This is a genomic window from Corynebacterium tuberculostearicum, assembly GCF_046097465.1.
In the GTDB taxonomy this organism is placed as follows: Bacteria; Actinomycetota; Actinomycetes; order Mycobacteriales; family Mycobacteriaceae; genus Corynebacterium; species Corynebacterium tuberculostearicum_I.
Genome location: NZ_CP175799.1, coordinates 1,483,664 through 1,541,334, shown reverse-complemented (window position 1 = coordinate 1,541,334; position 57,671 = coordinate 1,483,664). Strand labels below are relative to the sequence as shown.

Sequence of the window (57,671 nt, the reverse complement as noted above, 5' to 3'; positions counted from 1 at the left end):
AGGGGCCAATGGCATTGGCGATGTCGTTGGAACCGTGGGAGAAGGCGAAGGCGGAAGCGGTAAATACCTGCATCCAAGAGAAGAGAAGGAAGGTGGACTTTGCCAGCGACTTCTTCTTCAGAGAGCGAGCAAAAATGAAGACGGCCATCCACACCACTGCGCCGACCATGCCCATGACCAACAGGTTTTGAAGGACGCTGAAATCAAGTCCGGTGTGCTTCAGACCCTTGAACATCACCATGGCGGAAATGATGATGGCACCGATGGCGGCTAGTACCGGTACCCAGCTCTCCAGAGCGCGATGAGCCTTGACATCATCCATGTCCTTGTTGAGGTTATACAGATCGCGGTAGTACTCAGATTCCAGCTGATCCGGATCAAAGTCTTCTTCTGCCACCAAGGCGGCGTCGCGGGCCATGGCGTTGGTGTAGCTGATTTGCTGAATTTCATTGAGTCGAGCAAAGCGAGACTTGTGCTCTTGGCGCAGCTCCGCACGACGGGTCTTGATTTCGCGCAGCTTCTTGTCTGCTTCCTCGTTGTAGACCAAGATTGAGGTCTTAATCCACTTGAAAAGGATGAACGCGGCGAGACCGCCGAGGACAGGGGAGAGCACCCACGAGATGGCAATGGTGCCAATTCCGCCCCACTGCACCATGTCCAAGCCGCCCTTGCCGGTGACGAAGCCGACGGTGAGCGCGGCGCCGACGATGCCGCCAACGATGGAGTGAGTGGTAGACACCGGCCAACCCATACGGGTGGCAACGAGGAGCCAGATGGCCGCACCCAAAAGGGACGACATCATGATGTAGACGAACTCCATGGGGTCGAGCCCATCGATGGCGTCAAGGTCGACGATGCCGGAACGCACGGTATCGGTAACCTCGCCGCCGGCGAGGATGGCGCCGGAGACCTCGAAGATGGCGGCGACGACGAGGGCCTGCTTCATGGACAGCGTCCCGGCACCTACGGAGGTGCCGAAGGAGTTGGCAACGTCATTGCCGCCAATATTGAAGGCCATGAAGAGAGCGAAGAGAATGGCAGTGCCAAGGAGAATGGGCTTAGAGCCATCGACGTAGTCGTGGCCCCAGATCATAAAACCGATGAGGGTAACGGCTGTGAGGCCGCCAAAGATGGCGTGCCAAATCCAGTCGTTGCCCTTGCCGTTGACGGCCTCAATGTCCGTCATGTGGGTGGTAGGGGTAGACACAGGAGGAACCTTTCAGGAAAGCGTGCACGAGAGGGATGACTGCGCTTCTCAGCGTGGTTAAGAGGATTCTCAAAGGAAATTCTTATGTAGAGAATGCACGCTCAGACTAAAGGCCCTAGGTGTCGGGAAAGTGAACTCAAGATGTGGAGTTCGTGAAAGCAATGTGGCTATTTGCGAACATAATGGCCGCCGCTTTAGGTGACGACCACGTTGAGAGTTTTAGCCGCGGTAGGCGCCGCGCTCCAGGGTGTCGCACTGGGACATCTTGCCAGAGTTATATCCGGCGAGGAATGCCTTCTCACGCTGTTCGGAGGAACCGTGCGTCCAGGAATCAGGCTGGACCTGGCCGCCGGAGCGGCGCTGGATATTGTCATCGCCCACCGCCTGGGCTGCCGCGACAGCGTCTGAGACCTGTTCCTTAGTAATCGGCTCGAGCAAGGGGTTATCGCCCTTGTCAGCGTAGGATGCCCACAGGCCTGCGTAGCAGTCAGCCTGGAGCTCGATCTTCACCGCGTTGGAATCGGCGCCTGGGTCGTTATAGTCCGACAGGCCGAGGGTACCCTCAAGGTTTTGAATGTGGTGGCCGAACTCGTGCGCCACGATGTACATGCGGGCCAAAGGGGCATTTTCCGCGCCGAAGTTGCGCAAGGAATCAAAGAACGCAGTGTCGAAATAGGCGGACTCATCGCGCGGGCAGTAGAAGGGGCCAGTAGAAGAAGACGCCGCGCCACAACCGGTATTAACGCCGCCGTGGAAGACCACGCGCTCCGGCTCGGTGTATTGGATATCTGCCTGTTCCGGCAAGACCTTGGACCAGACGTTATCCACGCTGCGACCGGTAAACTCTACGAGGCATTCATCCTTGGTATTGCCATCTTCTGCAGTTTCGCATTCGGGGCTTTCGCCCTGTGCAGCGCCGTCGGATTGGGTCTGCTCGCTGCCCAGAATTGAGCCCAAGTCTGAGGGATTGCCGCCCAAGAGGAGGAAAAGGCCTACTAGAACAATCGAGCCGACGCCACCGCCGATGGCGATACCACCGCCGCCACCACCCGAACGCGCTTCTTTGCCGCCGAAATCGGCACCTGATCTAAAAGTCATGCCTAAATAGTGCCACATGGTCCCCTCATACACTGGATGGAGATTGTTGCAAAGAGGCCGAAGGAGGGAAACGGGGGTTCTTCTGTGGCCTTCGGGGTTAGCTTGCGTCCACCTAACTGCGCTCCGCGTACCGGTAGGGATGTAGAATTGTGCGCGTTCCTAGTCTTGTGCTTGGTTTGGCGCGCGCTGTTTACGCGTGGCGGGACCCGCAAGTGACACAATTTTCAGAAGGGATTGAACAACAGTGCTGCGTACCCACTTAGCAGGTGAGCTCCGCAAAGAACTCGCAGGAGAGACCGTCACCCTAACCGGTTGGGTTTCCCGCCGCCGCGATCACGGTGGTGTGATCTTCATTGACCTGCGCGATCGCTCCGGCATCGCCCAGGTTGTCTTCCGTGAATCTGACGTGGCGGAGCGCGCCCACGACCTGCGTTCCGAATACTGCGTCAAGGTCACCGGTACCGTGGAGCCTCGCCCAGAAGGCTCGGAAAACCCCAACCTGCCGTCCGGTGAGATTGAGGTCAACGTCGCGGATCTTGAGGTTTTGAATAAGTCCGCAGCGCTGCCGTTCCAAATTGATGATCCTTCCACCTCGGGTGAGGTAGGCGAGGAGACTCGCCTGAAGTACCGCTACCTGGACCTGCGCCGCGAGCGCCAGGCACAGGCACTGCGCCTGCGTTCTGCAGCCAACCGCGCGGCCCGCAAGGTGCTGGATTCGCATGACTTTGCTGAGATCGAGACTCCAACCCTGACCCGTTCCACCCCGGAGGGTGCACGCGACTTCCTGGTTCCAGCACGCTTGAAGCCAGGCACCTGGTATGCACTGCCGCAGTCCCCACAGCTTTTCAAGCAGCTGCTCATGGTCTCCGGCATGGAGCGCTACTACCAGATCGCGCGTTGCTACCGCGATGAGGACTTCCGCGCTGACCGCCAGCCAGAGTTTACCCAGCTGGACGTGGAGATGTCCTTCGTAGACCAGGACGATGTCATCGCCTTGGCCGAAGAGATTGTCACCGAGCTGTGGAAGCTCATCGGCTACGAGATCAAGACTCCGATCCCGCGCATGACCTACGCCGATGCGATGAAGTACTACGGTTCCGATAAGCCGGACCTGCGCTTTGACATCAAGATTGTAGAGTGCACCGAGTTCTTCAAGGACACCACCTTCCGCGTCTTCCAGAACGAATACGTCGGCGCCGTGGTCATGGAGGGCGGCGCCTCCCAGCCACGCCGTCAGTTTGATGCTTGGCAGGATTGGGCTAAGCAGCGTGGCGCCAAGGGTCTGGCCTACATCACCGTGGGCGAGGACGGCACCTTGGGCGGTCCGGTAGCTAAGAACATTACCGACGCCGAGCGCGAGGGCATTGCAGAGCACGTCGGCGCTAAGCCGGGCGACGCCATCTTCTTTGCCGCCGGTGACACCAAGTCTTCCCGCGCCCTCCTGGGCGCTGCCCGTGGCGAGATTGCCAAGAAGCTGGACCTTATCAAGGAAGGCGACTGGGCCTTTACCTGGGTTGTAGACGCTCCGCTCTTTGAGCCTTCCGCTGATGCGACCGCTTCTGGTGACGTCGCCTTGGGCCACTCCAAGTGGACCGCGGTTCACCACGCCTTTACCTCTCCGAAGCCGGAGTACCTGGACAACTTTGACCAGAACCCGGGCGAGGCGCTGGCGTACGCCTATGACATTGTCTGCAACGGCAATGAGATCGGCGGCGGCTCCATCCGTATCCACCAGCAGGACGTGCAGAAGCGCGTCTTCGACGTCATGGGAATTGGTGACGAGGAGGCTCAGGAGAAGTTCGGCTTCCTGCTCGATGCTTTCCAGTATGGCGCCCCACCACACGGCGGCATCGCCTTCGGCTGGGACCGCATCGTCTCCCTGTTGGGCGGCTTCGACTCCATCCGCGACGTCATTGCGTTCCCGAAGTCCGGCGGCGGAGTGGATCCGCTTACCGACGCCCCTGCGGCAATCCCTGCCGCACAGCGTAAGGAGACCGGCGTAGACTACAAGCCGGAAAAGAAGAAGGAACAGGAAAAGTCTGGTTCCACTGCGGGTGAAACCGCTGAGGAGAAGTAAGCAGAAGGCTTAAACCTCAGCCTTTCAGGCGCACCGTGCGGGGCACATCGTAGTCCGCGGCAATTTCGCTGCGGGCGAACTTGTGACCCCGCTTTGGTGTGAGGGGGCATACTGGATAGAACTATGGTTGATAACGAAGCTGTGCTATCACCCGAGGACGTCATCAAGGCCGCCTCGGAGATGCTGTCGCGCCGTTTTGGTGGGACCCCGGAGATGTCGAGCGTGGAGCGCTTGGACGGTTCCGGCAATGCAATGGTCCTGCGCGCCAGGATTGCCCCCGGAGCCTTCCTGCCGCACCGCTCGGTAGTCATTAAGTACAACCCGGTCACCGGCTATGGCGTCGACGATGCCGCGATGCTGCGCGAGGTGGTGGCTTATCAGTTCACCACCGCGTTATCTGAGGACGTGCGCCCCGGACCCGTACTTCTTGCCCACGATCTGGAGCAGCGCATTATCGTGTTGACGGACTTGGGTGAGGGCGAAACGCTTGCCGACGTCCTTGTACAGTCCACCGATGATGATCGCGTGCGGGTGCTGCGCTCACTGGGCAGTGCGTTGGGGCACATGCACGCTGGAACCGCGGGCCACGAGCAAGATTATGAAACCCTGCTCAATAGGATGCTGCGCAAGAATCCGGACTTGGCCCCGCACCAGTCCGTGCGCGATGAGGCGCTGGAGCGCTCCATTGGCATCGGGCTCGACTTGCTGGATAAAGCCGGGCTGGAGGCACCGGCCAGCTTCCGGGATCTTGCGGGTCAAGCCGCACGCTCCCTGGCATCCGGCAAGGACCGAGCCTTTACTCCCTTCGACCTTTCACCGGATAACATCATTGTGTCCCAGCGCCTGCACTTCTTGGACTATGAATGGGCAGGGTTCCGCAATGTTGGCTTCGACGTAGCCTGCGTTATCGCCGGATTCCCACAGTTCCTCTTCTCCAAGCCGATTACGGACGAAGAGGCAGATATCTTCATCTCTGCTTGGTCTCGTGCCGTATCTGAGGTGTGGCCGCTATTTTCCAATGCGGACGAAATCCACGGCCTGATCGTGGCGTCGCTCATCGGTTGGGCGCTATCGAGCGTGACCACGATGCACGCCGGCGGCATTGAAGGTCTGGTTGCGCTTGCCAGGGGAGAAGCCGAGGTCGTCCACGATCCGCAGCGCTCCATCTTGCGCCCTGCTGACCACGGTCCGTTCACGGAAGATGAATTGCTCGTGCGCCGCGACCTCTATGAAACCTTTGAGGCGCTATCCCGGTATGCCGCGCGCTGCGATGGCCCCGCCTGCGCGCCCATCGCGGAATTTGGCAGCGCCATTGCGCGCCGCTTGGATGACGAATAGACAATCACGATGTGCCCGCACGCTTTTAGGAGGTAGCTTTCCAGTGTCTCAAGACTCATTATTTGGCGGGCCCACTCCGGACCGCAGCGCGTCGCCGCTGCCGGGGAAGAACCTTTTTGCCACCCACGCTGGGTCCCCACTGGCGGCGCGCATGCGTCCCCAAAACCTCGATGAAGTGGTCGGACAAGACCATCTGCTGGCGCCCGGCAAGCCATTGCGCCGCCTCGTGGAAGGATCAGGAGAGGCCTCCGTCATCTTGTACGGGCCGCCGGGCACCGGCAAGACCACCATTGCCTCGCTCATCGCCAGCCAAATGGGGCAGAACTTCGTGGGCCTTTCCGCGCTTGATTCGGGCGTCAAGCAGGTCCGCGAGGTCATCACCCACGCCCGGCAAGAGCTCATTCATGGCCGGCGCACGGTGCTGTTCATTGATGAGGTACACCGATTTTCCAAAACCCAGCAGGACGCACTCCTCGCAGCCGTGGAAAACCGCACGGTACTGCTCGTCGCGGCAACGACGGAAAACCCTTCCTTCTCCGTCGTCGCGCCGCTTTTGTCTCGTTCGCTGCTGTTGCAGCTGCATTCGCTCAGCGACGATGACTTGAGGGGCGTCGCCAAGCGCGCGCTAGAAAGCGACCGTGGCCTAGGCGAGCGCAAGATTCGGATTACCGATGAAGCCTTGGACCAGTTGGTACTCCTCGCCGGCGGCGATGCGCGGCGCACGCTGACCTATCTCGAGGCCGCGGCAGAGGCGGTTGACGATGGCGGGGAGATTACCCCACAAACGGTCACGGACAACGTCAATAAGGCGGTGGTGCGCTACGACCGCGACGGCGACCAACACTACGACGTGGTTTCCGCGTTCATTAAGTCCATTCGCGGCTCCGATGTCGACGCTGCGCTGCATTATCTCGCCCGCATGGTAGAAGCCGGGGAGGACCCGCGCTTTATCGCCCGGCGGCTCATCGTGCACGCCTCCGAGGACATCGGCATGGCCGATCCCACCGCGCTCCAGGTGGCCGTGGCGGCGGCCGAGGCCGCTCAGCTCATTGGCATGCCAGAAGCCCGAATTCCGCTGGCGCAGGCCACCATTCACCTGGCCACCGCGCCAAAATCGCCCTCGGTCATCTCTGCCATCACGCAGGCCCAAGCCGATGTAGCCGCCGGCAAGGTGGGCCACGTGCCACCGCACCTGCGCGATGGGCACTACGAGGGTGCCAAGCGGATGGGAAATGCCGTGGGCTATGTCTACCCCCACGATGATCCCCGCGGCGTTGTAGAGCAGCAGTACCTGCCCGATGAGCTGGAGGGTTCGGTTTACTATGAACCCACCGATCACGGGGCTGAGAAGCGAGTTTATGACTATATAGGCCGCTTGCGCAGCATTATTCGTGGCAAGCGTGGTCCAGGCAAAAACGTTCGCCGGCCGCGCTGATCCCCACCGATGGGAAATCGCTGTGCAGCGAAGGGTAGAGTTGGGCGGGTTAGAAACTTCTTGATAGAAGATGAAAGCTCAGACAGTTAGGATTGTTGCTCGTGAAGACTCATGAGATCCGGGAACGGTTTACCCAGCACTTCGTCAATTCTGGTCACGAGGCAGTACCAAGCGCCTCGCTGATCCTGGATGACCCTAACCTGCTTTTCGTTAATGCCGGCATGGTTCCGTTTAAGCCCTACTTCCTAGGCCAGCAGAACCCGCCCTTTGCCAAGGGCCTTGCCACTTCCATCCAAAAGTGCGTGCGCACCTTGGACATTGATGAGGTGGGCATTACCACCCGCCACAACACCTTCTTCCAGATGGCCGGAAACTTCTCCTTTGGTCAGTACTTCAAGGAAGGCGCCATTACCAACGCCTGGACCTTGCTTACCGGCTCCGTTGAGGAGGGCGGCTTTGGCCTAGACCCAGAGCGCTTGTGGGTTACGGTCTACCTCGATGATGATGAGGCCGCCGAAATTTGGCGCGACAAGATCGGAGTTCCAGAAGAGCGCATTCAGCGCCTCGGCATGGAGGACAACTACTGGTCCATGGGTATCCCAGGACCCTGTGGCCCGTGCTCCGAGATTTATTATGACCGCGGTCCTGAGTACGGCAAGGACGGCGGCCCGATTGCCGATGACAACCGCTACATGGAGATCTGGAACTTGGTCTTCATGCAAAATGAACGCGGTGAGGGCATTGGCAAGGGCAACTTTGAGATCGTTGGAGAGTTGCCCAAGAAGAACATCGATACCGGCCTGGGCATCGAGCGCGTGGCCTGCATTTTGCAGGACGTAGACAACGTCTATGAAACGGACCTGCTGCGCCCAGTCATTGACGTAGCCGAGGAGCTTACCGGTGCCACCTATGGTGACAAGGCCTCCCACGAGGACAATATCCGCTTCCGCGTGGTAGCTGACCACTCCCGTACCGGCATGATGCTCATCCTGGATGGCGTGACCCCGGGCAACGAGGGCCGCGGGTACATCCTGCGCCGTCTGCTGCGTCGCATTATCCGTTCCGCCAAGCTGCTGGGCGCTAAGGGCGCGACTATGGAGCGCTTCATGAATACGGTCATGGACACCATGACCCCGTCTTACCCGGAGATTGCAGACAACCGTGAGCGCATCCTGCGCGTTGCCGTGAATGAGGAAAAGGCCTTCCTGAAGACCCTCGAGTCCGGCACCCGCCTCTTCGATGATGCCGTCCAGGAGCTCAAGTCCACCTCCCGCGCGAAGACCGCAAAGGTCCTGCCAGGCGAGAAGGCCTTTGAGCTGCACGATACCTACGGTTTCCCTATCGACTTGACCTTGGAGATGGCCCAGGAGGCTGGTCTTGAGGTCGACATGGATGGCTTTAACGACGCCATGGGCGAGCAGCGCCGCCGCGCCAAGGCCGATAATCAGGCCAAGAAGCACGGCCACACTGACCTTTCCCTCTACCGCGACTGGGTGGACAATAACCCCACCGTCTTCACTGGCTTTGAGGAGCTTACTTCCGACGCCCGCGTGATCGGCCTCGTCCGCGGCGGCGAGAAGGTCGACCAGGTACGCGAGGGCGAGCAGGTTGAGGTCATCTTGGACCACACCCCGCTATACGCCGAAGCTGGCGGCCAGATGGCAGACCGCGGCCGCATCATGGCCGGCGAATCCCTCCTTGAGGTCAACGACGTTCAAAAGATCGGTAAGAAGCTGTGGGTACACAAGGCGACGGTTACTGCCGGCGGCCTTGACTTGGGCATGTCCGTTGAGGCGGCCGTCGACGAGCAGTGGCGCCACGGTGCTACCCAGGCACACTCTGCTACGCACCTCATTCACGCCGCACTGCGCCAGGTGCTTGGCCCCACCGCCGTCCAGGCCGGCTCCATGAACCGTCCGGGCTACCTGCGCTTTGACTTCAACTACACCGAGCAGCTCAGCCAGGCACAGTTGGAAGAGATTGCTTTGATTACCAACCAGGCAATCGACTCCAACTTTGCCGTGAACACCATTGAGACCTCCCTGGAGGAGGCCAAGGCCATGGGCGCTATGGCACTATTCGGTGAGAACTACGGCAAGGAGGTCCGCGTAGTAGAAATCGGCGGACCGTTCTCCATCGAGCTGTGCGGTGGTACCCACGTTGGTTCCTCCGCTGAAATCGGACCGGTGTCCGTGCTGGGTGAGTCCTCCGTTGGCTCTGGTGCTCGCCGTATCGAGGCCTACTCCGGTTTGGATGCCTTCCGTTACTACTCCAAGGAAACCGCCTTGGTAGAGGGCGTTTCCCGCGAGCTGAAGGTGCAGACCGAGGATCTGCCAGAGCGCATCGCGCAGCTGTCTGAAAAACTCAAGGCAGCGGAGAAGGAAATTGAAACCCTGCGCAAGCAGCAGCTGGCTGCGCGTGCTTCCGAGTTCGTCAGCGCAGCTAAGGACATCAATGGTTTCAAGGTCATTGCGCTGACCTTGCCAGAAGGCACCACCGGTGGCGACCTGCGCACCGTTGCAACGGACCTGCGCAACCGCCTGCGCGAAGAAGAAGCCGTCATCGTCCTGGGCGCCGAAGACAAGGGCAAGTTCCCATTCATCGCGGCAGCCACGGACAAGGCTGTTGGCCGCGGCGTAAAGTCCGGCGACATCGTCAAGGAGTTTGGACAGTACGTCGACGGCCGCGGTGGCGGAAAGCCGGATATGGCCCAGGGCTCTGGCTCTACTGCGGCCGGCGCTGAGCGCGGCTTTGAAGCTGTCAAGGACATGCTCGAGTCCCTGTAGGAGTTCGACCGTGGCAAAAGTGGAACCAGATAGCCCCGGAGTTGATGACCCGGGGCAGGGCCGCCGGCTCGCGCTCGATGTCGGTACGGTGCGCATTGGTGTGGCAGTGTCCAATAGGGAAGCAACGCTTGCCACTCCAGTGGAGACCGTGCGCCGAGAAACCGGGTTCAAAGACCGCGATAAGGGCGATATTGACCGCATCCTGGAGCTCATTGATTCCTATGATGCAGTTGAAGTTGTCGTTGGCCTGCCACGGGACTTGCAGGGAAATGGCTCCAAAAGCGTAAAACACGCTAAAGAAATTGCGTTTCGGATCCGCCGTCGGTTGAATCGAGATGCAAATATAGATAAAGTTCCACCACCAGTACGTTTGGCTGATGAGCGTCTGACTACCGTGGCAGCGACCACCGCGCTGCGCGCGTCCGGCGTGTCCGAGAAGAAGGGCCGTAAAGTCATCGACCAAGCAGCAGCGGTGGAGATATTGCAGACTTGGTTGGATGGGCGCGCGAGCGCGCTACGATCCCATGATGCAATAGACCAGCCTTCAGACTCAGGAGACTAAAACACGTGAGCCGTAATCAAGAACGCCTCGGCCGATCGATGGAGCCGAAATACGTCAAGCGCCGCCAGCGCGGCATTGCCGTTGTTATTGCGTCGATCATCGTCATCCTTGGCGCCCTTATCTACATCGGATTCCGACTCGGCAATACCTCCGCCGATTATGAAGGAACCGGCAACGGTACCACCCAGCTGGTGGAGGTGCCGGAAGGCTCGTCCATGTCCGAGCTCGGACCTGCATTGGTAGAAAAGAATGTGGTGAAGACGCAGGACGCTTTCGATTCTGCTGCGTCGATGAACCACGGCGCGAGCCAAATCCAGCCGGGCTTCTATCGTCTGCAGGAAGAAATGAGCGCGGACGCGGCAGTCGAGGCACTGCTGGATGAGAATAACCGCGTGGACATGCTCGAGGTCCAAGGTGGCGCCACCTTGGAGGACGTCAAGGTTGTGGGCGGAGACGTCCGCTACGGCATTTACTCCCTGATTTCTGAGGTCAGCTGCAACGATGGCAACTGCCTGAAGAAGGAGGACTTGGAAAAGGTTGCGGCGGAAACCGACCCTGCCGAGCTGGGCGCACCGGAGTGGGCCTTGGACGCCATCAATAAGCGCGGCAATGATCCCAAGCGCATTGAGGGCCTTATTGCCCCAGGCCAGTATGTCCTCGACCCCAACATGGAGGCCAAGGATATCCTCAAGGACCTCATCACCCGCTCCACCAAGCGCTACAACGAGACCAATATCGAGGAACGCGCCCAGGCTATCGGCTTGAGCCCTTATGAACTGCTCACCTCCGCTTCCTTGGTGGAGCGCGAGGCTCCGGCGGGCGAGTTCGATAAGGTTGCCCGCGTTATCCTCAACCGCTTGGACGAGCCAATGCGCCTGGAGTTTGACTCCACCGTGAACTACGGCTTGGAAGACGTTGAGCTGGCCACCACCGACGAGGCCCGCGGCGAAAAGACCCCATGGAATACCTACGCGAAGGAAGGCCTACCAGATACCCCGATTGCTTCTCCTTCGGACGATGCAATCAAGGCCATGGAAGAACCGGCTGAGGGCAACTGGAAGTTCTTCGTCACCGTGGACGAGGAGGGCACTACCGTCTTCTCCGACACCTACGATGAGCACTTGGGCCGCGTTGATGATGCCATCCGCTCCGGCGTGCTTGACTCCAAGCGCGAAGGCGAGGGCGCTGGTTCCGGCAACGGCGACGCCGCTGCCGAGCAGCCCGCCGAGTAGAGTCGCGACAACCACAAAGAGGTAGAAACACCATGCCACGTGCGGCGGTCCTTGGTAGCCCCATCAAGCACTCCTTGTCTCCGGTGCTTCACAATGCTGGCTACGAGGCCGCCGGGCTGGCCGGTTGGGACTACACCCGCTGTGAAACCTCGGCGGAGGGGCTGCCGGAATTGGTGGCGGCAAGCGACTCAGAGTTTGCTGGTTTCTCCGTGACCATGCCCGGCAAGTTTGCCGCCCTCCGCTTTGCGGATACCGTAAGCGACCGGGCCCAACTGATAGGCTCAGCAAACACCTTGGTGCGCAGGGCTGATGGGTGGTATGCGGACAATACCGATACCGAGGGCGTACGCGGTGCGCTCGGCGAACTTCTGGGGGATGGCCCAGCAGCCCATGCGCTGCTCATTGGTGCTGGCGGCACCGCCCGTCCAGCGTTGTGGGCGCTGTCCGAGCGCGGGGTGAAAAAGGTTACGGTCCTCAACCGTTCCGACCGCAGCGCCGAACTGTTGCCGCTCGCCCAGAAATTAGGGCTGGAACTTTCCTTTGTCAGTTTCGACGGGGACTTATCCGCGCTGGCTCGCGCTGCCGATGTCATTGTGTCCACCGTTCCAGCCGCGGCGGTGGAAGACTATGTCTTTGACCTCGCCCACGCACCGGTGCTGGACGTCATCTATGATCCCTGGCCCACACCGCTGACCTCGTGCGCGGCGGCCAATGGCTACAAGACCGTGGGCGGGCATGTCATGCTCGCGCACCAAGCATTTAGCCAGTTCGAGCAATTTACCGGGGTGGCCGCCCCGCGGGAAGACATGCTGAAGGCATTGAACCAGGAGCTGCAGAAGCGGTCGCAGACGACTAAGTAGGAGGGGCGTCGGCAAGCGCGGCCTGCAACCCCCGTGCCGTAAAAGCTGCAGATTTCGCCATGTAGACATTGGCGCCCAGCGCTTCTTCACAGCGTGCCTTAGGGTGATCCCCGTGTTAATAGTCGGGGGAATTATTTATGGTTTGTGGGCAGCAGCCTTGTCTTGGTGGGATATTCGGCAGCGCCGATTGCCAGACTGGCTGACGCTTCCAGCTGCGGTGCTCTCGCTTGCCCTTGCCAATTGGAGTGGGCTGTGGTGGCCAGGGATGTACCTCGTGCTGGGGCTGGCCCGTGCAGGCGTGGGCGGAGGCGACATAAAACTCGCCTGGCCCCTGGGAATGCTGGTGGGGCATGTGGCCGGGTTTATGGGCGTGGTAGCGGCAAGCGGCAGCGCGTCCCTCCTGACTCTTATGTGGTCGGTGTGCAGTGGGCAGAAGGAGAGCCCGCATGGTCCTGCAATGTTGCTAGCGGCAGCGGTCGTTATCGCATGTGCGCACCCTCTTTGAGGGGGTGGAAGAATATATTGCGGGGCCAAGTTGGTACTGGATTGGCCAGGCCGTGCGATAATACCCGCATGCTTCGTTGGACTACTGCAGGTGAATCCCACGGCCAAGCTCTTATTTCGATGCTGGAGCACATGCCCGCTGGGGTTCCTATTACCCGCGCCGATATTTCCCATCAGCTTTCCCGGCGCCGCCTCGGTTATGGCCGCGGTGCCCGTATGAAGTTTGAGGCTGATGAGGTGACCGTGCTGGGCGGAGTCCGCCACGGGCGGACCTTGGGTAGTCCCATCGCCATCATGATTGGCAATACGGAGTGGCCGAAATGGACCACCATCATGTCGGCCGATCCGCTGGATATGGACGATGAAGACACTATTAAAGCGATGAACTCCGGCCGCGGTGCCGCCTTGACGAGGCCGCGCCCAGGGCACGCGGACTTTGCCGGAATGGTGAAGTACCGCCACAGGGAAGCACGCCCCATCCTCGAGCGATCCTCTGCGCGTGAGACGGCGGCGCGAGTGGCCGCAGCTACCGTTGCGCGCAATTTCCTGCGCGAGACCCTCGGCGTCGAGGTTCTCTCCCACGTGATTTCCATTGGCGCTTCCGAGCCTTATGAGGGGCCTGCGCCAGCGTTCGCGGACATCGAGGCTATCGATGCCTCGCCGGTCCGCGCCTGCGATAAGGCGGCTGAAGCCTCCATGATTGCGGAAATTGAGGCCGCAAAGAAGCAGGGTGATACCTTGGGCGGCATCGTTGAAGTTGTGGTCGATGGCCTGCCTATCGGCCTGGGCTCGCATACTTCCGGCGATGACCGCTTGGACGCCCAATTGGCCAGCGCATTGATGGGCATTCAGGCTATCAAGGGCGTGGAAATTGGCGATGGCTTTGCCGAGGCCCGTCGTCGCGGTTCCGCTGCCCACGATGAGATGGTGCGAACCGAAGACGGCGTATCCCGCCTGAGCAACCGTGCTGGCGGACTCGAAGGCGGCATGACCAACGGGCAGCAGCTGCGCGTGCGGGCGGCAATGAAGCCGATTTCTACCGTGCCGCGTGCCTTGCGCACCATCGATATGGAGTCCGGCGCTGCAGCTACTGCCATTCACCAGCGCTCCGATGTGTGCGCGGTTCCGGCGGCGGGCGTCGTTGCAGAAGCCATGGTTGCCCTCGTCCTTGCACGCGCCGTGCTAGAAAAATTCGGTGGCGATAGCCTCGAAGAAACCTCTGCGGCCATCGCCGCGTATGATAAATACGTTTCGGACCGCCTTGCTTTTGACCAGGAGTAAGTTATGACCACCCCAACCGCCGTTACGGGCCTGCCCCGTCCACGCGTTGTTTTGGTTGGCCCGCCAGGTGCGGGTAAATCCACCATCGGCCGCCGCCTTTCCCACGCCTTGAGCTGCGAACTGGTGGATTCGGACCACCTTATCGAACAGGCTAAGGATAAGCCGTGCGGAGAAGTCTTTAGCGAGCTTGGTGAACCAGACTTTCGCGCGCTCGAAGCCGAGCACGTTGCTGCGGCACTGCGCACCGGTGGAGTAGTCAGCCTCGGCGGCGGGGCAGTGCTGACGGACGCCACCCGTGAGCTGTTGGAGCGCCATACCGTCATCTTTTTGGATATCTCGCCCGAAGAAGGCGCACGGCGGACGTCCGGGGATAGCAATCGGCCGGTTCTCGCAGCCGCAGATCCCCTTGAGCACTACCGCAACCTCGTGGAGGCGCGCCGCCCCTATTACCAAGAGGTGGCCGATTACCGGGTACGCACCGATGCCCGGACCCCACAGCAGGTAGTGGGCGATATCCTCGGCTTCCTCGATACCCTGTAGATTCCCCGCCGCGCTAACACTAGTTGCTCGCCCCATTGGCTCGGCGGCGAACGGAAAGGACCACCATGCCCAGCATTGCCGTTAATGGACCACAGCCCTATGAAGTTCGCATTGGCACCGATCTCAACCGGGACATCGCGCAGCGCTGTGCGGAGATTGGTGCAGGCCAGGCGGGCATTATCTGCCAGCCGCCGCTGCGTGCCGCGGCCGAGCGCCTAGCGGAACTCGTCGCCGCTGAGGGGGTGGAGCCTACGCTTATCGACGTCCCCGATGCCGAGGCCGCCAAGCAGCTCAGCGTCATCGGTAGCGTATGGGATCAGCTGGGGGAGAAGGGCTTTAACCGCCGTGACGTCATCATCGGCCTCGGCGGCGGCGCCACCACCGATTTGGCTGGGTTCGCTGCGGCTGGGTGGATGCGCGGCATCAAGGTCATTCAGGCGCCTACCACGCTATTGGCCATGGTTGATGCGGCCGTCGGCGGCAAAACCGGTATCAATACCGCAGCCGGCAAGAACCTCGTTGGCGCCTTCCACGAGCCAGATTCTGTGTTTGTGGACCTCGAGCACTTCGATACCCTGCCCGCGGCGGAGATCATTGCTGGCTCGGCAGAAATCATCAAAACCGGATTCATTCATGACCCGGTAATCCTTGAACGCTATGACAGTGACCCCGCCGCATGCGTGGACCCGCAGGGCTATCTTCCAGAATTGATTGAGCGCTCCATCGCGGTAAAGGCCGCGGTGGTGGGCGAGGACCTTAAAGAATCGGGCCTGCGCGAAACGCTCAATTACGGCCATACCTTTGGCCATGCGGTGGAGCGCCATGAACAGTATCAGTGGCGCCATGGCAACGCGGTGGCAGTGGGCATGATGTTTATCGCCCACCTGGCGCATGCGCGCGGCCTCATTGACGCAGAACTGGTGGAAAAGCACCGCCGAATCCTTGACAGCATTGGGCTGCCAACCACGTATAGGCCGGGCCAGTTCGCGGACCTGTATGAGGCGATGACCCACGATAAGAAGAACCGCGACGGAAAGATTCGGTTTGTCGCCTTGACCGGGGTGGGCGAGACCGCCCGCCTCGAAGGCCCCAGCACGGATGAGCTAGAGGCGGCCTACGCCGCGATTTCGGAGTAGAAATGAAGATTATTGTCCTCAACGGCCCGAACTTGAACCGCTTGGGAAAACGCCAGCCGGATGTCTACGGCTCGACCACCTTGGCAGATGTAGAAGAGATGATCTCCTCGCGCGCTGCCGTGCACGGTGCAGAAGTAGAGTGCTTCCAGTCCAACCATGAGGGCGAGCTCATTGAGAAGGTGCATGCCGCCGCGGATGCGGGCCACCCAGTGATTATCAACCCCGGCGGTTTTACCCATACCTCAGTGGCCCTGCGGGATGCCCTGGCAGAGGTAGCCGATGGCGCCGGATTCGTAGAGGTGCATATTTCTAATGTGCATGCGCGCGAGCCCTTCCGGCATCATTCCTATCTCAGCCCAATCGCCCGCGGCGTCATCGCCGGGTTGGGGGTCTTCGGCTACGTGGCGGCAGTGGACTACCTCTGCCAATAGGCACCCCACGAACGGGCTGAGCGGCAGCCGGCTAGAAAGAAATCCGCCCAACTGCGGGGGCAGGGTCGATATACTGGGTGGATACTTTCTACACCGCAGTCGACCCAGAAGGATGAAATCATGGCTTTGGCAGATACCCGTTTTAGTGACCGACGCCGCAAGCTTGCCGCGGAACTAGCCGGCCAGCGCATCGATGCCGTTCTGGTCACCCACCTCACGCACGTGCGCTATCTGTCGGGATTCTCCGGCTCGAATGGCGGGCTACTTTTGCGCAAGGACCTTACCGCGCAGGTTGCTACCGACGGCCGGTACACCACGCAGATCGCCCGCGAGGTTCCCGATCTGGGGGCTATCCAGGGCCGCGCGGTAGGAAAGGTGCTGCTGCAGCAATTTGCCGATGTCGAGGGGCCGGTTCGAGTCGGTTTTGAAGCCGACTACCTCTCGGTCTCTGAGTTGAAGGAACTGGAAGACTCTGCCCCGGAGTCGGTTACCTTGGTTCCCATTGCCGGGGTCATTGAAAAGATTCGCTTGGTCAAGGATTCGCTCGAGCTAGAGAAGCTGGAAGAGATTGCTGCGCTGGCTAATCAGGCGCTGGAGGATCTGCTCGCTGCCGGTGAGTTGCGTGCCGGCCGCACCGAGCGCCAGGTGGCTGCCGATTTGGAATATCGGATGCGCATGCTTGGCTCGGAGCGAGTGAGCTTCGATACCATCGTGGCTTCTGGTCCGAACTCGGCGATGCCGCACCATGGCGCTGATGACCGGGTCATCGAGGACGGTGACCTAGTGACCATCGATTTTGGTGCTCACCTGCGTGGATTCAACTCCGATTGCACCCGAACCTACGTCGTGGGCACGGCGAATGACTTTGCCAAGGAAATCTATGATGTGGTGCTCCGCGCCCAAAAGGCAGGCGTGGCAGCGTCGGTGCCGGGCGCTAAGCTTGCCGACGTCGACGCCGCCTGCCGCGATGTCATCTCCGCCGCCGGCTATGGCGACTACTTTGTGCACTCGACGGGCCACGGCGTGGGCCTAGACGTCCATGAGGCTCCATCCGCGGCACAGACCGGTAAGGGCGAACTCGCCGCCGGCATGACCCTGACCATCGAGCCGGGCATCTATGTGCCAGGCAAGGGCGGCGTGCGCATCGAAGATACCCTCATCATTACCGATGGCGCCCCGAAGATCATCACCGCCGCGACGAAGGAGTTTACTGAACTGCCCGCCTAGTGGGCCAGAACCTTAGAGTTAAGCAGCTGGGCGACATTACGGTTGCCCAGGTGCGTGAGGTGATTGAAGAGGTTGTGCGGTACGGAGTACTCCCACTTGCCGGAAATCCAGCGGGTGCTGTCCGGCGCGCACATGCCGTGACCAATGGAGTCGGCGCGTAGGTCGTAATACTGCACGCCGTTTGCGCGTGCTGCCTTGTACATGGCGCTATTGACCTGGTCCTCACCGGTGCGAACCAAGCCCGCGTAGTCCATGTTGAAACCGGCTTCAGAGGAACCCGGTGCGGAGGTACGCAGCGGGCATACCGCGCCATTGCGGGCGGAAATGGCGGGATAGCCTACAACGGTGATGCGGGCATTCGGGGCGGCGTGCCGGACCCGCTGGATCGAATTCTTCATGCCGTCGTAGTAAGGGTTGGAAGAAGAAAGCGATGGGCGCACGATTTCCTGGAAGTCATTAGCGCCGAATTGAATCAAAACGTTTTTCGTTTGGCCATTGAGATCATTATTAGCAATGGCTCCGTTGATCTGCTCATTGAAGTCCTTGCGGTGCGAGTGGCCGGCGGCCTTCGCCGCAGAGCATGCGTAGTTGGCTACGTGCTGGCCAGAAACGAGCCCCAATTCGCGGCCAACATTACTCTGACCCTGCGGGCAGCCCTGTGGGGACGGCGCGCCGGGAGCGTCTTCGATGCCGTGGGTGGCAGACGAGAGCGTGGTGCCTGCCGAAGGAGACAGGCTCGAGGTAGTGCCAATTTGGCCATAGGTTGGGTTGGCAAAGACAGAATCGCCGAACATCACGGTCTGGGCGTCTGCTGCCATGGCCTGCGGAGCAGAGAGTGCTGCTACGGCTGCGCCAGTAGCGGTAGCCGCGGCGTAAAGCTTCTTGAAAGGCATCGCAAAAATCCTTGGTTGATATGTGAAAAATCAATAAAGCAAAGCCTTATGGTACAGCGAGTTATTGCTGGATAAAAACCTTTGATTGCTCGCGTGTCTGATGGTTTAGGGCAGGCGACGGGCCCCAAAAGTCACTCCGCTGGTAACTGTGGGGAAGAAATGGGGGACCGGTAATACCCCAAGGGGCAGTTGTCCGGTAGGCTTAAACATTGTTTTCAACCTTTAGTCCACAAGTTTCGGGAGTTTAACCGCAATGGCTGATACTACTGATTTCAAGAACGGCCTCGTTCTGAAGATCGACAACAAACTGATGCAGATCGTTGAGTTCCAGCACGTGAAGCCGGGCAAGGGCCCAGCCTTCGTGCGTACCAAGCTCAAGGATGTTGTCTCCGGTAAGACCGTGGACAAGACCTGGAATGCTGGCGTTAAGGTAGAGACCGCTACCGTGGACCGCCGCGATATGACCTACCTGTACAACGATGGCACCAGCTACGTTGTTATGGATGAAAAGACCTTCGAGCAGTACGAGCTCCCGCCGGAGAAGTTCGGCGATGCCGCTCGCTTCCTGCTGGAGAACATGCGCGTTCAGGTTTCCTTCTACGAGGATGAGGCACTCTTTGCAGAACTGCCTATCTCCGTAGACCTTAAGGTCGAGCACACCGAGCCTGGCCTGCAGGGTGACCGTTCTTCCGGCGGCACCAAGCCTGCCACCCTGGAAACCGGCGCTGAGATCCAGGTTCCGCTGTTCATCGAGATCGGCAACGTACTCAAGATTGATACCCGTACCGGCGAGTACCTCTCCCGCGTTAACAACTAGGGCATCTGACTGTGTCTGATAACACCCCTAAGCGCGATATCAACTACAAGCGGCACACCGCGCGGTACCGCGCACGTCGTCGTGCCGCCGATATCCTTTACGAAGCAGAAAACAGGGACGTTGACCCCGTTGCCATCGTGGAGGATCGCATCGCCTTGGCACGTGAGGATCGCAACGCGGTAGCACCTGTCGCCGAATACACGCAGGTGATTGTCAAGGGCGTAGCCGAAGAGCTGGATGCCATCGATGACACCATCTCTCGCTTCCTTGCCGAGGACTGGGAACTGCACCGCATTCCGGCCGTTGACCGTGCGATCCTGCGCCTGTCGGTATGGGAGCTGCTGTTCAACCCGGATATTCCCACCGCTACTGCGGTCGTGGAAGGCGTGGAGATTGCCTCCCAGTATTCCAACGATCAAGCGGCGCCATACATTCACGCTGTGTTGGATGACGTTGCACAATCCCGTTCTGCGGAAAACCCGATGTCCGCAGAACACCAGGGCAGCGATGCAGACGCGGACGGCGAGGATACGACCGACGAGGAGTCGGTAGACTCCGACAACGCGGATGATGCGGCCGTGGATACCTCCGCATCCACCGCTTCGGACTCCGCTGCCGCGGCCGACGACTCGGCTGCAGCAGACGGTTCTGCGCAGCAGGACCCCACTGCGGAATAGTCAGGTTTAGACTGGCCCGCATACTTAAACCGCCCGCCCAGCTCGATGGTGAAGAGCTGTGGCGGGCGGTATTTTCATGCCCAAGACCGTGCCAATCGACGCTCATCCTCGCGTCTCCGTGTGCCCAGTATGGCCAAGAGCAAAAAGAACTCTCCCCGTCACCCTTGCGTCATTGTTAAGGCAGAAGGAGAGGGGAGAGCAGTGAATTCTAGGGCGGCTTAGCTCTGCGGGGCGTCGCTTGCGGCAGCGTCGCCAGATCCGGCGTTGGCTGCGGTCTCGGAGCCAAGCTTGGCCATCTCTTCGGCGGCAGAAACCATGGCGTCCTGGCCGCGGATGACGCCATCCACGGCGGACTTCAGGGCAGCCTGCAGCTGCTCATCGGTCATGCCGGCGGCGGCAGGGATATCGCGCTCGGTGCGCACCACGAGCATGTCATCGTGCTCCGAGATAACTGCGCGGGCGCCGAAGGCTACGGAGTTGATCTGGTTAGCCGCGAGGAAGAGGCCGGCATCGGCCTTGGAGTAGGCGGCGTCGGTAGGCACATCGCAGCGGACAATAACCACGGAATCGAGAACCGCGAACATGGTGGGCAGGCCGTTGAGGTTGGCGGTAGCTGCCTCAATATCGCTGTCCATCTTGGTCAATTCGATGTCGAAGGTGCGCATGGCCTCGACAACGCGGTCAAGGGTGATCTCCGGCAGATTGTTTTCGGTAGAGGCATTAGTCATGGTTGTGCTCCTCCCAAGTCACGAGCTGTGGGTAGTGTTCTTCCACGAAGGCGAAGGACTGCAGCATAGAATCCAGCGTGGACATCACGAAGGCGCCGATCTGATTGCGGGACAAACCGTGGGCAATGTTGATCTCGCGCACGCCGGAGACGGCGAGGGTATTCTCGGCTGACTCAAAGAAGCGCAGGGTCGGCGCGAAGTGCTGCTGGTTCCACTGGTTGAGCACCGTCAACAGGGTAGGGCCCTCAGAAGAAGGCACATTGCCGCGCCACACGGAATCCGCCACGAGCACATCATCGCGCACCTGCATGGCGATGGCGACGTTGGAGAAACCCGTGCGCAGGATCTGCACGGTTTCTTCCTCGCTCACTGGCTGCTCTTCGAGGCGGTATTCCAGGTTCTCAGATGCAAAGATCTCGCCGATGCGCTCGAGAGTTACGGGCTCTACCGGCGTATCGGGATACAGGGTTGGTTCTTCAGACACTTAAGTAGTCTCAATCCATGTACTAATCGGGGATAAAGGTCAACCTTTGCCAGTTTACCTAAGTTCTTATCTAGTTACTGGGACTCCATAGGCGCTCGCCGCCAAGTTCGTGGGCGAGAGCAGTATCGATCGTGGGGTAGCGAAACGTATGCCCGATGCTTTGTAGAACCGTGGGGCTTACGCGTTGTTGCGCCAAGGCCAGTTCTTGGGCGCCTTCCTTGCCCAGCAAGATTGCGGGACCGAAGGGCGGAACGGGGAGCAGGGCTGGGCGGTGCAACTCGGCGCCAAGGGCTTTGACGAAGTCCTTGTTGAGCACCGGGTTAGGCGAGGCCGCATTGACCGGGCCTTCTAGCGAATCGTCCACGATGGCGCGGAAGTAGGCATCCGTCAGGTCATCAAGGGCAACCCAGCTGAACCAGAACTCACCGTCGCCGAAAGGGCCGCCCAGGCCGGTGGAGAAGAGGGCGCGCAGCAGCGGCAGGAGGCCGGAACCGCCAGACATGGCGATGCCGGTACGAATATTGACCACGCGGGTGCCCGCGGCGCGGGCGGGTTCGCAGGCGCGCTCCCAGTCGACTACGACGTCTGCCAAGAAGCCCTCGCCCGGTGCGGAGTCCTCGGTGAGGACCTCATCGCCGCGGTCGGATCCGTAGTAGCCCACGGCAGAGGCGCAAACCATGGTGCGGACGGAATCCGTGGTGCCCGCAAGACGGGCTAGGCGCTCGGTGGGGCCAACGCGGGAATCGCGGATGGCGGCCTTGTGCTCGTCATTAAAGCGGCCGAAGATGGGCTCGCCTGCCAGGTGGACGAGGACGTCGACGCCGCGCAGGAGGTCGGGATCGGGGTGCTCCGGGCGCCAGGTGCGCTGGCCCTTGGAAGCCGTGCCGCGCACGAGCTGGATCACCGTGTGTCCGGCGGTGCGCAGTTGTGCGGTAAGCGCTGTACCCACGCTGCCGCGGGAGCCGGTCATGGCGATGGTTAGTGGTTGGGTGTTCAAGGAGGCGTCGGCAAGCCGCTGGAGAAAGGAAAAATCCTCAATGAGCTGGTGCTGCCGATAAGCAAAGACCGATTCCAGCGCCGCCGAAGGGATGCGGGTGGTGACTTCATCGCGAACGAGCGTGCCGTCCGGGTGATCCGCAAAGGTGTGATGGTGTTGCCATGCGGCGAATTTGCGAATGGGGGAGTTTACGCACACATCGGTGAACTCATAGCCCTCGCGGTACTGGGAAAGCTTATGCTGCGCGGTCCAGCGCAGGCCGCCCGGAAGGCCCAGGATGGAGGTGCCATCGCCCAGGCTCTCTGCCTGCTGGATGGGCTTCATGAAGGCAAAGGGCGCGTTCAGGCGGGTTAAAGCGCCTTGGCGGGTATGCCATTGCCAGACCTGCTCGCGAGGGGCGGGGACTATGTGTTCGGCGGAAAAACTCACTGTGTGAAGTGCCTCCTTCTTTTCGCCCTCACCCAAATGGTGGGGAAGGTGCTAGAGTATTTTGTGTCTAAGAGCATAGACATTTTTGAGACCATCAACCGGCATCCTTTAAAGACCGCACCGTGAGGCGGGGAAGGAGGTCACGATGAGTGGAACTGACGCTACCGCGAACAAGCTAGAGCTTTTAAGCTCCGATGATGTTTCGCGTACCGTTGCACGCATCGCGCACCAGATCATTGAAAAAACGGCGCTCGATTCCGCGGACGCACCGCGGGTCATTCTGCTTGGCATTCCCTCTGGTGGCGTGCCACTTGCACAGCGCCTAGCGCACAAGATTGAAGAATTTTCCGGGGTCGCAGTCCCGTGGGGCTCCCTCGATATCACCCTCTATCGCGATGACCTGCTTGGTAAGCCGCATCGCGCGCTACAACCCACGACCATCCCCACCGGTGGCATCGATAACGCCACCGTTATTTTGGTCGACGATGTGCTGTATTCCGGCCGCACTATCCGCGCCGCCTTGGACGCGTTGAGTGACGTGGGCCGTCCGGACATTATTCAGCTGGCCGTCTTGGTAGATCGCGGCCACCGCGAGGTTCCTATCCGCGCCGATTATGTGGGAAAGAATCTGCCCACCGCGCGAGAAGAAGACGTCAGCGTATACAACAGCGAGATTGACGGCCGGGATGCGGTCGTATTGACCCGAGCCGCCGCAACTACTAACGGAACCGGCTCCGAAACGGGGGAGGCATAACCATGAAGCACCTCATCGATATGGCAGAGCTGGACCGAAGCGAAATTATCGGTCTAATGGATGAAGCAGATCGCTTCCGCGAGGCCCTCGAAGGCCGTGAGGTAAAGAAGCTGCCGACCCTGCGGGGCCGGACCATCTATACCCTCTTTTATGAAAACTCCACCCGCACCCGCTCTTCCTTTGAAACGGCCGGCAAGTGGATGTCCGCGGACGTCATTAACCTATCCGCCTCCTCCTCCTCGGTAAAGAAGGGCGAGTCCCTGAAGGATACGGGCCTGACCTTGGCCGCCATCGGCGCCGATGCGATCATCATGCGCCACCCTTCCTCTGGGGTGCCGCAGCAGCTGGCCCAGTGGGTTGCGCCTAACGGCAAGGGACCTTCGGTGATCAACGCGGGCGACGGCGCGCATCAGCACCCAACGCAGGCGCTTCTCGACGCCGTCACGATGCGCCAGCGCCTGGGACTGCACAGCGACGAAGGCTTTGCCGGCCTGAAGGTCAAGATTGTGGGCGATTGCCTGCACTCGCGCGTCGTGCGCTCCAACGTAGATCTGCTCACCACTCTTGGTGCTGAGGTAACCCTCGTGGGCCCAGCCACCCTCATGCCCTTTGGGGTTGAGAACTGGCCGGTGCGCGTGTCCTATGACTTTGATGCGGAAATCGCAGACGCTGATGTCATCATGATGCTGCGCGTGCAGCAGGAGCGCATGAACGGCGGATTCTTCCCCTCCCATCGCGAATATGCCAACCTCTTTGGCCTGTCCAAGGATCGCGCGGCGGCCATGCAGAAGGACGCCATCGTCATGCACCCAGGCCCGATGCTGCGCGGCATGGAGATTAACTACGGCGTCGCAGATTTGGACAAAACTGCGGTCCTGCAGCAGGTGCACAACGGTGTACACGCCCGCATGGCGGTGCTGTTTACCCTGCTGACCAATGGCGAAAACGCCGGCATTTAAAACCGCGACCCACACTCAACTTTAGGGAGAGACAATGACTACTTACCCAGAAACCGGTCGCCTTTCCGCGCCGGCGGAATCCCCACTGGTGATTAAGAATGTGCGCCTGTACGGCGAAGGCGAGCCCACCGATGTCGTGGTCAAGGACGGCATCATCGCTGCCATCGGCGCCACAGCAGAAGCCGAGGATGCACAGGTTATCGACGGCCAGGGCAACGTGCTCTTGCCAGGCCTAGTGGATATGCACGTGCACCTGCGCGAGCCCGGCCGCGAGGATACCGAGACTATCGAGACCGGCTCCAAGGCTGCCGCCAAGGGCGGTTTCACCGCCGTGTTCACCATGGCTAATACCAACCCGGTGACCGACCAGCCGATCATCGCTGAGTCCGTATGGGCCAAGTCCCAAGCACTGGCGCTGTGCGACGTCCACCCGGTGGGCTCCATTACCAAGGGCCTGGAAGGCAAGACCCTTACTGAGTTCGGCATGATGGCCCGCTCGGACGCCAAGGTGCGCATGTTCTCCGATGACGGCAAGTGCGTCCAGGATCCGCAGCTCATGCGTCGCGCCTTGGAATACGCCAAGGGCATGGACGTGCTGCTGGCTCAGCACGCCGAGGATGACCGTATGACCGGCGGTGCTTCCGCCCATGAAGGCGAGACCGCGGCCAAGCTCGGCCTGCGCGGCTGGCCGCGCGTGGCAGAGGAATCCATCGTGGCTCGCGACGCCCTCTTGGCGCGCGACTACGGCAACCGCGTGCACATCTGCCACGCCTCGACCCAGGGCACCGTGGAGCTGCTGAAGTGGGCAAAGGAGCAGGATATTCCTCTCACCGCCGAGGTAACCCCGCACCACCTATTGATGACCGATGACAAGCTGCGCACCTACGATGGCCTCTTCCGCGTCAACCCGCCGCTGCGCGAACAGCGCGATACCGAGGCACTGCGCGAGGCGCTGCTCAACGGCACCATCGACTGTGTTGCCACCGACCACGCCCCGCACGGCTCCGAAGACAAGTGCGTGGAATTTGAAAATGCCCGCCCTGGCATGTTGGGACTGGAATCTTCCTTGGCCGTCATCGCCAAGATCTTCGTCGAGACCGGCTTGGCCGATTGGCGCTTTGTTGCCCGCGTGATGTCCGAGCGCCCCGCAGAAATCACCCGCCTGCCAGGCCATGGCCGCCCCATCGCAGAGGGCGAGCCAGCTAACTTGACCATTGTGGACCCGGACCACCACTGGGTTTCTGATTCCGCCAAGCTGGCCTCCAAGTCCGAAAACAACCCATACGCTGGCGAAGAATTCGGCGCCCGCGTTACCCACACCATTTTGCGAGGTGCCGTCACTTTTGACTTGGCAGCCTCCGAAGAAGACTAACCTTGCACACTGAGACCACCTATATGGCAGAGAAAGGCCACGACGTGACTGATAGAACCCCAGCAATCCTCGTTCTCGCGGACGGGCGCACCTTCCGCGGTTATGGCTTTGGCGCCACCGGCACCACCTTGGGCGAGGCCGTATTCACCACGGCGATGACCGGCTACCAGGAGACCATGACGGACCCGTCTTACCACCGCCAGATTGTGGTTTCCGCAGCGCCGCACATTGGCAATACCGGTTGGAACGACGAGGACAATGAGTCCCACGGCAACCACATCTGGGTTGCGGGCCTCGTCATCCGCGACCTCGCGCAGCGCGTATCCAACTGGCGTGCAGAGCGCAGCCTGAGCGAAGAGATGGAAAAGCAGGGTGTCATTGGCATCCGCGGCATCGATACCCGCACCTTGGTACGCCACCTGCGCAACTACGGCTCCATTGCCGCCGGCCTGTTCTCCGGCGAAGATGCAAAGCGCCCGGTCGAGGAGTTGCTCAAGGAAGTTAAGTCCCAGGACTCCATGGAAGGCGCCGACCTAGCCGCAGAGGTATCTACCGACGAGCCGTACACGGTCGAGGCCGTAGGGGAGAAGAAGTACACCGTCGTTGCCTTCGATATGGGTGTGAAGACCGCAACCCCGCGCCACTTTTCTCAGCGCGGCATCGAAACCGTCGTCGTGCCCGCGAATACCTCCTTTGACAAGGTGAAGTCTTATAATCCGGATGGCGTCTTCGTCTCCAACGGCCCGGGCGACCCGGCTACCGCCGATGAAATGGTGGGCATCATCAAGCAGGTGCTCGAAGCCAAGATCCCGTTCTTCGGCATCTGCTTTGGCAACCAGCTCCTGGGCCGCGCGCTGGGCCTGGACACCTACAAGATGAAGTTTGGCCACCGTGGCATCAACGTGCCGGTGCGCAATAACGTGACCGGCAAGATTGATATCACCTCCCAGAACCACGGCTTCGCGCTGAAGGCACCGGAAGGCTATGACCTCAACAGCAATGACGCCGAGTTCGCCACCGATTTCGGCCCCGCGCAGGTCACCCACATCTGCCTCAACGACGACACCGTTGAGGGCGTGGCATTGCGCAACGGCATGGCCTACTCCGTGCAGTACCACCCGGAATCCGCTGCGGGCCCGCACGATGCCAACCCGCTATTTGATCAGTTTGAAGAACTGATGGCTAACCACACCCCAAATAAGTAGACAACCAGGAAAAGGAAGAATAACTATGCCAAAGCGCAACGACATCAACCACGTCCTGGTCATCGGCTCCGGCCCGATCGTCATCGGCCAGGCCTGCGAGTTCGACTACTCCGGCACCCAGGCCTGCCGCGTGCTCAAGGAGGAGGGCCTGCGCGTAACGCTGGTCAACTCCAACCCGGCCACCATCATGACCGACCCTGAGTTTGCGGATCACACCTACGTCGAGCCCATCGAGCCGGAATACATCGAAAAGATTCTGGTCAAGGAGCGCGAAGAGGGCAATCCCATCGACGCCGTGCTGGCTACCCTGGGCGGCCAGACCGCATTGAACGCTGCAGTTCAGCTTGACCGCCAGGGCATTTTGGACAAGTACGGCATCGAGCTCATCGGCGCAGATATTGACGCCATCGAGCGTGGCGAGGACCGCCAGAAGTTTAAGGACATCGTGGCCTCCATCGGCGGCGAGTCCGCCCGCTCCGCTGTGTGCCACAACATGGATGAGGTCCACGAGACCGTCGACAAGCTCGGCCTGCCCGTCGTTGTCCGTCCTTCCTTCACCATGGGTGGCTTGGGCTCCGGTCTGGCCTTCAATAATGAGGACTTGGACCGCATCGCCGGCGGCGGCTTGGCTGCATCCCCTGAGGCCAACGTGCTCATTGAGGAATCCATCCTGGGCTGGAAGGAATACGAGCTCGAGCTCATGCGCGATGGCGATGACAACGTCGTGGTTGTCGCCTCCATCGAAAACGTCGATGCCCTGGGCGTGCACACCGGCGATTCCGTCACCGTCGCCCCGGCGCTGACGCTTACTGACCGTGAGTTCCAGAAGATGCGTGACTTGGGTATTGCCATCATCCGCGAGGTCGGCGTCGATACTGGCGGCTGTAATATCCAGTTCGCGGTTAACCCGGAAGACGGCCGCATCATCGTCATCGAGATGAACCCGCGCGTGTCCCGTTCCTCCGCGCTGGCATCCAAGGCCACCGGTTTCCCGATTGCTAAGCTGGCGGCCAAGCTCGCCATTGGCTACACCTTGGACGAGGTTCAGAATGACATCACCGGCGAGACCAAGGCGGCCTTCGAGCCGACCCTGGACTACGTCATTGTCAAGGCCCCGCGCTTTGCTTTTGAGAAGTTCCCGGGTGCCGATGACACCTTGACCACCACCATGAAGTCCGTGGGCGAGGCCATGGGCATCGGCCGTAACTACATCGCGGGCCTGAACAAGGTCATGCGTTCTTTGGAAAACAAGCCCAATGGCTTCTGGACCAAGCCGGATGAGTACTTTGCGGGCGAGCGTGCTACTGACCTGCAGGCCGTGCTCAAGGATCTGGAGCGCCCGACCGAGGGCCGCATGTACGACATTGAGCTGGCTCTTCGCCTTGGCGCTTCTGTAGACGAGGTCCACGAGGCTTCCGGCGTTGACCCCTGGTTCATCGCTGAGTTGGCCACGTTGGTGGCCTTCCGCCAGGAGCTTATCGACGCCCCAGTGCTCACCGAGGAGCTGCTGCGCGAGGCCAAGGTCTTTGGGCTTTCCGACGCCCAGATTGCCGCCCTTCGCCCCGAATTCAACGGCGAGGATGGCGTACGCAGTCTGCGCTGGCGCATGGGTGTTCGCCCCGTGTACAAGACCGTAGATACCTGTGCCGGTGAGTTCGAGGCCCAGACCCCGTACCACTACAGCTCCTATGAGCTCGACCCGGATGCCGAGACCGAGGTTCGCCCGGCACCGGAAGGCTCCAAGGGCAAGGTCATCATTTTGGGCTCCGGTCCTAACCGCATTGGTCAAGGTATTGAGTTCGACTACTCCTGCGTTCACGCGGCCCTTGAGCTTTCGGAGCAGGGCTATGAGACCGTCATGGTCAACTGCAACCCGGAGACCGTCTCCACCGACTATGACACCGCAGACCGCCTCTACTTCGAGCCGCTGACCTTTGAGGACGTAATGGAGGTCTACCACGCGGAGGCCGCTTCCGGTGACGTTGCTGGCGTGATTGTCCAGCTGGGTGGCCAGACTCCGCTGGGCCTCGCTGCCCGCCTGGAGGAGGCAGGCGTTCCGGTTGTGGGCACCAGCCCTGCAGCTATCGACTCCGCCGAGGACCGCGGCGAATTCGGCAAGGTCCTCGATGAGGCAGAATTGGCAGCTCCGGAATACGGCACCGCCACCTCCTTCGCGGAGGCCCGCGAGGTTGCTTCCTCCATCGGTTACCCAGTACTGGTTCGTCCGTCCTACGTGCTGGGCGGCCGCGGTATGGAAATCGTCTACGACGAAAAGGCGCTGGAAGACTACATTGAGCGTGCCACCGAGCTGTCTCCGGACCACCCGGTTCTGGTGGACCGCTTCCTGGATTCCGCCATCGAGATTGACGTTGATGCACTGTGCGACGGCAACGAGGTCTACCTGGGCGGCGTCATGGAGCACATCGAGGAGGCCGGTATTCACTCCGGTGACTCCTCCTGTGCGCTGCCACCGATGACGCTCGGACCCGAGGACATTGAAAAGGTCCGCACGTCTACCGGCTTGCTCGCCGAGGGCATTGGCGTCAAGGGCCTGATGAACGTCCAGTTCGCCTTGAAGGATGACATCCTCTACGTCATTGAGGCCAACCCACGTGCTTCCCGTACCGTGCCGTTCGTCTCCAAGGCCACTGGCGTACCGCTGGCTAAGGCAGCCTCTCGCGTCATGATGGGCTCGAGCATCGCCGACCTGCGCGCCGAAGGCATGATTCCTTCCGAATACGACGGTGGCTCTTTGCCGCTGGAGCACCCGATTGCCGTCAAGGAAGCAGTCTTGCCATTCAACCGCTTCCGCCGCCCTGATGGCAGCCTTCTCGATACTCTGCTCTCGCCAGAGATGAAATCCACCGGTGAGGTCATGGGCTTGGCTACCAACTTTGGCGCGGCCTATGCCAAGGGCGAAATTGCAGCCTTCGCCGTGCCGCCCACGGAGGGCACCGTCTTCGTTTCTGTTGCCAACCGCGACAAGCGCACCCTGATCTTCCCGATTCAGCGCCTGGCCAACATGGGCTACAACATCGTCGCTACCGCCGGCACCGCCCAGATGCTGCGCCGCAACGGTATCGAGTGCGAGGTTGCCGCCAAGGTCTCTGAGGCCAAGGAAGGCGAAGAGTCCATCGTGGATAAGATTTTCAACGGCGAGATCGACTGGATTCTCAATACCCCGGCCGGCTCCGCCGGTGCCCGCCACGACGGCTACGATATCCGCGCCGCGGCTGTCCACATGGAGATTCCGCTGGTGACCACCGTGCAGGGTGTAACCGCAGCGGTCCAGGGCATCGAAGCGATGCGCATTGGCAACCTGCAGGTACGTGCACTCCAGGAGCTTGAGCATGGCCCACAGCACTAAAGGATTTGGCGAGCGCCTAGAAGAAGCCGGCCAGGAACGCGGGCGCCTGTGCGTTGGCATCGACCCCCATCCGTATCTCTTGGACAAGTGGGGGCTGGAGTCTACCGCTGACGGTCTGCGGACCTTTAGCCTGCGCTGCGTTGAAGCCTTTAGCGATACCGCCGCCTTGGTAAAGCCACAGGTAGCCTTCTTTGAGCGCTTTGGCTCCCAGGGCTTTGCAGTCCTCGAAGACGTTCTGGCTGCCCTGCGCGAAGCGGGCTGCCTAACTGTGGCCGATGCCAAGCGCGGCGATATTGGCTCCACTATGGCCGGCTACGCAGACGCATGGCTCGGCGATAGTTCGCCGCTGCGCGCAGACTCTGTGACCGTGTCGCCCTATCTAGGCGTTGGTGCACTCGGGCCGGTATTCACCAAGGCCGAAGAAACCGGCCGCGGTGTATTCGTCTTGGCGGCTACCTCCAACCCGGAGGCACGTGCCATCCAGTCGGTCCCGGTGGGCGAGGAGAGCACTATCGCTCAGGGCGTCGTCGATGAGTGCGCCGCGTTCAATGTCGAGGCGCAGAAGGCTAACAAGCCTGGCGATGTCGGCGTAGTCGTCGGCGCGACGTTGGACAACCCGCCGCGCCTCGATGCGCTCAATGGCCCGGTTCTTCTGCCCGGTGTTGGCGCTCAGGGCGCAGGCCCAGAGCAGGTGCACGGCATTGCTTCTGCTCGTCCATCGCTGGGATTCGCCAATGTGTCTCGAGCAGTGCTGGAGCAAGGTCCTGACGTCGCTGACCTGCGCAAAGCAGTTGCTCAGGTGGCAGCGGAGTTCCGGGACTAAAAGGGGCGGCGTGGCTGATTAACGGCCGCGCCGTTTACCTGGTACTTTGTTTAAGGTATGTGCGGTGACGTGCTAAAATAGGCGTGCTTTTGGACCCGTTAATCGTCACCGTTCAATGAGCAGTGCTAGGATTGCCAGAAGTCGGTTTGCTCGAAGGTTATTGATGACTTTCCGCGGTGTATAAACTGCGTTAGGCAGCCGTAATCTGGTACCAAGTACTAGACGTAACAGAATCAATCTAATGAATCGGAGGAAACCCGTGGCCCTTCCAAAGTTGACTGATGAGCAGCGCAAGGAAGCTCTCGCAAAGGCCGCTGAGGCCCGCAAGGCTCGCGCCGAGCTCAAGGCTGCGCTCAAGCGCGGCGAGACCGACCTGAAGGACGTGCTCGAAAAGGCTGAGACCGATGAGATCATCGGCAAGACCAAGGTTTCTGCACTCCTCGAGGCTCTGCCGAAGGTTGGCAAGGTCAAGGCTAAGGAAATCATGGAGGACCTGGAGATTGCTCAGACCCGCCGTCTGCGCGGCCTGGGTGAGCGTCAGCGTCGTGCTCTCCTCGAGCGTTTCGGCTACGGCGAATAGTCACAACCATGGCTGACGCAACTGCACGCGGGCGCCTCGTCGTATTGGCGGGGCCTTCCGCAGTGGGAAAATCCACCGTAGTTTCGCGTCTGCGCAGTGACGTCGAGGGGCTGTACTTCAGCGTGTCTATGACCACGCGCCAGCCCCGCCCCGGGGAGCAGGACGGTGTCGACTACTTCTTCGTCACCCCAGAAGCCTTCCAGCAGCGAATCGATGCCGGGGAGATGCTCGAATGGGCTGATATCCACGGCGGATTGCAGCGCTCTGGAACGCCCGCCCAGCCGGTAGAGGAAGCTTTGGCCGCTGGCCGCCCAGTACTTGTTGAGGTTGACCTCGCGGGTGCTCGGAGTGTTAAGAAAGCGCTGCCGGAGGCAGACCTGGTCTTTTTGGCACCCCCGTCATGGGAGGTACTTGTGGAGCGGCTCACCGGCCGCGGTACCGAGCCGCAAGACGTCATTGACCGTAGGTTGCAAACTGCGCATGAGGAACTAGCCGCACAGGACGAGTTCGATCACGTCGTTGTGAACGATGATCTGGACGGGGCAGTATCTGCCATTAGTGATATCCTGCGGGCATAGACCTCCTTTTTGACCATCTTCAATCAATGTAAAGGTGCATGTGACTAACGTGACCACCCCTTCTAACACTGAAGCCGCAAAGGCGGAACCAGTATTTGATGATCCGATCGGCATTACTGATCCCCCGATCGATGAGCTTTTGGACAAGGTTTCCTCTAAGTACGCTTTGGTCATCTTTGCCGCTAAGCGCGCACGCCAGATCAATAGCTACTACCAAGAGCAGGATGAAGGTGTCTTCGAGTTCGTAGGCCCGCTGGTTACCCCAGAGCCAGGCGAAAAGCCTTTGTCCATCGCATTGCGCGAGATTGATGCTGGCCTGCTTGACCACGAGGAAGGCAAGTAGCTAGCACAAAGCGTGTAATAGCTTTAAGGCTCCACGTGCCGCCGCAGACGTGTATCCCCGGTTTGGGGTGCACCTCTTGGTCGCGGCGGGTGGAGCCTTTCTCTATGTCGGCAGGTACCATCGTGCGGTGTGACTGATAAAGATACCTCTCGCAATATTGTTCTGGGCGTCGCTGGCGGCATCGCTGCCTACAAGGCGTGCCACCTTGTGCGCAATCTCAAGGAAGCGGGCGATGATGTCCGCGTTGTCCCGACGGAAAGTGCACTGAACTTCGTGGGCGCGGCTACGTTTGAGGCTCTATCTGGCCATCCTGTCTCCACGAGCGTGTTTGAGGCCGTGGATGAGGTGCAGCACGTCAACGTAGGACAGCATGCGGATGCAGTGGTCATTGCGCCTGCCACCGCAGACCTTATCGCGCGCTTGGCCGCAGGCCGTGCAGACGATTTGCTCACGGCCACCGTATTGGTCGCGACGTGCCCGGTTATTGTGGCCCCGGCCATGCACACTGAGATGTGGCATAACCCCGCTACGCAGGACAACGTGGCTACTTTGCGACGTCGCGGTATCACCGTCATCGAGCCCGCCCACGGCCGCCTAACCGGCAAAGATTCTGGCCCGGGTCGTTTGCCGGAGCCGGAACAGATTGCGGAGATTGTCCGCACTGAACTGGCGGGCTACCGAGTGCAGCACACCTGGCAGGGCAAGAAGGTCGTCATATCAGCCGGCGGCACCCAGGAAGAGCTGGATCCGGTCCGCTACTTGGGTAATCGTTCTTCCGGCAGGCAGGGATTTGCACTCGCGGAATGGGCCGCCCAGATGGGGTCCAAGGTCACCCTCGTGGCGGGTAATACAGCACAACTTCCTGTGCCGAGCGGCGCGGAGCTCCGGCACATTGTCTCCACCCGTGAGTTGGAGGACGCCATGCGCGAGGAGTCCCGCCATGCGGATGTGGTGATCATGGCCGCTGCAGTCTCTGACTTCCGTCCGGCGGAGGTCGCCGAGTCAAAGATGAAGAAGGGGCAGGCAGACGATGCGCTCTCGACGCTCCATCTGGTGGAAAACCCCGATGTACTCAAAGAGCTCGTCGCTGCGCGCGAGCGCTCGGAGATCCCTGCGGAGTGCGTAATTGTAGGGTTCGCCGCCGAAACCGGCGATGCCCAGAAGTCCGCCTTGGACTATGCCCAGGAAAAGTTTGCGCGAAAGGGCTGCGATGTGCTCATGGCCAATGAGGTCGGGCGCGGAAAAACCTTTGGTGAAAAGTCCAATGAGGGATGGATTTTGCGTCTGGGTTCCGCGCCGCAACGCGTGGAGCATGGCTCGAAGCAGGTTGTTGCCGCTCAGATTCTTTCGGCCGTGAATGAAATGTTTCATGGGTAGACAACTAAAATTGCATTTATAGACCGCTTGGTCTAGGCTTGCGAGGTATTAGGCTTGGGCGTAGAAAACCCACAGCATCGAATCAACAGTGAGAACGAAGGAAGTTTTTGTGACTGATAACGCTGCAGTGGCAACTCGTCTTTTTACCAGCGAGTCCGTGACGGAAGGCCATCCCGATAAGATTTGTGACGCCATTTCTGACGCCATCCTTGATGCCCTGCTGGAAAAGGATCCAGCATCCCGCGTCGCCGTCGAGACGTTGGTGACCACCGGCCAGGTTCACGTGGTAGGCGAGGTTCGCACCGAGGCATACGTAGAAATCCCGGCGCTGGTGCGGGAGACCCTTAAGTCCATCGGCTTTACTTCTTCCGAAGTCGGCTTTGATGGCAACACCTGTGGCGTGAATATCGCCATCGGCGAGCAGTCCCAGGAAATTGGCGCCGGAGTGGACAACTCTACTGAAGCCCGCGCCCATGACGAGGACTATGACGCTGAGAACGATACCGCTGGCGCAGGCGACCAGGGTCTGATGTTCGGCTATGCCTCCAATGAGACCGCTGAGTACATGCCGCTGCCCATCGCTTTGGCGCACCGCCTGTCCCGCCGCCTGACGCAGGTACGCAAGGAAGGCATCGTCGATCACCTCCGACCGGATGGCAAGACCCAGGTGACCTTTGCCTACACCGATGACAATGAGCCGTCCCACCTGGATACCGTGGTGATTTCCACGCAGCACGATGCCGAGGTCGATAGCGCTTGGTTGGAAGGCCCCTTGCGCAGCGAGGTCCTTGAATGGGTTATCAAGGACGCCGGCTTGGAGAAGTACTACACCGAAGACACGACCTTGTTGGTCAACCCTTCCGGTTCCTTCATCCTTGGCGGACCGATGGGAGATGCCGGACTTACCGGCCGCAAGATCATCGTCGATACTTACGGCGGTATGGCTCGCCACGGCGGCGGCGCGTTCTCTGGCAAGGACCCGAGCAAGGTGGACCGTTCCGCTGCTTATGCCATGCGCTGGGTGGCTAAGAATATCGTGGCTGCGGGCTTGGCAGATCGCGCTGAAGTCCAGGTGGCTTATGCAATCGGCCGCGCCAAGCCGGTGGGTCTGTACGTAGAGACCTTCGGTACCGCCAAGGAAGGCCTGAGCGATGCGAATATCCAGGCTGCGGTGAATCAGGTATTTGACCTGCGTCCGGCCGCTATCATTCGCGAGCTCGACCTTTTGCGCCCCATCTATGCGCAAACTGCGGCCTACGGTCACTTTGGTCGCACCGACGTTGAGCTGCCGTGGGAGGAGTTGAACCGAGTGGAAGCATTGCGTGCTGCCGCTGGTCTGTAGAATCGAGGCCTATGCCTAAGAAAACACCCGCCACCCGGAAGCCGGTTGCGCGGGTGTTGCCTCTTTTAGGGGTTGCGCACCTAGACCGAGGATTTGATTACCTCGTAGAAGAGGCAGATTCGGAGGACGCCCAACCGGGGATTAAGGTGCGTATCCGCTTCAACGGGCGCTTGGTGGACGCGATTGTCTTAGAACGCCGGCATGATTCTGAATTTGGCGGCAACCTGCGCTTTATCGAGCGCATTATCTCACCCTTCCAGGTTTATCCGCCGCAGCTAGCCCGGCTTGTCGACGCCCTGGCAGACCGCTACGGCGGCGTGCGCTCGGACATTATCCGCTCTGCTATCCCGCCGCGGCACGCCAAGGCGGAGGAATCCGATTTAGAGACCCCGTGGGAGGAGCTCGGCACCACGAGCGAGCCCGACCTATCAGGATGGTCGGCCTATCAACATGGCGAGGCTTTCGTCGATTCGATTCTGGCCGGCAAGCTCGCCCGTGCCGCCTGGCAAATCGCCCCGGGCGATGATTGGGCACATGCGCTGGCTGCACTCGCTGCTAAAGTGGCGCTTGGCGGAGGAGGGGTTCTCCTCGTCGCCCCGGACCAGAAGAGCGTCGATGCTGTAGAGGCCGCGCTTCGCCGGGTACTTGGGGCAAAGCAGATAACGGTGCTGACTAATAGCATGGGCCCGCAGGCGCGCTACCGCCGCTATCTCTCCGCACTAGTGGGCCAAGCGCGCGTGGTCATTGGCACCAGGTCTGCCGCCTTTGCCCCGGTCAAAGACCTGCAGCTGGCGGTGATCCTTGATGATGGCAATGATAATTTGGTCGACAACCTCAAGCCTTATGTCCATGCGAGGGAAGTACTTACCACCCGCTCAGCCTTCGAAGGTTGCAGCATGGTTTTGGCCAACCATTCACGGACGTCGGAGACACAGCTCCTCGTGGAATCAGGATGGGCGCACGATGTGGTGGCCAAAGAGCAAACCATAACGGCGCGGTGCCCGGCTATCGAGGCGGTGGGGTCGTTCGGTCTGTCTATCGCCCGCGACCTGCAGGGCGGCACCACCAAAGTACAGGCGCAGGCCTTCCAAGCCGCCCACCAGGCGCTGGATAGGGGAGAGCCCGTGCTGGTGCAGGTACCGCGCAAGGGGTATGCACCCATTTTGGCCTGTGGCCAGTGCCGAGCGCCGGCTCGCTGCCGGCATTGCAATGGGCCGTTGGGGCTGCCGCCCAAGGGGGCGTCGGCAAGCGCAGGCCCGGAAGAGGCGGGAATGCCTACCTGCCGCTGGTGTGGCCGAATCGAGGCACGGCATCGGTGCACCGAATGCGGGTCTCCGCGCCTGCGGGCCATCGTGTTGGGCTCGGAGCGCACTGCGGAAGAAATGGGCCGGGCCTTTCCCAATACGCGGGTGGTGGTCTCGGGCGGAAACAAGGTGCTCGATGAGGTGGACAATGCGCCGGCGCTGGTCATTGCCACCCCTGGCGCTGAACCGAAAGTAAACGATGGAGCCTATGGCGCGGCGTTGCTCTTGGATGCCGGTGCGTTGCTCAACCGGCAAGACCTGCGCGCCACGGAGGACACCCTAGCGAAGTGGGCGCAGGCGGCTACCTTGGTGCAGCCGCATTTCAAGGGTGGTCGAGTAATCCTGGCCGCCGATGAGTCGCTCACCGTGGTCCAGCACTTCCTGCGTTGGGATATGGTGGGCGCGGCCGCCGCAGAGCTTGCTGCCCGGCGCGAGGTGCGCTTCCCACCCGCGGTGCATTTTGCTGCCATCGACGGTGCGGATGCATCCCTGGATGGCTTTGCCGAGCTTGTGGATCTTCCAGACCACGCGGAGGTATTAGGACCAGTTCCCCTTCCGCCGGGGCAGAGCCTGCCTGGTGACTACGATAGCCAGCGTTTTGGCCCACCGCAGCGGTTGGTCGTGCGCACCCCGCTGGGGCCGCGTTCCCAATTGGGGCGGGCATTGCGCAGTGCCAACGCCGCGCGCAGCGCCCGCAAGGATGAGCTGCCTTTGCGCATCGTGGTTGACCCCATCCACGTGGGTTAGCCATATCGGGGCCATTGGCACTCATGCGCTAATCTCGACGGAGGAAGCCGCCACCGCCGGCCGGCTTGGTCACGGTGCCAGGAGAAAGGTGTGATTGCCATGTCCCTTCGAGAGCTGCGTATCTACGGCGACCCAGTCTTGGGCAGCCGCGCGGAGGAAATTAGTAAATTTGATGCAGGTCTGCGCGCTCTGGCGAGCGATATGCTCGAGACCATGGATAAAGCCGGGGGAGTAGGGCTAGCGGCTAATCAGGTAGGGATTTTGCAGCGAATCTTCGTCTATGACTGCTCGCATACCCAATCTGGGCTGCGTGGGGCGATTGTTAACCCGGTCTGGACTCCGGTGGGAGAGCAGCAGCAAACAGGCCCGGAAGGATGCCTATCTATTCCAGGAATTAGCGCGGAAACCACGAGGTTCAACCAGGTCTTTGTGTCCGGACAGGATATTGAGGGGCGCCCTGTGTCCATGGTGGCCTCAGGACTGATGGCTCGGTGCATCCAGCATGAGACCGACCACCTCGATGGGGTGCTCTTCCTACAACGCCTAAAGGCGCCAGTGCGCAAGGAGGCCATGCGCGCCATCCGTGAATCCGAGTGGTTTAACGCCTCGTAGCCCGCTCGCTGTGGCGGCAGCGTTGCGGCGTTGTAGCCTAGTATCTTGAACGATATTAAGAGGAGAGTTTCCCCGCATGCGGATCATTTTTGCCGGTACCCCTGAGCCAGCCGTTGTGGCCTTGGAAAAGCTGCTTGCCTCGTCGCACGAGGTGGTGGCCGTAATTACTCGCCCAGACGCGAAGAAGGGCCGCGGCCGCACTCTTCACCCGAGCCCAGTGAAGGCGCTCGCCCAAGAACATGGCATTGAAGTATTGACCCCGACCACCCTGCGCCCTGACTCGGAGGACGGTCAGGCGCTGCGCTCCCGCTTAAAGGAATTGCAACCAGAGGCGATTCCGGTGGTGGCCTACGGCAATCTAGTGACTAAGGACCTGCTGGAACTACCACAGCATGGCTGGGTAAACCTGCACTTTTCCTTGCTTCCGGCATGGCGCGGCGCGGCCCCGGTGCAGGCTGCCATTGCCGCAGGCGATGACGTGACCGGCGCATCAACCTTCCGCATCGAAGAGGGCCTGGATACGGGCCCGGTGCTCGGCACCGTGACGGAGGAGATTAAAGGCACCGATACTGCCGATGACCTGTTGACGCGCCTTGCCTATTCCGGCGGCGATCTGCTCGTGGCCACCATGGATGGCCTAGCGGCGGGACAGCTGGAGGCACAGCCGCAGCAGGGCGAGGCTACCTATGCGCCGAAAATCTCTACCGCGCAGGCCCGCGTGGAGTGGTCACAGCCTGGCTTCGCTATCGATCGGCACATTCGCGCACACACGCCTGGGCCGGGTGCATGGACCATGTGGGACGAGGCCCGCGTGAAGATTGGACCGGTCAGCCTCATAGAAGAGGCGGCGGTTCCGCAGGCACTAGAACCAGGGCAGCTGCACATTGCCAAGAACGCCGTGTTCATCGGTACCGGTACGCAGCCAGTCCAGCTGGGTAAAATCCAGCCTCCCGGAAAGAAGATGATGAATGCGGCCGATTGGGCCCGCGGACTAGGCAAGGATGCCGAGGTGAAGTTTCAATGAGCGGTGGTTTCCGTTCCCGCAGCAAGTCCGGGGATAAGTCCCCGGAGGGTAAGCCGCAGGACTCCCACAAATCCACTGGTGCGAAGGGCCGAGATGACCGCCCGCAACGGCAGCAGCGTGGCGGCCGCGGTGGGCAGCATAGGGGCCGGCAGTCTGCTAAGGGCCAGCGTCCCGGCAAGCGCCAGGAAGGCGGTCTGATTCAGGCCGCGCTGGCCGCGGGCGTGGATGCGCCGCGTGCGGTCGCCTTCGACGTGGTGCGCAGGGTAAGCGATGACGATGCCTTCGCTAACCTCATTTTGCCCAAGGCACTGCGCAAGCAAAAGCTCAAGGGGCGCGACGCCGCCTTCGCCACCGAAATCACCTACGGCACGCTGCGCACCCTTGGCGTAGTTGATGCCGTCATCGCAGAGTGCTCCTCTCGCGGCCTCGAGGCCATTTCCCCAGCCGTAGTTGATGCCTTGCGCCTGGGCACTTATCAGGTTCTCTATACCCGCGTGGAGCCACACGCGGCGGTTGATACCACCGTTCGTTTGGTAGAAGCCGCCGGTGAAGTCAAGGCCAAGGGCTTTGCCAATGGCATCATGCGCACCATTACGCGGACGCCGGCCAAGGCTTGGCTGGACAAGCTCGCTCCACAGGGGGAGATCGCCGGCATCGCCTTTAAGCATGCCCACCCCACCTGGATTGCGGAATCGTTTAGCCGCGTGTTGGGCCTAGGGGAGTTGGAGGCTGCCCTGGAGGCGGATTCGGATCGACCTTCGGTTCATCTGGTGGCGCGTCCCGGGGAAATCTCGGCCGAGGAATTGGCCCTGATGACCGGCAATGAGGAGGGGCGTTATTCCCCTTATGCGGTGTACATGGAATCCGGTGACCCCGGCCAATTGGAACCCGTGCGCCAAGGATTGGCGGCCGTGCAGGACGAGGGTTCGCAGCTGATTGCCCGCGCGGTATGCGAGGCGCCCCTCGAAGGCGAGGACACCGGCCGGTGGCTGGATCTCTGCGCCGGTCCCGGCGGTAAGGCGGCCTTGATGGGCGCGCTTGCCCGCATCGACTCCGCGCATGTTGATGCAGTGGAGGTATCTCCGCACCGAGCGGCGCTGATTGAAAAGACGGTGAGCGACTTGCCCGTAGACGTTCATGTGGCAGATGGCCGCAATCCCGGCGTGGGAGAGGGCTTTGACCGCGTGCTTGTCGATGCCCCCTGTTCCGGCCTCGGCGCTCTCCGTCGCCGCCCAGAGGCGCGGTGGCGCAAGTCGGAGGCCGATATTGCCGAGCTTAACCAGCTGCAATTCGAGCTCTTGTCCTCCGCATTACACCTAGTGCGTCCGGGTGGCGTGGTCATCTACTCCACGTGTTCGCCAGACCTGCGCGAGACGAGGGGCATCGTTGACCGCGCTGTGGGCGAACTCGGCGCCGCAGAACTCGACGCACATGCTCTCATTCCTGATATGGGCGATGTAGGCCATGAGAAATCCGTGCAGATGTGGCCGCATCGGCACGGTACCGACGCCATGTTCTTTGCGGCCCTTCGCCGCGCAGCCGACTAATCGCGATAGACTGGTGGGCATGTCCGCACCGATTATTTCCCCTTCCATTCTGGCCGCCGATTTTTCTCGCTTGGGCGAGGAACTTGCGGCGATTGATACCGCAGACTGGGTCCATGTGGACATTATGGATGGGCACTTTGTGCCCAACCTGTCCTTCGGCCCAGATATCACGGCCACGGTCCATCGCAGCACCAATAAGCCACTAGATGTCCACCTCATGATCGAGGAACCCGAAAAGTGGGTGGAGACCTATGCCAAGGCGGGCGCACATACGATTATCTTCCACGTGGAGGCCGTCGCCGATGACCAGGCGGCAGTGGACTTGGCCCAGCGCATCCGCGATTTGGGCGTGTGTGCGGCCTTTTCCATCAAGCCAGGCACCGCCATCGAGCCGTGGTTGGATAAGCTGCACCATTTCGATGAGGTGCTCGTGATGTCTGTGGAGCCTGGCTTCGGCGGGCAAAAGTTCATGCCAGAGATGCTGGAGAAGGTCCGTAAACTGCGCCGCAGCATTGATGAGCAGGGCCTTGAAACCGTCATCGAGATCGATGGCGGCATTTCGCCCGAGACCATCGGGGCAGCCGCCGAGGCGGGTTGCGACGCTTTCGTGGCAGGCTCAGCCGTATTCAAGTCGGACGATCCCGCCGGCGTCGTCAAGCAGCTGCGTGATCTGGCGGCTGGTGCCTGATGGCCGCGGAGAACCAGAACAGCACTCTCTCCGCAGCGCTGTTGCGCGCGATGGCCGCGGGTGCTGAGGTACGTGGAACCACGAGCCCTAATCCACCGGTAGGCGCGGTCATCGTGTCGCCAGCTGGGGAAATTGTGGGCGTCGGCGCCACCCAGCCCGTGGGAGGCGCGCATGCCGAGGTCATGGCGTTGCAGGAGGCCGGAGATAGGGCGCGCGGCGCCACGGCCGTGGTCACCTTGGAACCCTGTGCGCATACCGGCCGCACGGGTCCCTGCGCGCAGGCGCTTATCGATGCCGGCGTGGCTCGCGTGTACTACCTCCACGCCGATCCCACCCCGCAGGCTGCGGGTGGAGCAGAAGTGTTAGCGGAGGCCGGAGTGGACGTCGCCAAGTTAGAAAAGCCCCCGCACGCCGAGGATGCTTTGGTGCCATGGCTATTCGCCGTGCGCACCCAGCGGCCCCACGTCACCTTGAAGTTCGCGCAAACGCTGGACGGTTTTACGGCCGCGGCCGATGGAACCAGCCAATGGATTACGGGCGAGGAGGCACGCGACTGGGTGCATGCCGATAGGGCGCACCGCGATGCCATCGTGGTAGGTACCGGCACTGCGCTGGCTGATAATCCCTCGCTCACCGCACGCTTTCACGACGGGAGCCTGCGCGCGCACCAGCCACGCCGGGTGGTCATCGGCAAGCGTGATTTGGAATCGGCGGGCGATGCAGCAAGCCACCTGCGCGAGCTAGGGTACGAGCAGTACGAGAGCATCGAAGAGGCGCTCTTCGAGCTCTACGCCACCGGTGCCCGCGACGTCCTCGTGGAAGGAGGCGCAGGCCTAGCCAGTAGCTTCCTGAAGGCCGATTTGGTGGATGCCATCTCTGCCTATATCGCGCCACTTTTGCTGGGCGAAGGCTGCGGCGTGCTCGCGCACCCCGTGACCCAGACGCTGGCAGAAGCCACCCGTTTCCGCCGGGTGGGAATGAAGGCGCTGGGTGATGACGTTCTTATTGAATACGTGCGCTAGGCGCTCTTAACAGCTAATAGCGAGAAAGGTTGGACGTGTTTACTGGGCTAGTACAAGAGTTGGGCACCGTGGAGGCAATGGAGCCGCACGCAGACGCGCTTCGCCTGAGCATTCGTGCCCCGCGCACCGTCGCGGAGGCCGCATTGGGTGATTCCATTGCCATTAACGGCGTATGCCTTACCGTGGCGGATCTGTCGGCGGATACTTTTTGTGCGGATGTGATGCAGGAGTCCCTTGACCGCACCGCCTTGGGGCGCCTTGCCGAGGGCGATCCGGTCAATGTCGAACCGGCGCTGCTTCCCACCACCCGGCTGGGCGGGCACATTATGCAAGGCCACGTGGACGGCACCGCTACGCTGCAGAGCCGAACTAACTCCGAGAACTGGGATGTGCTGCGGTTTAGCTTGCCGTCGGAGCTTTCCCGATACGTCGTGGAAAAGGGCTCCATTGCTGTGAGCGGCACCTCGCTGACTGTGAGCGCCGTGGGCCCAGACTGGTTCGAGGTATCCCTTATCCCCACCACTTTGCGCGATACTATTCATGGCGCCTTGCCGGTGGGAGGAGAGGTAAATCTCGAGGTGGATGTGCTGGCCAAGTATGTAGAAAAGATGCTTCACCCCGAAGCTCAACCCCTTGAGGCTAAGGACTAGACTGCTACCTTATGAGCGCGAGTGATAATTCCATCCGTCTAGATTCCATCGACCAGGCCATCGCGGATATCGCCGCTGGTAAGCCGGTTGTTGTCATCGATGATGAGGATCGCGAAAATGAAGGCGATCTGATTTTCGCCGCGGAGCTAGCCACCCCGGAACTCGTAGCCTTCATGGTGCGCTATTCCTCTGGATATATCTGCGCACCCTTATTGCCAGACGATTGCAACCGGTTGAACCTACCACCGATGCTGGCGGTCAACCAAGATGTACGCGGCACCGCCTACACGGTGACCGTGGATGCAGCAACGGGCAGCACCGGTATTTCTGCCACCTCGCGCGCAGAAACCATCCGCCGCCTGGCAGACCCCAGCACCACTCCAGGAGAGTTCACCCGTCCAGGCCACGTGGTGCCGCTGTGTGCTCGGCCGGGCGGCGTTTTGGAGCGGGACGGTCATACGGAGGCATCCATTGATCTCGCCCGATTGGCGGGCCTGCGCCCGGCCGGTGTGCTGTGCGAGATCGTCTCCGAGGATGACCCCACGGATATGGCACGCTCGCCAGAGTTGCGCCGCTTTGCCGATACACATGGGCTCTCCATGATCTCTATCGCGCAGCTCATCGAATGGCGCCGCCATAATGAAACGCAGGTCACCCGCCAGGTTGCCACTGAGCTACCCACCGAATATGGTCACTTCACCGCCATCGGTTACCGCCATGAGGTAGACGGGCAGGAGCACGTTGCGCTGGTCGCTGGGGATCCCGCCCAACTGCGCGGCGCACGCGACGTTATGGTGCGCGTCCATTCCGAATGCCTAACCGGTGATGCCTTTAGCTCACGGCGCTGCGATTGCGGGCCCCAACTGCATGAATCCATGCGCCTTATCAGCCAGGAAGGCCGCGGCGTGGTCATCTACCTGCGTGGTCAGGAAGGACGCGGCATCGGGCTTTTGCATAAGTTGGAGGCGTACCGCCTGCAGGATTCGGGCATGGACACCGTCGATGCCAACCTAGAGCAGGGACTGCCCGAGGACGCCCGCGAGTATTCCGTGGCCGGGCAGATCCTTCGCGATCTCGGCATCGAATCCGCAAACCTTTTGACCAATAATCCGCATAAGGGCGAAGGTCTGAGCGGCTTTGGTGTGGATGCCAGCCACCACACGCCGCTGGCCACCCCAGCACACGCGGATAATATTGAATACTTGCGTACTAAGCGCGACCGCATGGGACACGACCTTCCGCAGGTTGCCCAGTGGGACGCCGAACATAAATAAATCTTTGACGTGCGATTGAAAGGATAGCGATGAGTAAAGAAGGCCTGCCTGATATTGCCCAGGTAGATGGCAGTGGACTGCGCGTTGCCGTGGTTACTGCTACGTGGAACGCAGAAATCTGCGACCAGCTCCATGCCCAGGCGGTGCAGACTGCAACCGATAATGGGGCCGAGGTTGCCGAATACCGAGTGGTAGGTGCGCTGGAACTTGGCGTTGTGGTCCAAGCCGCAGCCCGTGCCTACGATGCCGTGGTGGCCCTAGGCTGCGTTATCCGTGGCGGCACCCCGCACTTTGACTACGTGTGCGATTCCGTCACCCAGGCGCTGACTCGCATCTCGCTCGATGAATCCACCCCGGTTGCTAACGGTGTGCTGACAGTCAACGACCAGCAGCAAGCCATCGACCGCGCTGGTTTTGCAGATTCGGTAGAAAACAAGGGCGCCGAAGCTATGATTGCAGCTTTAGATACCGTGCTGCAGTTGCGTACACTAAACGCAGCACAGAAGTAACCGCTAGCAATGCGTCAGCGCCCGATGCTTGACCACTAAGGTGGCCGGCGGGGCGCGCCCCAAAGGAGTATGCACATGAACGAGGCGCAGGCCCCAAAGAATCCGCAGCACAGCCGCCAGCTTAGCGACGCCGAAGTATTGGCCTATACCAGCGCCGATCCCTTCGCACAGACCACGTCTAAGCCATGGGAGTTTACGGCAACCTCGCCTTTCCTCCGCAAGGTGGCTATCGCCTGGGTGATCCTCGTTATGGCCATCCATATCTTCATGGGAGTTACCTTGGATGTGTCCTTTACCGGTGCGCACGTGACTACCATCGACAAATTCGCCTTCCCTGGCGTCGGTGTTCTCATTTCCGTTCTGTCTTGGATCGCTCTAAACCGACCACGCCTGCGCGCCAATGAGGATGGGGTAGAGGTCCGCAATATCGTGGGCACGCGCTTTTATCCGTGGCAGGTGGTCTACGGACTTTCCTTCCCCGTAGGCCAGCGTATGGCACGCCTTGAGCTGCCCGAATTCGAATTCGTCCCCGTCTGGGCGTTGCAATCTGGCGATAAGGACACCGTCATCGACAACGTCCGCCGCTTCCGCGACGTGGAAGCCAAGTACATGCCTCAGGATTAACAATTGGCTGACCCCACCACCTACCGCCCGGCTCCTGGTACCATCCCCACCGACCCGGGCGTCTATAAGTTCCGCGATGAAAACCGCCGCGTTATCTACGTGGGCAAAGCCAAGAACCTGCGCGCTCGGCTGTCCAACTATTTTCAGGACATCACGCAACTGCACCCACGCACGCGCCAAATGGTGCTTACCGCCAACTCGGTGGAGTGGACGGTAGTTGCCAGCGAGGTGGAAGCCTTGCAGTTGGAGTACACGTGGATCAAGCGCTTTGATCCGCACTTCAACGTCATGTACCGCGACGATAAGACCTATCCTATGCTCGCGGTTTCGGTCGGGGAGACGGTCCCTCGCGCCTTCTTCTACCGCGGCCCGCGGCGCAAAGGAGTGCGCTATTTCGGACCCTACTCTCATGCCTGGGCCGTGCGGGAAAGCTTGGACCTGCTTACCCGCGTCTTTCCCATGCGCACCTGCTCGAAGGGCGTGTATAACCGGCATGAGCGGCTCGGGCGTCCGTGCCTATTGGGCTATATCGGCAAATGCGATGCACCCTGCATTGGCCGAGTAAGCAAAGAAGACCACCGCGAGACGGTCAACGATCTCGTGTCCTTCATGAATGGCAACACCGGTTCAGTGCGCCGCAAACTCACCCAGGACATGGAGCAGGCCGCCGAGAACCTAGAGTTCGAACGCGCTGCGCGCCTGCGCGATGACTTGGGCGCTATTGACAAGATCATGGAACAGCAAGCCGTGGTCTTTACAGACGGCACGGATGCTGATCTCATTGCTTTTAACTCGGATGAACTTGAGGCAGCGGTACAGATTTTCCACGTTCGCGATGGGCGCATTCGCGGTCAGCGCGGTTGGGTAGTCGAACGCGCCGGCGATCAGGCGAGTTCAGAGCCCTTGGAAGAGGGGCAGCCTGATCCCGCGCTGCCCGCGTTGGTACAAAATTTCCTCATCCAGTTCTATTCCGATGCGGTAGAGCGCGAGAAACAAGAGGCGCGGGAAGATGCTGCGCTCGCCGCGGACGTGAAGCGGCGTGGGGTGGACCAAGAATCGCACATGAAATCCCGCCGCGTGCAGGTTATTCCACGCCAGATTTTGGTTCAGGCCCTGCCGGATGAACCGGAGCAGGTCGTTGCGTTGTTGGAGGAGTTGCGCGGTGCCCAGGTGGACCTGCGTGTTCCTCAGCGCGGTGATAAAAAACAGCTTATGGCCACGGTGGAGAAAAACGCCAAGGAGCAATTGCGCCAACATAAGCTCAAGCGGGTAGGAGACCTCACCGCACGCTCGGCGGCATTGCAGGATATTCAAGAAGCCCTAGGCATGGAACAAGCCCCATTACGCATCGAATGTACCGATATCTCGCACATTCAAGGCACAGATGTGGTTGCTTCTCTAGTGGTCTTTGAAGATGGTTTGCCCAAGAAGTCGGACTATAGGCGCTACCGCATTAAGGAGGCGGCAGGCGATGGCCGCTCGGATGACGTCGGTTCTATCGCAGAGATCACGCGCCGTCGATTTAAGCGCCACAAGCAAGATAAGCTCGCCCATCCCGATGAGGAAGTAGAAGAGTCTTCCTTTGCAGAGGAGAAGGTGGCGGAAGAATCTGCCGAAGCGGGTCGTCGCTTTGCGTACCCGCCGCAGCTTTTCATCGTGGATGGCGGCGCGCCCCAGGTGGCCGCGGCTCAAGAGGTATTTGATGAGTTGGGCATCGTGGATGTGACCCTGGTGGGCCTGGCCAAGCGCCTCGAGGAAATTTGGGTTCCAGGCGATGATCAGCCGGTGATTTTGCCGCGTAACTCGCAAGCGCTCTTCCTCCTGCAGCAAATTCGTGATGAAGCCCACCGCTTCGCTATTACTTACCATCGGCAGCAGCGCTCAAAGCGGATGCGTTCCTCGGTACTCGATTCCGTGCCGGGATTGGGACCGCAACGGCGCACCGATCTGGTCAAGCATTTCGGTTCGGTGAAAAAGCTCAAGGCCGCCACTGTGGATGAGATCTGTGAGGTCAACGGTTTTGGTCCAAAACTGGCCCAGACCGTGTACGAGAGTTTGCATGATTCTGCGGGCAGTTAAGTGGCATTCTCCTAGAGGCAGCGAATCTTGAAGCGCTAGACTGAAGAGCATGACGCATTTCGAAACTCCACCCATTTTGATAACCGGCATGTCCGGCGGCGGGTTGAGTTCCGCTGCCAAAGTGTTTGAGGACAAGGGCTACTACGTGGCCCACAATATTCCGCCTCGCGCCATTGTTGACCTTCTCAAGCTGTGCAACCAAGAAGAAACTCCGGTGGGCAAGGTAGCAGCCGTCACGGATGTGCGCTCGCGCATGTTCCCAGGGTCTCTGTTGGAGATTATGGATGAGCTTACGGAGCTTAATATGAAGCCCACCGTGCTCTTTTTGGATGCTCGCGATGATGTACTCATCCGCCGGTTCGATTCGGTGCGGCGCACCCACCCCTTGCAGGAGGGGGACACGCTCAAAGTAGGAATCCAACGCGAGCGCCAGGCAGTGGCAGAAGTGCGTTCCCATGCGGATATCATTATCGATACGACCAACCTATCCATTCATGATCTCCGCCGTGCCATTGAGGCCGCCTTTGGTGAGATGCAAAATGCAAAGCAGCATGTCACCGTGGAATCCTTTGGATTTAAGAATGGCTCGCCCCGCGATGCTGACTTAGTAGTAGACGTGCGGTTCCTGCCCAACCCCTATTGGGTTCCAGAACTGCGCGGATACCGCGGTACGGATGAACCAGTTGCCCACTATGTGCTCTCGCAGCCAGCGGCGCAGGAATTCGTAGACAATTTCTTGCAGATGTTTTCCACCATGCTGGATGGCTACCGCCATGAGGGTAAGAACTTCATCACGCTTGGTGTCGGTTGCACGGGCGGTCACCACCGGTCCGTTGCCGTCGCAGAGGCTATTGCGGCGCGCCTGCGGGACAATGACACCTTAGACGTCAGCACCTTACATAGGGATATCGCTCGAGGTTAGAGCACAGGAGTTTTAACGCTTTTATGACCAATCCTTCACACATGGTCTGCCTTGGCGGCGGCCATGGACTTTATCAAACCCTTCTGTCCGCACGCTTTAGCGAGGCGGCCGATATTTCTGCCATTGTTACGGTCGCGGATGATGGCGGCTCCTCTGGCCGTTTGCGCCGCGAGCTGGAAATCATCCCACCGGGTGACCTGCGCATGGCGCTGGCTGCCTTGGCTAATAGTGACCCAGTGGGGGACTTGTGGGCGCGAACTTTGCAACACCGTTTCGGTGGCAATGGCGCGATGGCAGGACATGCGGTGGGCAATCTGATGATTGCGGGATTGACGGATGTGCTCGGCGATTATCAAGCTGCCCTGGATACCATCGCAGAACTTACCAATTCCCAGGGGCGGGTATTCCCAGTAGTCAACCAGGCCCTAGAGATTGAAGCGGACGTAGCCGGGCTTGACGACGACCCCCGTGTCATGCGCCAAGTCCGCGGCCAGGTTGCCGTCGCTTCCACGCCGGGCCAGGTGCGGCGCGTGCGCATCGTGCCCGAACAGCCCAGCGCGAATCCGGATGCGCTCGATGCCATCCAGCGCGCGGATCTCATCACCATCGGTCCAGGCTCGTGGTTTAGTTCGGTATTGCCACATACTCTCGTGCCGGAGGTAGTGGATGCGATTTCTGCTTCCGATGCGCTGCGCGTTGTTGTTTTGAACCTTTCGGCCGAGCCCGGTGAGACTAATGGTTTCTCCGCGGAGCGCCACTTGCATGTGCTCGCTCAACACGCCCCCGATCTGCGGATTGACCGCATTTTGGTGGACGAGGCGGCTTTACCCACCGATAGTGAGCGCGTCTATATTCAGCGCGCCGCGCAATCCCTAGGTGCCCGCGCTACCTTTGCGGATGTGAGCCAAGTTGATGCCGATGGCCGTAGCATCAATAAACACGATCCGGAAAAGCTGTCTGCGGCGCTCTTGGACCTATATTCAGACTATCGCAGCACTCGCGATTAGAACCGGCGCTAATTCACCGCGGCATCGTGCGAGCGGCCGCACTCGGCCGACTGCGCGGTGACCGAGTCCGCGCGGTATGATGTCAGAAATCCTTTCACCGCACTAGGCCGTGAGCCAAGGCTCTAGCCTGTATGCATACTTCGTGACTGTGAGAATAGAAATGGGGCGAACTAGGTGACCACACCATTGACCGACCAGGTCAAAGAAGAATTGACGGCTGTCGTCGTGCCACGCCAGTCCGCTCGCGCTGCCGAACTGGCGGCGATGTTGCGCTTCGCCGGCGACCTAGATATTTCCGGCGACAGCATGTCCTATGAGCTAGAGCTAGAAAGCCACGCTATTGCACGGCGCTTCATCAACGCTCTTGATGACCTCTATGGCATCACTGCCGAAAGCCATGTCGCCGGCCCAGCAGGAACCACCAAGAAGACTCGCGTGACGGTTCGCATCTCTACCGGTGCGAAAGAGCTGACCCGTCGGCTGGGCCTTATCACCCGCTCCGGCCATGCAGTAGTGGGTCTGCCGCCGCAGGTCATCTCCGGCACCGTGGCCGATAGCGAAGCAGCATGGCGCGGAGCCTTCCTCGCCCATGGCAGCCTCACGGAGCCAGGCCGCTCTTCCGCGCTGGAAGTTACCTGCCCGTGCCAAGAGGCTGCGTTGGCACTGGTGGGCTGCGCCCGCCGCCTTGGTATCTCTGCGAAGACCAAGGAAACTCGCGGTGAAGATCGCGTCGTTGTACGCGATGGAGATGCTATCGGGGCACTTCTTACCCGGATGGGCGCTCAGGAGACTCGCCTGAGCTGGGAAAAGAAGCGCGTCAAGCGGGAGGCGCACGATACCTCGCGGCGCCTGGACAATTTTGATGACGCCAACCTTCGGCGCTCTGCTCGCGCTGCGGTTACCGCGGCAGCGCGCGTTGACCGCGCCATGGAGATTTTGGGTGACGATGTTCCTGAGCACTTGGCAGACGCGGGCCGCTTGCGAGTTCAGCACCGCGAGGCTTCGCTCGAAGAGCTGGGCCGGTTGGCCGAGCCTCCTATGACTAAGGACGCAGTAGCTGGGCGTATTCGCCGCTTGCTGTCGATGGCCGATAAACGAGCCGAAGAGCTTGACATCCCCGATACCAATCAAGCGATTACAGACGATCTCTTTAACGAGTCCTAACGCTCTCAAGCTTGAGTTCAGAGGGTCGTTGCAACACTTTCCCTTAGGAGGGTGTTGTTGTGTCTGGGGTTGTTGGCCCGTTTCATTCGTTGTCTGAATCGGATCGTCGTGGCTTAGTTGCCTTGGTTGGCAGTGGGCGTAGTGTCCGTTCGGCGGCTGGTGAGCTTGGTTGTCATTACGGGCATGCTTTGAATTTTTGTCATGCCTTTGGATTGCCAGTCGTGTTTAAAGCCAAACGAGTTGATCGCCGCGGTAGCCAGGCTGTCCAGCTTGTAGAGCTAGTCCGAAGCGGACTGTCGGTACGCCAAGCTGCTAAAAGATGTGGGATGCATCTTTCTGCGGCTTATGCCGTAGCTACGGAAGCTGGGTGCCATATCCGGTTGAGTCAGTATGCTCGGAAAGTCCGCCAGACGCAGTTAAGAGTGGAATATCTGCGCCTTCGGCTGGCGAGCCTGCCTGGTGGTGATGCTGGCGCGGCAGTAGGAATTGATCGTCGACTGCGTTTAGATTTCGAAAAAGGACTCACCAAATCCCAGGGTCGACGAGAAGAGTTCATACCCGTCGGCGAAGACGCCAGCACGTATAACAGACTTATGAAAGCGCTGCGCCAACGCCATGATGTCATCGAATCCGGAAGGCTTGCCCCTCCCGCCTTACCTAGCGGGGTAGATCCGTATAAACGCATCAGCAATCGCTACATTTGCTTCGAAGAACGCGTCATCATCGCCGATCTTCTCCGCGAAGATGTGCCACTGCGTGAGATTGGGCGCCGTTTAGGGCGAAGTGCATCGTCAATTCAGCGTGAAGTACGCAGAAACCACAGTGCTCAAGGCCCGTATCGTGCAGAAACAGCCCAGTTAAAGGCCTGTGCGCGGAGGTTGCGGCCGAAAATACCGAAACTACTAGCCAACAAAAGACTATGGGACTATGTATGCGCACAATTGCGGGCACAATGGTCACCTGAGGAGATTTCTAATCGCCTGCCCATCGACTACCCCACTGATAAGGACATGCGCATTAGTCACGAAACGATTTATGACGCCTTTTACCTGCAGGCCAAAGGAAGACTCAAAGACCTTGGCCTGGACTTGCCGACCGGTAGAAAGAAACGCAAGAAACGCCAAACCCGCTCCAGCACACCTGCCCAGCAACGCTTCGTCGACGACATGATCCTCATAGACGACCGGCCAGATGAGGTAAGTGAACGTATTTTGCCAGGCCACTGGGAAGGCGACCTCATCCTCGGTAAAAACAACCAATCAGCGGTAATCACGCTAGTAGAACGCGTCAGCCGATTTGTTGTCCTTGGCCACCTACCGGGAAGGCATACCAGCAAAGAAGTATTCACAGCCCTGCACAAGGCAGTTACAGGAATCGATAAAGCTATCTGGTCATCAATTACCTGGGACCAAGGAAGCGAAATGGCTGGCCATAAAGCCTTTACTATGGCCACTGACATTCCCATCTACTTCTGCCATCCAGGATCACCATGGGAACGCGGCAGCAACGAAAACACCAACGGCAGGCTCAGAAGAAACCTTCCCAAAAACAGCGACCTGTCCATCTACAGCGCCGAGGACCTAGAAATGATCGCCAACATTCACAACCACAAACCACGCAAAGCACTCAACTGGCGCACCCCAGCCGAAGTCATGACCAACGCCCTCACACAAACCGGTAGCATCAAACCAAACTAACCATCATCGTTGCAACGACCCCTAGAATCCGCCAAGCATCAATTCAGACAAAACTCCCCGCAGTGCGGGTACCGAAGCGGTAGCCGTAGCTGCGGGGAGATTTTTAGTGCCTTCCCGGCTAGCAGGTGCGCAACCGGCTAGCGGGAACCGTTAACGAACTAGGGCACGAGGAATCCTAGGACGTTGGTCATCAAGAACACGATGACGCAGACAAAGGCCAGGAAGGCTATGGAGTAGCCCACTACGTTCTTCAGGATGACTGATTCCTTGCCCTCCATATTGACGGCGGTAGCCGCAATAGCAAGGGACTGCGGGGAGATCATCTTGCCCACAACGCCGCCTGCGGTATTGGCCGCGAGCATGAGGTCAGGATTCACGCTGATTCGCTCTGCCGCTGCAACCTGCAGGTTGGCAAAGAGGGCATTAGCAGACGTATCGGAGCCAGTAACCGCGGTACCAATCCAGCCCAGGACTGGGGCGAAGAGCGCAAAGATGCTGCCGGCAGAAGAGACGAACTCACCAATAGCAATAGTCTGGCCGGAGTAGTTCATCGTATAGGCCAAGGCCAGCACCAGGATGATGGTAAGAGCCGAGAACTTCATGCGGCTGACTACGTCCCCAAAGGCGCTTACCGGCTGCCCAAAGCTTAGGCTGTAGCGGCCATTTTCATTGAAGTAGTGGTAGACAACCGCAACAATAATGCCCGAGAGCAGCAGGAGCGTACCTGGATTGCCAAAGACATTGAAGCTGAAGCTGGTATCCATGAGCTTGCCGTCGGCGTCGACAATCGCGTCATCAAGCAAAGGCCAGGCAAAGTGGAGCTTGAGGAATCCGAAGATGGCTGGGGCGGCGGTGGCCACGGCAAAGACCACGGTCACTACGGCGTAGGGAAGCAGCGCCATCCAGATACGGCGTCCGTTGAGGTCGGTGGTGGACTCAGCGGCAGGCAGCTCGAGACGCTCGCGCAACTCCTTGACGCCCTTCGGCTTCCATACCCGGAGGAAGGCGAAAGCACAGCCCAAAGAGACGATGCAGGCGATGACGTTGGTGAGCTGGTACGCAAAGAAAGTCGCGGTCAACCACTGAGTCAACGCGAAGGAAATGCCAATCACGGCAGCAGCCGGGGCAGTTTCCTTGACACCGCGGAAGCCATCCAAGATGAAGGCGATGAGGAATGGCACGATGGCGGCGATGAGCAGCACCTGCAAGGAGATAAGTGCTGCGATGTCGTGGGTTTGCTCGGCGCTGCGACCGGCTACCTCGCCAGCGGTGGTTACGGGGATGCCAACCGCGCCAAAAGCAACCGGAGCGGTATTAGCAATCAGAACTACTGTAGCCGCGCGCAGTGGCTTCACACCGAGGGCCATGACCATGGTCGCGGTAATGGCTACGGGGGCACCAAAACCGGCGAGGGCCTCCAACAAACCGCCAAAACAGAAGGCGATGAGGATAGCCTGGATGCGAATATCGCCGTCACCCAAAAGGTCAAAGGTCTTGCGCAGGTCCTCGAAGCGCCCGGAAGCTACGGTGATTTCATAGAACCAGATTGCAGTAATGATGACCCAGACAATGGGCAGGAGCCCGAACAGCCCGCCGCGTACGGCAGAGGACAAAGCCATATCTACCGGCATGGAGAAGCCGGCGATGGCAATAATGAGGGATACTGCCAGGGCAACGGCGCCAGAAGTATGCGCGCGTGCCTTTACGCCTAGCAGCATGATAAAGAATGCAATGAGCGGGAGAATCGCCACCAGGGCGGTAAGCCCGAGGCTGTCACCCACAGCAGAGGTATTTATTTCGAACAAGAGAAGTCCTTGATTTCTACGGTGGTCTTGCCCGTAGGAGATTACGGGCACATGAAGCATTCTCACGGTGACCAACGGTGGCGCTAGAGCAGGCAGGGTTGCCTTAAACGCTTTGTGAGCCAGTGAGTACAGAAAGCATATCGTGCGGTGGGTGTCACGGAAACAATACGGTCGTCTTATTAGGTGCCAGCAGTAATGCTGCGAAATGTCCGATCGGACAGAGGCGGACGCAACCACTAAAGCGTGGAAGTGATATATCTCACGGTCACACTGTAAACCAAACACAAACCCACGGGTTCGGGCCTATCCAGCGGGTTTATATGTGGGAAATAAAAAGGATCGGAAAGAGTGTACGCGCTTTTGGAAAGTCTGTCATCTACTAGTTCTTAAGGCTGCTGGGAGCCTGCGCTGACAAAAAACGCTCGGTAGTATCGGCACTGTAAGGGAAAACGCTCGGGCGCTTCTCAAACACTGACTTCATTGAAGGACCCGCGCACATACCCGTACACACATTTACTCGACTCTTTGAGGAGAAATACAGTGACTATCCGCGTAGGTATCAATGGCTTTGGCCGCATCGGCCGTAACTTTTTCCGTGCAGTCGCTCAGGGTGACAACGACCTCGAAGTTGTTGCAGTAAACGACCTGACCGACAACGGCACGCTGGCTAACCTGCTGAAGTACGACTCCGTACTGGGCCGCTTCGATGGCGAAATTACTCACGACGATGAGTCCATTACCGTTAACGGCCACCGCATCGTGGTAACCGCAGAAAAGGACCCGAAGCAGCTCAAGTGGGGCGAGTACAACGTAGACCTCGTCATCGAGTCCACAGGCCGCTTCACCAACGGCAACGACGCCAAGGCTCACCTCGAAGCTGGCGCCAAGAAGGTCATTATCTCCGCTCCGGGTAAGGAAGTAGACGCAACCTTCGTCTACGGCGTCAACTCTGACACCTACGATCCGGCAAACCACAACGTTATCTCCGCGGCATCCTGCACCACCAACTGCTTGGCACCGATGGCGAAGGTTCTCAATGACAAGTTCGGCATTGAAAAGGGCCTGATGACCACCGTTCACGCTTACACCGGCGACCAGCGCATTCAGGACGCTCCGCACAAGGATCCGCGCCGCGCCCGCGCCGCTGCAGTAAACATGGTTCCTACCTCCACTGGCGCTGCTAAGGCCGTCTCCCTGGTTCTGCCTGAGCTGGACGGCAAGCTGGATGGCTACGCAATGCGCGTCCCGGTTATCACCGGCTCCGCTACCGACCTCACCTTCACCGCTTCCCGCGACGTCACTGCTGAGGAAATCAACGCTGCCCTGAAGGAAGCTGCTGAGGGCGAGCTCAAGGACACCCTCGCATACACCGAGGATCCGCTGGTTTCCACCGACATTGTTACCTCCCCGCACGGCTGCATTTTCGACTCCGGCATGACCAAGGTTTCCAACGGCAACCTGGTCAAGGTTCTGGGCTGGTACGACAACGAGTGGGGCTACACTTCCCAGCTCGTTCGCCTGACCAACCTGGTGGCAGACAAGCTCTAAACTAGAGCTCTAGCAATGAGGATCCGGCCCCGATGCAAGTCTCAACGGCACTGCGTCGCGGCCGGTATTCTTATATCTATAGCCTTTTAACCCGTCCGAATTAATTAAGGAGTAAATAATGGCTTTCCAGACTCTTGACGATCTCCTCAAGGAGGGCGTCGAATCCCGCCACGTCCTCGTCCGCTCTGACTTCAATGTTCCACTCGATGAAGAGGGAAACATTACCGATCCCGGACGTATTAACGCTTCTCTTCCGACCATCAAGGCACTGGTAGAAGGTGGCGCAAAGGTCATTCTTTCCGCTCACCTGGGTCGTCCAAAGGGTGAGATAAACCCTAAGTTCTCTTTGGCTCCAGTAGCTGAAGCGCTGTCTGAAGCGCTTGACCAGTACGTTGCCCTAGCCGGCGATGTCACCGGAGAAGACGCGCATGAACGCGCAAATGGTCTCAACGATGGTGACGTGATGTTGGTAGAAAACGTCCGCTTCGACCCTCGTGAGACCTCCAAGGATGAGGCCGAGCGCGGCCAGTTCGCAGACGAGCTCGTTGCCCTGGCAGCCGATAACGGCGCTTTCGTCTCTGATGGCTTTGGCGTTGTCCACCGTGCACAGGCATCTGTGTGCGACGTCGCTAAGCGCCTGCCGGCTTACGCAGGCAAGCTGGTAGAAAAGGAACTGTCGGTTCTGTCCACCGTAGCTAAGGAGCCGGAGCACCCGTACGTGGTTGTCCTCGGCGGAGCCAAGGTTTCGGACAAGCTCGGCGTGATTGAAGCACTGGCCGGCAAGGCAGACAAGGTCATCATTGGTGGCGGCATGTGCTACACCCTGCTGGCTGCCAAGGGCTACAACGTGCAAGAGTCCCTGCTGCAAGAAGATCAGATCGAAAACTGCAAGGACCTGCTCGAGCGCTTTGGCGACAAGCTGGTGCTTCCGGTTGATCTCATTGCTGCAAGCAAGTTCGCAGCGGATGCAGAGAACCAGGTGGTCGAGCTCGATAGCATCCCTGAGGGCTGGATGTCCCTGGATATTGGACCTAAGTCCGTGGAAACATTTGCAGAGGTTCTGGCTTCTTCCAAGACCGTCTTCTGGAACGGCCCGATGGGCGTATTCGAAATGGAAGCTTTCTCCAAGGGCACTGCTGGTGTAGCGCAGGCTATTATCGACGCCACCGCAAACAACGGTTCCTTCTCCGTTGTCGGTGGCGGCGACTCGGCTGCCTCCGTGCGCATGCTGGGCTTGGACGAGGACGGCTTCAGCCACATCTCCACCGGTGGCGGCGCCTCCCTCGAGTACCTCGAGGGCAAGGAGCTTCCGGGCGTATCTGTCCTGGAATCCTAAAACTGCCTGATCAATTTGCCATAAAGAGAGGAAAAATTCATGGCACGCACCCCACTTATTGCAGGTAACTGGAAAATGAACCTCGACCACGTCGAGGCCATCGGCTCCGTTCAAAAGTTCGCCTTCTCCCTGCCAAAGGACTACTACGAGAAGGTCGACGTGGCCTACATGGTCCCGTTTACTGATATCCGCACTGTCCAAACGTTGGTAGAAGGCGACAAGCTACAGGTCACCTACGGTGCGCAGGACATCTCTAAGCACGAGTCCGGCGCATTCACTGGTGAAGTATCTGGCAAGATGCTGGCCAAGCTCGGCTGCAGCTGGGTGGTCGTGGGCCACTCGGAGCGCCGTCAGTACCACGGCGAGACCGATAAGCTTGTTGCAGAAAAGGCAGCCGCAGCATTGGACAATGGCATCAGCCCCATCGTGTGCGTGGGCGAGCCGCTGGCTGTGCGCGAGGCCGGTACACACGTGGACTACGTGGTTAACCAGACCCGCAATTCTTTGGCTGGCCTGAGCGCAGACCAGCTTGCCAAGACCGTCATCGCCTACGAGCCAGTTTGGGCGATTGGAACCGGCAAAGTTGCCTCTGCAGACGATGCCCAGGAAGTCTGCGCCGCCATCCGTGAGCTCGTAAAGGAGCTCGCAGGCGAGGAGGTTGCTGCAGGTATCC

General features: G+C 60.0%; 51 protein-coding genes (2 of these 51 running past the window's edge). 44 read left to right on the top strand and 7 right to left on the bottom strand.

Translation table 11 applies throughout. The annotated features are described in order from the left end of the window. Both ACKFRX_RS07300 and ACKFRX_RS07295 read right to left on the bottom strand, forming a co-directional pair. On the bottom strand, positions 1–1,186 hold the 5' portion of the coding sequence (locus ACKFRX_RS07300) for an inorganic phosphate transporter (protein WP_408928274.1). Its footprint begins 401 nt before the window's first position; only the first 1,186 of its 1,587 coding nucleotides appear in the window; its start codon is at positions 1,184–1,186; the stop codon falls past the left edge of the window. Between the two features lie 240 nt (positions 1,187–1,426). Next, positions 1,427–2,305, bottom strand: coding sequence for a neutral zinc metallopeptidase (locus ACKFRX_RS07295; RefSeq protein WP_040425308.1), 879 nt, complete (start codon positions 2,303–2,305; stop codon positions 1,427–1,429). A 244-nt stretch (positions 2,306–2,549) separates the two neighbouring features. Here ACKFRX_RS07295 and aspS point away from each other — a divergent pair, with 244 nt between their 5' ends. The 13 genes from aspS to ACKFRX_RS07230 all read left to right on the top strand — a co-directional run bounded on the left by aspS (position 2,550) and on the right by ACKFRX_RS07230 (position 17,714). Further along, positions 2,550–4,382, top strand: coding sequence for an aspartate--tRNA ligase (gene aspS / locus ACKFRX_RS07290; protein WP_250410609.1), 1,833 nt, complete (start codon positions 2,550–2,552; stop codon positions 4,380–4,382). Positions 4,383–4,505: 123 nt separating this feature from the next. Further along, the gene (locus ACKFRX_RS07285) at positions 4,506–5,720 is read left to right on the top strand and encodes a phosphotransferase (protein ID WP_250410607.1); all 1,215 of its coding nucleotides are present in this window, start codon (positions 4,506–4,508) and stop codon (positions 5,718–5,720) included. Between the two features lie 43 nt (positions 5,721–5,763). After that, positions 5,764–7,155 (top strand): AAA family ATPase, encoded by a 1,392-nt coding sequence (locus tag ACKFRX_RS07280; RefSeq protein ID WP_250408466.1) that lies wholly within the window; start codon positions 5,764–5,766, stop codon positions 7,153–7,155. A 101-nt stretch (positions 7,156–7,256) separates the two neighbouring features. Continuing rightward, a complete protein-coding gene (gene alaS, locus ACKFRX_RS07275) occupies positions 7,257–9,941 on the top strand; it encodes an alanine--tRNA ligase (protein WP_408927593.1) in 2,685 nt (894 codons plus the stop codon). 10 nt (positions 9,942–9,951) lie between these two features. Beyond that, the gene (gene ruvX, locus ACKFRX_RS07270) at positions 9,952–10,503 is read left to right on the top strand and encodes a Holliday junction resolvase RuvX (RefSeq protein WP_005328491.1); all 552 of its coding nucleotides are present in this window, start codon (positions 9,952–9,954) and stop codon (positions 10,501–10,503) included. Between the two features lie 38 nt (positions 10,504–10,541). Continuing rightward, positions 10,542–11,735 (top strand): endolytic transglycosylase MltG, encoded by a 1,194-nt coding sequence (gene mltG / locus ACKFRX_RS07265; RefSeq protein ID WP_179387570.1) that lies wholly within the window; start codon positions 10,542–10,544, stop codon positions 11,733–11,735. Between the two features lie 32 nt (positions 11,736–11,767). Then, a complete protein-coding gene (locus ACKFRX_RS07260; RefSeq protein ID WP_408919934.1) occupies positions 11,768–12,595 on the top strand; it encodes a shikimate dehydrogenase in 828 nt (275 codons plus the stop codon). Positions 12,596–12,698: 103 nt separating this feature from the next. Beyond that, entirely contained in the window at positions 12,699–13,100 is a 402-nt protein-coding gene (locus ACKFRX_RS07255) for an A24 family peptidase (RefSeq protein WP_366512257.1), read from the top strand. 68 nt (positions 13,101–13,168) lie between these two features. Next, positions 13,169–14,380 carry a chorismate synthase gene (gene aroC / locus ACKFRX_RS07250; RefSeq protein WP_408919935.1) on the top strand — a complete coding sequence of 404 codons (1,212 nt, stop codon included), beginning with the start codon at positions 13,169–13,171 and terminating at the stop codon, positions 14,378–14,380. Positions 14,381–14,383: 3 nt separating this feature from the next. Further along, on the top strand, positions 14,384–14,920 hold the full coding sequence (locus ACKFRX_RS07245) for a shikimate kinase (protein WP_005328489.1): 537 nt from the start codon (positions 14,384–14,386) through the stop codon (positions 14,918–14,920). A gap of 65 nt (positions 14,921–14,985) precedes the next feature. Further along, positions 14,986–16,056 (top strand): 3-dehydroquinate synthase, encoded by a 1,071-nt coding sequence (gene aroB, locus ACKFRX_RS07240; protein ID WP_408919936.1) that lies wholly within the window; start codon positions 14,986–14,988, stop codon positions 16,054–16,056. A 2-nt stretch (positions 16,057–16,058) separates the two neighbouring features. Next, the gene (gene aroQ / locus ACKFRX_RS07235; protein WP_179386560.1) at positions 16,059–16,487 is read left to right on the top strand and encodes a type II 3-dehydroquinate dehydratase; all 429 of its coding nucleotides are present in this window, start codon (positions 16,059–16,061) and stop codon (positions 16,485–16,487) included. A 120-nt stretch (positions 16,488–16,607) separates the two neighbouring features. Beyond that, positions 16,608–17,714, top strand: coding sequence for an aminopeptidase P family protein (locus ACKFRX_RS07230; protein WP_408919937.1), 1,107 nt, complete (start codon positions 16,608–16,610; stop codon positions 17,712–17,714). On the opposite strand, the gene ACKFRX_RS07225 is transcribed toward ACKFRX_RS07230, so the two are convergent. After that, positions 17,711–18,607 (bottom strand): GDSL-type esterase/lipase family protein, encoded by an 897-nt coding sequence (locus tag ACKFRX_RS07225; RefSeq protein ID WP_408919938.1) that lies wholly within the window; start codon positions 18,605–18,607, stop codon positions 17,711–17,713. The genes ACKFRX_RS07230 and ACKFRX_RS07225 overlap by 4 nt on opposite strands. Before the next feature lie 253 nt (positions 18,608–18,860). Here ACKFRX_RS07225 and efp point away from each other — a divergent pair, with 253 nt between their 5' ends. Next, the gene (gene efp, locus ACKFRX_RS07220; RefSeq protein ID WP_005324919.1) at positions 18,861–19,424 is read left to right on the top strand and encodes an elongation factor P; all 564 of its coding nucleotides are present in this window, start codon (positions 18,861–18,863) and stop codon (positions 19,422–19,424) included. 38 nt (positions 19,425–19,462) lie between these two features. Beyond that, the gene (gene nusB, locus ACKFRX_RS07215; protein WP_408920062.1) at positions 19,463–20,101 is read left to right on the top strand and encodes a transcription antitermination factor NusB; all 639 of its coding nucleotides are present in this window, start codon (positions 19,463–19,465) and stop codon (positions 20,099–20,101) included. Between the two features lie 218 nt (positions 20,102–20,319). Here the strand turns inward: nusB and ACKFRX_RS07210 are convergent, their stop codons facing one another. The 3 genes from ACKFRX_RS07210 to ACKFRX_RS07200 form a co-directional block, all read right to left on the bottom strand. Beyond that, positions 20,320–20,829: a YbjN domain-containing protein gene (locus ACKFRX_RS07210; protein WP_005328477.1), complete on the bottom strand. Its 510-nt coding sequence runs from the start codon at positions 20,827–20,829 to the stop codon at positions 20,320–20,322. Continuing rightward, positions 20,822–21,313, bottom strand: a complete 492-nt coding sequence (locus ACKFRX_RS07205) for a YbjN domain-containing protein (protein ID WP_005328475.1) — start codon at positions 21,311–21,313, stop codon at positions 20,822–20,824. The genes ACKFRX_RS07210 and ACKFRX_RS07205 overlap by 8 nt, the downstream gene beginning before the upstream one ends. A gap of 70 nt (positions 21,314–21,383) precedes the next feature. After that, positions 21,384–22,739: a TIGR01777 family oxidoreductase gene (locus ACKFRX_RS07200; protein ID WP_408927592.1), complete on the bottom strand. Its 1,356-nt coding sequence runs from the start codon at positions 22,737–22,739 to the stop codon at positions 21,384–21,386. A 145-nt stretch (positions 22,740–22,884) separates the two neighbouring features. Between ACKFRX_RS07200 and pyrR the strand changes: the two genes are divergently transcribed. From pyrR to ACKFRX_RS07070, 26 genes are all read left to right on the top strand, one after another. Next, complete coding sequence (pyrR, locus tag ACKFRX_RS07195; RefSeq protein WP_150851570.1) at positions 22,885–23,493, top strand: bifunctional pyr operon transcriptional regulator/uracil phosphoribosyltransferase PyrR; 609 nt, start codon at positions 22,885–22,887, stop codon at positions 23,491–23,493. 2 nt (positions 23,494–23,495) lie between these two features. Then, positions 23,496–24,452, top strand: coding sequence for an aspartate carbamoyltransferase catalytic subunit (locus ACKFRX_RS07190; RefSeq protein ID WP_408919939.1), 957 nt, complete (start codon positions 23,496–23,498; stop codon positions 24,450–24,452). 34 nt (positions 24,453–24,486) lie between these two features. Next, complete coding sequence (locus ACKFRX_RS07185) at positions 24,487–25,824, top strand: dihydroorotase (RefSeq protein ID WP_408919940.1); 1,338 nt, start codon at positions 24,487–24,489, stop codon at positions 25,822–25,824. Positions 25,825–25,847: 23 nt separating this feature from the next. After that, a complete protein-coding gene (gene carA, locus ACKFRX_RS07180; protein WP_239192195.1) occupies positions 25,848–27,029 on the top strand; it encodes a glutamine-hydrolyzing carbamoyl-phosphate synthase small subunit in 1,182 nt (393 codons plus the stop codon). Positions 27,030–27,054: 25 nt separating this feature from the next. After that, positions 27,055–30,396 carry a carbamoyl-phosphate synthase large subunit gene (carB, locus tag ACKFRX_RS07175; protein WP_408927591.1) on the top strand — a complete coding sequence of 1,114 codons (3,342 nt, stop codon included), beginning with the start codon at positions 27,055–27,057 and terminating at the stop codon, positions 30,394–30,396. Further along, positions 30,380–31,219 carry an orotidine-5'-phosphate decarboxylase gene (gene pyrF, locus ACKFRX_RS07170; protein ID WP_408927590.1) on the top strand — a complete coding sequence of 280 codons (840 nt, stop codon included), beginning with the start codon at positions 30,380–30,382 and terminating at the stop codon, positions 31,217–31,219. Before carB ends, pyrF begins: the two co-directional genes overlap by 17 nt. A 259-nt stretch (positions 31,220–31,478) precedes the next feature. Beyond that, entirely contained in the window at positions 31,479–31,799 is a 321-nt protein-coding gene (gene mihF / locus ACKFRX_RS07165; RefSeq protein WP_005328460.1) for an integration host factor, actinobacterial type, read from the top strand. A gap of 8 nt (positions 31,800–31,807) precedes the next feature. Continuing rightward, on the top strand, positions 31,808–32,377 hold the full coding sequence (gene gmk, locus ACKFRX_RS07160) for a guanylate kinase (RefSeq protein ID WP_408927589.1): 570 nt from the start codon (positions 31,808–31,810) through the stop codon (positions 32,375–32,377). A 40-nt stretch (positions 32,378–32,417) separates the two neighbouring features. Next, positions 32,418–32,720 carry a DNA-directed RNA polymerase subunit omega gene (gene rpoZ, locus ACKFRX_RS07155; protein WP_005324891.1) on the top strand — a complete coding sequence of 101 codons (303 nt, stop codon included), beginning with the start codon at positions 32,418–32,420 and terminating at the stop codon, positions 32,718–32,720. A 129-nt stretch (positions 32,721–32,849) separates the two neighbouring features. Then, positions 32,850–34,097: a bifunctional phosphopantothenoylcysteine decarboxylase/phosphopantothenate--cysteine ligase CoaBC gene (gene coaBC, locus ACKFRX_RS07150; protein WP_408927588.1), complete on the top strand. Its 1,248-nt coding sequence runs from the start codon at positions 32,850–32,852 to the stop codon at positions 34,095–34,097. 109 nt (positions 34,098–34,206) lie between these two features. After that, positions 34,207–35,439 carry a methionine adenosyltransferase gene (metK, locus tag ACKFRX_RS07145; RefSeq protein ID WP_150850275.1) on the top strand — a complete coding sequence of 411 codons (1,233 nt, stop codon included), beginning with the start codon at positions 34,207–34,209 and terminating at the stop codon, positions 35,437–35,439. An 11-nt stretch (positions 35,440–35,450) separates the two neighbouring features. Continuing rightward, on the top strand, positions 35,451–37,490 hold the full coding sequence (locus ACKFRX_RS07140; protein ID WP_408927587.1) for a primosomal protein N': 2,040 nt from the start codon (positions 35,451–35,453) through the stop codon (positions 37,488–37,490). A 99-nt stretch (positions 37,491–37,589) separates the two neighbouring features. Continuing rightward, positions 37,590–38,102 carry a peptide deformylase gene (gene def / locus ACKFRX_RS07135; RefSeq protein WP_250408504.1) on the top strand — a complete coding sequence of 171 codons (513 nt, stop codon included), beginning with the start codon at positions 37,590–37,592 and terminating at the stop codon, positions 38,100–38,102. Between the two features lie 76 nt (positions 38,103–38,178). Beyond that, the gene (gene fmt, locus ACKFRX_RS07130) at positions 38,179–39,126 is read left to right on the top strand and encodes a methionyl-tRNA formyltransferase (RefSeq protein ID WP_250408506.1); all 948 of its coding nucleotides are present in this window, start codon (positions 38,179–38,181) and stop codon (positions 39,124–39,126) included. Next, on the top strand, positions 39,123–40,673 hold the full coding sequence (locus tag ACKFRX_RS07125; protein ID WP_408927586.1) for an RsmB/NOP family class I SAM-dependent RNA methyltransferase: 1,551 nt from the start codon (positions 39,123–39,125) through the stop codon (positions 40,671–40,673). Before fmt ends, ACKFRX_RS07125 begins: the two co-directional genes overlap by 4 nt. A gap of 19 nt (positions 40,674–40,692) precedes the next feature. Further along, positions 40,693–41,361, top strand: a complete 669-nt coding sequence (gene rpe / locus ACKFRX_RS07120; RefSeq protein ID WP_250408511.1) for a ribulose-phosphate 3-epimerase — start codon at positions 40,693–40,695, stop codon at positions 41,359–41,361. Beyond that, positions 41,361–42,383 (top strand): bifunctional diaminohydroxyphosphoribosylaminopyrimidine deaminase/5-amino-6-(5-phosphoribosylamino)uracil reductase RibD, encoded by a 1,023-nt coding sequence (ribD, locus tag ACKFRX_RS07115; protein ID WP_408922628.1) that lies wholly within the window; start codon positions 41,361–41,363, stop codon positions 42,381–42,383. Before rpe ends, ribD begins: the two co-directional genes overlap by 1 nt. A 35-nt stretch (positions 42,384–42,418) precedes the next feature. Then, a complete protein-coding gene (locus ACKFRX_RS07110; RefSeq protein WP_005328435.1) occupies positions 42,419–43,033 on the top strand; it encodes a riboflavin synthase in 615 nt (204 codons plus the stop codon). Positions 43,034–43,044: 11 nt separating this feature from the next. Next, entirely contained in the window at positions 43,045–44,307 is a 1,263-nt protein-coding gene (locus ACKFRX_RS07105) for a bifunctional 3,4-dihydroxy-2-butanone-4-phosphate synthase/GTP cyclohydrolase II (protein WP_005324878.1), read from the top strand. Positions 44,308–44,336: 29 nt separating this feature from the next. After that, positions 44,337–44,816 (top strand): 6,7-dimethyl-8-ribityllumazine synthase, encoded by a 480-nt coding sequence (ribH, locus tag ACKFRX_RS07100; protein WP_200435652.1) that lies wholly within the window; start codon positions 44,337–44,339, stop codon positions 44,814–44,816. 75 nt (positions 44,817–44,891) lie between these two features. Beyond that, positions 44,892–45,440, top strand: a complete 549-nt coding sequence (locus tag ACKFRX_RS07095; protein WP_040425246.1) for a PH domain-containing protein — start codon at positions 44,892–44,894, stop codon at positions 45,438–45,440. Positions 45,441–45,443: 3 nt separating this feature from the next. Beyond that, the gene (gene uvrC / locus ACKFRX_RS07090) at positions 45,444–47,519 is read left to right on the top strand and encodes an excinuclease ABC subunit UvrC (RefSeq protein WP_408927585.1); all 2,076 of its coding nucleotides are present in this window, start codon (positions 45,444–45,446) and stop codon (positions 47,517–47,519) included. Between the two features lie 40 nt (positions 47,520–47,559). Next, positions 47,560–48,441, top strand: coding sequence for an RNase adapter RapZ (gene rapZ / locus ACKFRX_RS07085; RefSeq protein WP_200435698.1), 882 nt, complete (start codon positions 47,560–47,562; stop codon positions 48,439–48,441). Positions 48,442–48,464: 23 nt separating this feature from the next. After that, positions 48,465–49,448 (top strand): uridine diphosphate-N-acetylglucosamine-binding protein YvcK, encoded by a 984-nt coding sequence (gene yvcK / locus ACKFRX_RS07080; RefSeq protein ID WP_408927584.1) that lies wholly within the window; start codon positions 48,465–48,467, stop codon positions 49,446–49,448. A 174-nt stretch (positions 49,449–49,622) separates the two neighbouring features. Continuing rightward, positions 49,623–50,612 (top strand): DNA-binding protein WhiA, encoded by a 990-nt coding sequence (gene whiA / locus ACKFRX_RS07075; protein ID WP_408927583.1) that lies wholly within the window; start codon positions 49,623–49,625, stop codon positions 50,610–50,612. A gap of 422 nt (positions 50,613–51,034) precedes the next feature. Continuing rightward, the gene (locus ACKFRX_RS07070) at positions 51,035–52,309 is read left to right on the top strand and encodes an IS30 family transposase (RefSeq protein WP_408927582.1); all 1,275 of its coding nucleotides are present in this window, start codon (positions 51,035–51,037) and stop codon (positions 52,307–52,309) included. Between the two features lie 158 nt (positions 52,310–52,467). On the opposite strand, the gene ACKFRX_RS07065 is transcribed toward ACKFRX_RS07070, so the two are convergent. After that, positions 52,468–54,114 (bottom strand): L-lactate permease, encoded by a 1,647-nt coding sequence (locus tag ACKFRX_RS07065; RefSeq protein ID WP_408927581.1) that lies wholly within the window; start codon positions 54,112–54,114, stop codon positions 52,468–52,470. 540 nt (positions 54,115–54,654) lie between these two features. Here ACKFRX_RS07065 and gap point away from each other — a divergent pair. From gap to tpiA, 3 genes are all read left to right on the top strand, one after another. Beyond that, on the top strand, positions 54,655–55,662 hold the full coding sequence (gap, locus tag ACKFRX_RS07060; RefSeq protein WP_250408520.1) for a type I glyceraldehyde-3-phosphate dehydrogenase: 1,008 nt from the start codon (positions 54,655–54,657) through the stop codon (positions 55,660–55,662). A 118-nt stretch (positions 55,663–55,780) separates the two neighbouring features. Further along, entirely contained in the window at positions 55,781–56,998 is a 1,218-nt protein-coding gene (locus ACKFRX_RS07055) for a phosphoglycerate kinase (RefSeq protein WP_408927580.1), read from the top strand. Positions 56,999–57,037: 39 nt separating this feature from the next. After that, positions 57,038–57,671 carry the 5' portion of a triose-phosphate isomerase gene (tpiA, locus tag ACKFRX_RS07050; protein ID WP_204608978.1) on the top strand. 149 nt of this gene lie beyond the right edge of the window, so 634 of the gene's 783 nt are visible here — the first part of the coding sequence; its start codon is at positions 57,038–57,040; the stop codon falls past the right edge of the window.

Coding starts and splice junctions, on each gene's coding strand:
- ribD (WP_408922628.1), top strand. CDS start 41,361: ATGGCCGCGGAGAACCAGAACAGCACTCTCTCCGCAGCGCTGTTGCGC.
- ACKFRX_RS07260 (WP_408919934.1), top strand. CDS start 11,768: ATGCCACGTGCGGCGGTCCTTGGTAGCCCCATCAAGCACTCCTTGTCT.
- ACKFRX_RS07105 (WP_005324878.1), top strand. CDS start 43,045: ATGAGCGCGAGTGATAATTCCATCCGTCTAGATTCCATCGACCAGGCC.
- rpe (WP_250408511.1), top strand. CDS start 40,693: ATGTCCGCACCGATTATTTCCCCTTCCATTCTGGCCGCCGATTTTTCT.
- pyrF (WP_408927590.1), top strand. CDS start 30,380: ATGGCCCACAGCACTAAAGGATTTGGCGAGCGCCTAGAAGAAGCCGGC.
- aroC (WP_408919935.1), top strand. CDS start 13,169: ATGCTTCGTTGGACTACTGCAGGTGAATCCCACGGCCAAGCTCTTATT.
- ribH (WP_200435652.1), top strand. CDS start 44,337: ATGAGTAAAGAAGGCCTGCCTGATATTGCCCAGGTAGATGGCAGTGGA.
- ACKFRX_RS07140 (WP_408927587.1), top strand. CDS start 35,451: ATGCCTAAGAAAACACCCGCCACCCGGAAGCCGGTTGCGCGGGTGTTG.
- aroQ (WP_179386560.1), top strand. CDS start 16,059: ATGAAGATTATTGTCCTCAACGGCCCGAACTTGAACCGCTTGGGAAAA.
- ACKFRX_RS07125 (WP_408927586.1), top strand. CDS start 39,123: ATGAGCGGTGGTTTCCGTTCCCGCAGCAAGTCCGGGGATAAGTCCCCG.
- pyrR (WP_150851570.1), top strand. CDS start 22,885: ATGAGTGGAACTGACGCTACCGCGAACAAGCTAGAGCTTTTAAGCTCC.
- carA (WP_239192195.1), top strand. CDS start 25,848: ATGGCAGAGAAAGGCCACGACGTGACTGATAGAACCCCAGCAATCCTC.
- def (WP_250408504.1), top strand. CDS start 37,590: ATGTCCCTTCGAGAGCTGCGTATCTACGGCGACCCAGTCTTGGGCAGC.
- ACKFRX_RS07185 (WP_408919940.1), top strand. CDS start 24,487: ATGACTACTTACCCAGAAACCGGTCGCCTTTCCGCGCCGGCGGAATCC.
- ACKFRX_RS07285 (WP_250410607.1), top strand. CDS start 4,506: ATGGTTGATAACGAAGCTGTGCTATCACCCGAGGACGTCATCAAGGCC.
- ACKFRX_RS07225 (WP_408919938.1), bottom strand. CDS start 18,607: ATGCCTTTCAAGAAGCTTTACGCCGCGGCTACCGCTACTGGCGCAGCC.
- efp (WP_005324919.1), top strand. CDS start 18,861: ATGGCTGATACTACTGATTTCAAGAACGGCCTCGTTCTGAAGATCGAC.
- yvcK (WP_408927584.1), top strand. CDS start 48,465: ATGACCAATCCTTCACACATGGTCTGCCTTGGCGGCGGCCATGGACTT.
- carB (WP_408927591.1), top strand. CDS start 27,055: ATGCCAAAGCGCAACGACATCAACCACGTCCTGGTCATCGGCTCCGGC.
- ACKFRX_RS07210 (WP_005328477.1), bottom strand. CDS start 20,829: ATGACTAATGCCTCTACCGAAAACAATCTGCCGGAGATCACCCTTGAC.
- gmk (WP_408927589.1), top strand. CDS start 31,808: ATGGCTGACGCAACTGCACGCGGGCGCCTCGTCGTATTGGCGGGGCCT.
- mltG (WP_179387570.1), top strand. CDS start 10,542: ATGGAGCCGAAATACGTCAAGCGCCGCCAGCGCGGCATTGCCGTTGTT.
- ACKFRX_RS07190 (WP_408919939.1), top strand. CDS start 23,496: ATGAAGCACCTCATCGATATGGCAGAGCTGGACCGAAGCGAAATTATC.
- ACKFRX_RS07230 (WP_408919937.1), top strand. CDS start 16,608: ATGGCTTTGGCAGATACCCGTTTTAGTGACCGACGCCGCAAGCTTGCC.
- ACKFRX_RS07055 (WP_408927580.1), top strand. CDS start 55,781: ATGGCTTTCCAGACTCTTGACGATCTCCTCAAGGAGGGCGTCGAATCC.
- fmt (WP_250408506.1), top strand. CDS start 38,179: ATGCGGATCATTTTTGCCGGTACCCCTGAGCCAGCCGTTGTGGCCTTG.
- ACKFRX_RS07245 (WP_005328489.1), top strand. CDS start 14,384: ATGACCACCCCAACCGCCGTTACGGGCCTGCCCCGTCCACGCGTTGTT.
- ACKFRX_RS07095 (WP_040425246.1), top strand. CDS start 44,892: ATGAACGAGGCGCAGGCCCCAAAGAATCCGCAGCACAGCCGCCAGCTT.
- aroB (WP_408919936.1), top strand. CDS start 14,986: ATGCCCAGCATTGCCGTTAATGGACCACAGCCCTATGAAGTTCGCATT.
- ACKFRX_RS07295 (WP_040425308.1), bottom strand. CDS start 2,305: ATGACTTTTAGATCAGGTGCCGATTTCGGCGGCAAAGAAGCGCGTTCG.